Here is a 57,671-nt window from a genome sequence, read left to right as displayed (position 1 = left end):
ATATCAAAATACTTATCACACATTATAAGGTTAGAAATGTTGATTCCAATGAAAAAAGCAATATTACTTGTTATACTTGCAGGCATGGTCCTTATTAGTGGTTGTGCAAGCAATTCCGGGGATCAGGAAGATACTATGGTAAACGAAGGAGATTATATCACTGTCAATTACATTGGCCAGCTTGAAGATGGAACAATTTTTGACACATCACTGGAAGAAGCCGCAAAGGAAGCCGGACAGTACAACCCTGCAAGGGATTACAGCCCGCTTGGTTTCACTGTGGGTGCTGGCCAGATGATCAAAGGTTTCGACGATGGCGTACTTGGAATGGAGATCGCTGAGGAACGTACGGTCACGATCCCGGCAGCAGAAGCATATGGAGAGTACGACGAAGAACTTGTCCAGCCAATAGAGATCAATCATCTCAAAGAGATGGGGATCGAGCCTGAAGTAGGAATGCCACTACACACCCAGCACGGACAGGTAACGGTAGCTAAAATGAACGACACACATGCATTCATCGACTACAACCATCACCTTGCCGGAAAGACACTTGTCTTCAAGATCACACTGGTATCTATCGGACAGGAATAAACCAAACCAATAAAGGATCAAGGATGGAAAAAGAAGAAAAGATCGTAGTAGTCCTGCTGGTGATGGCCATCCTGTCACTGGCAGTAGCTTATTTTACTTACCTTCCAGGAGAGTTGACGGGAGATATCCGGCCACTAACAGATTCATCCGGACTGGGGGAAAAGGTCTTTGTAGAAGGAACGGTGCTCAGCAAGCGGATCACATATACCGGAGACCACCTTATTCTGGAAGTTGACCACAGCACACAACCCATAACTGTTTTTATACCAAACAACCGTGGAGCTGAAGAGATCAATGAAAGGATCTCCACCAATGACCAGGTGCGTGTTACCGGCATACTGGATGAATATGAAGGTGAGCTGGAGATCATTGTCCAGAAAGCAAAAGATGTTAAATTCTTCAGAAGCTAATTACAAAAACTCATAACGGTAACAATATAAGTGAAAAGGTCATTTTCTGAAGTATGAAAGCATGTATCATGTGCGGAGGGGAAGGCACACGACTTCGCCCTTTGACCTTTGAAAGACCAAAACCAAGCATACCTATTCTGAACAAGCCATCAGTTGCGCATCTGATAGAACACCTTGCAAAAGAAGGGTTCAACGACATCGTCATTACGATCGGATACATGGCAGAAAAGATAGAAGAAAGCCTTGGGGACGGGCGTATGTTCGGAGTGCATATCGACTATGTCTATGAAGAGAAAAAACTCGGTACTGCAGGCGGCGTGAAGAATGCCGAGGAGTACCTTAAGGATGAACCATTCATTATTGTAGGTGGAGACCATGTCATGGACCTTAGTCTCCGTACAATGTACCGTTTCCATGAGACCAACGATGCCATGGTGACCATCGGACTGATGTCCATTGATGATCCGCGAGAGTTCGGTATCGCTGACATGGATGTCAACAACAGGATACACCGCTTTTTTGAAAAACCAGGCCCTGGAGAAATTTTCAGCAATCTTGCCAGCACAGGCATATACATGTGCAGTCCGGAGATCTTCGACTGGATACCTGAAGGAAAACAATATGATTTCGCAAAGGACCTTTTCCCTGCATTGATGGAAAAGGACAGGAAGATCAATGGCATGCTTATGCGTGGCCACTGGACAGATGTGGGAAGTGCAAACGCATACAGACAGGCACAGAGATGGATGCTTGACTCCCTTCCCGGAACCTCCATCGAAGGTAACTTCAAAACCAAAAATGCACGTATCGTCGGACCTCTTAAGATAGGGAACAACGTGGTCGTAGGTTCGAACTCTGCACTTGTGGGACCAATTGTCATAGGGGAAAACACAACTATTGGAGACAACGTCCTGATAGGACCATACACAGCCATTGGTTCCAATTGTGTCATCAAAGACAACTGCAGAATATTATCATCATATATCTTCAACGATGTTACCATCGGAAACAACTCCAATGCATCCGGTTCAATAATCGACAACAATACGGTAATAGGAAGGAACTGCAGCATGGAGAACGGAACGGTCATCGGTCCCCGTGTGAACATCAATGATAATGCCACCATTCACTCCGATGTAAAGATATGGCCTGAGATCAATATCAAATCCGGCTCAAGGATAAAGGAGACCATAATCAACCCTGAATTAGACTAAATAACAGAACACCTGAAAGTATGAATCGATTCTTTAAGTGGCTCGTAATCTCATTGCTGTTAAGCTTTACATCAATTGTAATTCTACTGTTCTTCACAGTGGACACGACCACCATCGATGCGATCCTTAACATCAAAAAAGAAGCGATCGTCGCTGCCATCGCACTTCAGGTGTTTTCTTATATAATCTGGGGACTTCGCACAAAGTTCATGTGCCAATCCATGGGTCATGACATCAGCTCATTTAAAACCACTGAGATCGCTATATCCAGTCTCCTCGTAGCTGCGGTCACACCATCTTCCGCCGGAGGAGAGGCCCTAAGGGTCCATCTTCTTTCGAAGAACGAGATACCTATCGGGCAGGCAACGGCAGTGGTAATTGGTGAGCGGCTCACTGATGCCTTTTTGATACTCCTGACAGCACCTGTGGCACTCTATATCTTCAGAGGCGTTATCCCCGGAGAGAATTTTGACATTCTACTTATCACAGGAGAAGCAGTACTGCTCTCAGTCCTTGGAATACTGATATATGGGATATGGAAGCCTGATCGAACAAAGAGCACGATTCATTTTCTGGTGAACAGAACTACCCGTTTTCATGGAAAGAAAACCGATGAAGCGATCTCACACCTGTTAAAGAAAGTGGACACCGAACTGGATGATTTCCACTATGGACTTCGATATCTGCTGAAAAAGGGAAGAAGAGGACTTTTCTACGGGATGATATGTACCATCATCTATCGCTGCGCCCTCTATTCGATCCTGCCGGTCATATTAGTAGGACTGAACCAGCCACCACAAATTGTGCTTGCCTTCACAGCACAGATACTGCTGACGATAGTAATGATAATACCTGCAACCCCTGGTGCAAGCGGGGTGGCAGAACTAGGTGCAAGTTCACTGTTCTCGGTACTGCTTGCATCCCCTGCTTTAATAGGTATAACTGTGCTGACCTGGAGAGCACTCACATATTATACGAACATAGTCGCAGGGAGTTTTGTGAGCCTGAAGGTACTGAAAGATGCAGATATCATGAGCAATTCAATTGACAAGTAAAGCACCAGGATCACACTACTACATATTTCAATAATTTCTCCACGTCCTGCACTTTCCCCAGTATCTCATTTTCATTTGCATAAGGCACACCACTGTAGATGTTTGAAGCTTCAAGATCACTTATACCGGGAATTTCCCTGATAACAGACAGAGGTGCAGAGTTTATTTCAAGTGGATAAGGAATGGCCTTTACAGAACGCTGACCATGCCCCACAATAACCACGTCAGTGAACTTACCAAGAGGAAGAGTAAGCGGTATCCCGACAAGTAAAGGATAGGAACCGAACTGCCTGCCAAATGTCAGCTCATTCTTTGAACTCTCATCGTGTACTTCACACATCACATCCCGAAGTACAGTACCTTTAGGAACGACCTTCCGAAGCATTGGCAGGTCTATCTCTTTTCGTATCTTTTCCTTGTATTTCAGGAATACCTTCTTGTGTTTCCCCACAAGCTCATCGTTGCCATAGACCCGGGTATCCGGAAATGCCATGACCTGACGGATATTGATCCTTCTCACAAGAAGACCTGAATCCAGCACGCTTTTGAGAAAAGCATAGTTCATCCCAAATGTATTCTTTGTCTCACCAGGCAGACCATGAACGAAGTTCAACCCTGGCAATAGCTCCGGAAGTCCACTGCTACCCCTTGAAGCACCAACTTCATTTATCATTTTGATAACATCCAGCACATCTTCCGGCATTGCCTTAAGGTCATTAGCACGCACCACATTGGGATCAGCAGTTTCCATTCCAAGAGCAGCAATATCACCGGATGTATGATGGCGAATAATGGTCTTCATAATCTCAAGGCTCTGTTCAGGATACGCAGCAATGGTTGCCGGATTTGCGTTGTCCATATGAAGGACCTTAAGTTCAGGTGCCACCTTACGTATGCCGCTATAGAGCAATTCCAGGACAGATGGGTCCGGTTGCAGTATATCCGCACCGATATCCCTTGCATGGAAACTAAACAGATCAGGTTGCCTGCCGATACGGAAATACCGGGCACCTGCAGCATAGAGGGAAGAGACTTCATCGACCACATCAGATACCGGACGATAATCCGAAGGACCGTAGAACCTTTCGGTGCAGAAAGAGCAGTGGATCTTACGACCACATCCACGATAGGTTTCAAGCTCACACATGACATACGGATAATCCGGATGTCTTTCGATGATGAAAGCACCAAGACGAGACCACATCCCGATCTCTTCTACTGTCCTCAGCCTGTGCTCGATATCCTCTGGATCAAGCAAAGAAACGTTCTCGAAGAGATCGTAAACAAAAGCTTCGATGTCCTTCTTTGCAATGACAACATCTTCTGCTTCGATGCCAAGTTCTTTGGCACCTGTACCACCTTCTTTGCTGAAACCAAGACGTATGGGACCACCGATGACTTTCAGACCTGATGAAAGACTGCAGATGTTCTCGATCTCACCGGGAGTTATGGGAGATGATCGAAGGTATTTACCCGGTACCGTGATACCTGACAATATGACCACAAGGTCGGCTTTTTTAAGCGCAAGCACATCTTCTGGAGTTGCTGTCCTCAGACCATCGATGGTAAAATAATGGATATCATCCTCTGTTATACCCCTTTCACGCATGGCACCGGCTATGTAACGTATGTATGGGGAGATATATGGCGGGACCCCGAAACATGCAGGCTCATCCACATAACCGTCTACGATCACAGTTCTCATAGGAATTAGAATGGAAGGATACATTATAAATGAACCTTTTGAAGGGAGTTTATCATAGTGTGTCAATATTTCGGAGTATTGCACTCATATTGTTGTGATCGTATCCAACGCATGAAAATTGAACTGGACATGTTGTCCGGACAGGCAGCATTTGTATTTTGTAAACGCTTGAGCTATTTTAGGGTTCGAATTTAGGGAAGAGGATTTCTACGGAGCTAAATATTAATACATAAACATACTAAAATTCTGAGTATCTATTTCCAGGATACCCGTTACCCCACATGAGCATTCAGGGGAAAAACCTTATCACTCTTGGCATTCTGCTTCATGTAATGCAATGTACCCTTGGAGAACCCCATCGTTTCCCATTCAGCATAAGGCATTCCAAGGATCTTCTTCAGTGTACTCCAGTGTTCGATCCAGATGGTATCATTATGATGATAATGCGCATCTGTTTCTATTTTTGCAAAGAGTATATATGATAATAAATATATAACTTTATTTAATTATCAGATGATCCGAATAGACCATCTAATAAAAATATAATATAAGGGGGAAAATACCATGAAAAGAGTTAAGCTTGTGGTGGCTTTATTGATGGTGGTAGCCATGCTAGGCTGCATACCAGCTGCAATGGCCCATCAAGCCAATTGTACTGAGACTGTGAATCCCCATGGGAAAACAGTTCCACCGGCAGGATATTCCACACTACCTGGACCAAAGGGCGGGCAGAATGATGACGGGTTCTATAATTTAAGTGCCTTAGCCGGACCGGACATCGCATGGGTGAATATTACTGTGGTCGACAAGGGTGCCGACAATGTGTACAACACGACCGATGATACATCATTTGGACCGTTCCTGGTCAACAACAGTACTAAAATTCACAATACTTCCTATGACTTTGGGCTGAAGATCAAGTACACCGAAGCCAATGGTGCTGAACCAAGCATAAAGCACATGGCCACATTTGGTAAAGATAACAAAGGCCAGTCAAAAGCTATTGAGTGGCACATCAAAGGTCAGGGCGATTTTGCCTGGGTGGCTGAGTTTTATTTTGAAGACGGTACTCTTGAGGGCACCGTCGTAACGCACTGCTATGTGCCACCACCACCCAAGTAAGTGAACCATAAATAGAATTGGAGTTAAGAGGAGAGGGTTTTTACTCCCCTCATTTTTTTTGCAATCATTAACAGAAACATCCTGTTCTCATTCATCCAGCTTTTCCCCGAACATGAGCATTAAGAGTAAACAGCTTATCGCTCCTGCATTCTGCTTCAGGTAATGTAAAGTACGACAGACAAGATTTGTATTTTGTTAGTCCCTGATCACAGAAACTCACTCTTTTTCATCTTATCTGCAAGTGCATCTTCAACAACCCTTGCAATAACATCACCAATCAAAGTCTCCATTTTCGAGACCTTCGCCCCAAGCATTTCGTTCTCCCATCCCAACATCCGGCACTCTTCGCTCTCAATTGTGTGAACTTCAGTATCCCCGATTTCCAGGAATGGAAGGATACCTTATAAATGAACCTTTTGAATATCAGATTATCATAGTATACTTATACTTTAATCATGTAGGATAGTACGTCATGGAGTTTTACTGAGGTTATCATATGAGAAGTGACAATACAAAGAAAGGAGATGCACGTGCACCAAACCGTTCGCTTTTGAAAGCGATAGGGGTTACCGATTCTGAAATGAAGAAGCCGTTCATAGCTGTTGTGAATTCCTGGACAGAGTTCATTCCGGGACATATCCACCTTGACAAGGTTGCAGAAGCGGTAAAGGCCGGCATTCGCAATGCAGGCGGTGTTCCTTTCGAATTCCATACCATAGGCATCTGTGATGGTATCGCGATGGGACATGAAGGAATGAAATATTCCCTCCCAAGCAGGGAAGCCATCGAGGACACCATTGAGATCATGATACAGGGTCAGCAGATGGACGGTATGGTCATGGTAACATCATGTGACAAGATCACACCTGCACACATCATGGCTGCAGGAAGAGTTGACATCCCGGCAATAGTCGTCACAGGCGGTCCAATGCTGCCAGGATATGTCGATGACAATTATACTGACCTCGTTTCCGTCTTCGAAGGCGTAGGATCATGCCAGAGCGGTAAGGTCTCATCCGAAAAACTGAAACAGCTTGAAGATCTCTGCTGCTGTGGTGCAGGATCCTGTGCCGGAATGTTCACAGCCAATACCATGGCATGCATGACAGAGGCACTGGGACTCAGTCTGCCCGGTTGTGCAACTGCACATGCAGTTGATGCAAAGAAGATGCGTATTGCAAAAGATTCCGGTGAAAGGATCGTAGAGCTTGTAAAAGAAGGAGTTTCTGCACGCCAGATCGTCACAGAGAAGTCCTTTGAGAATGCCATCATGGTAGACCTTGCAGTCGGAGGCAGCACAAACACCACACTTCACCTACCTGCCATCGCCCATGAATTCGGAATTGAGCTTCCACTTGAGAAGTTCGATGATCTTAGCAAGACAACCCCACACCTGATCGGACTCAGACCAGGTGGAGAGAATTTCATGCTAGACTTTGAGAGAGCCGGTGGAGTTCATGCGATCATGAAGAGGCTTAGAACAAAGCTCAATCTTGATGAGAAGACCATCACCGGAAAGAGCATTGGCGAAAATGTCGAGGAATTCGTGATCGTCAACCCGAAACTGAACGCCCGTATCATAACAACACTTGACGCTCCACTCCACGAAGAAGGCGGAATTGCGGTCCTGAAAGGGAACCTTGCACCTGACGGAGCAGTTGTCAAGCAGGCAGCTGTAGATGAGAAGATGCTCAGGCACACAGGTCCTGCAAGGGTATTCGATAGTGAAGAAGATGCAATGTCTACCATCATGAAAGGCGAGATCAAGTCAGGAGATGTTGTTGTCATCAGGTACGAAGGACCAAAAGGAGGTCCCGGTATGCGTGAGATGCTCTCACCAACATCAGCCATTGCAGGAATGGGGCTTATCGATTCAGTAGCACTTATCACAGACGGAAGATTCTCAGGCGGTACAAGAGGACCATGTATCGGTCACATTTCACCGGAAGCCTACGAAGGCGGACCTATCGGTCTGATACAGGAAGGCGACATCATTGAGATCGACATGCCTGCAAGGAAGCTTGAGCTCAATGTTTCAGAAGAGGAACTGGAAAAGAGAAGGGCAGATTTCAAACCGGTCGAGAAGGAAGTCACCGGCTACCTTTCAAGATATCGAAAAACAGTTAGCTCCGCAAACAGGGGAGCTATCAGGAACTAAAGCTGCTGTTTAAGCAGCTTATTCCTTTTTTTACATCCTTATTTTTAATCTCAGATTATGACAAGCTTATGATCCGATCATAAGTTATGATCTTTGAACTATAGCCTGATGCAATTTGCAAAACAAGATCATGCAGATTCCTTTTCAGGAAGCCTCATAAGGTAGACCCTGTCATCCTTTACAATATTGGAGATCTTCCCTGCTGAAAGAAGCTGATCTATCTTAGACTCCACTTCGTTATCCAGATATCTCTTGGAAAGAAGACTTTTGATCACATCTTTCTTAACCTCAGAACCAGATGAAAGATAAGCAAATATACAGCTTTCAAGCTTGTCCGCAACCGGAGCATTTACAGCCGGAACAGGTGCATCGGGCTTAGCTGCCTGGGAAGGATGTTGCTCAAGACCATCATTCTTCATATTATCAGTAGCAATCTCACTATCCTGTAATGATGGGATTTGCTGCACTGGAATTGCCGTTGGAGTCTGTGAAGAGGTTAGTGATGAGGTATCAGTATCGAATAGCACAGGTTTAAATGGTTCCGAAAAAGAAGCTTCTTTAACGGCAGCTTCCGGAACATTCGGAGAACGACTCTCCATTGGAGTTTCCATAACATCATCGTGTTCAATTTCTGCTACCGGAACTTCAACATCAGATAGCAATTCCGGCGGGATCTTCAACTCCGGAAAGGAAAGAGTAGCATATGGAACTGCTTCTTCATGTATTTCTGCCACAATGCTACCGGATCTTGCCGGAAAGACTGGATCCGACTCGGCTTTATTGCCCCCAATATCGGATAAGATGGACCTCTCCTTAAGGAACTGAACGTTGGTACTCATATCAATGATCTGCCCCTCAAGCTCACAGATACGATCTATAAGATCAACGATGATGCTCTCGAAACAGGCCATCTTTTCAATAGAGGAATTGTTTTCCTTTTCAGTAGAAGGAATTAACTCTGAAACTGACTTTGAACTCTCCTCACCAGGATCTGCAAAGTCGACATCGAGGACAGGTCCTTTGCAATCTTCAAGATCATCCGGACCTACAAGACTGCAATTGCAACATAAAGTAAGCTCATTTTCCTCATCATCAGCGATTATGTCTTCCTCTTCAAAGACGTCTTCAAGTTCAAAGTATGCTTCCTCAGGAATTTCTTCACCGGCATCCTCAGCACCAGTAACTTCTGTAGCCTGATCGTCAATATCATTGCCACCATCAGGAACATCATCTGTTATTCCAGCAATGTCCTGCGGTTCTTCAAAACAAGGCTCTTCGGCATCTTCCACAGAGCCGGCATTATCCTCACCAGATATTTTCAGCTTGTTCTCAAGAAGTTCTATCAAAAAGGAATCCTTATCAGGAACAGTAGATAGTTCCTCATACAACTCATCAGATATACTGATCTTAAGTTCTTTCATGCTGCATCAACCCTGGAAAGCTAAAAAGAATATGCGTGCAGGGGATACATAAGCATTTCCAAAAAGGAGATCACACCAGCAGGTTAAGGGGGTGTGAGGATGATGGCTCGATATCAAGATCTGAAGATGCCTCTGCGATCATGATGTCAGCCATGGCGGCCAGCGGGAAGGTGTAACGTGCATTCTCGATAGGGCCATAGAGCACAAAATCACCGCCTGCAAGCTGCTGCATGGAAACCGTACCTATATCGCACATCTTATAGACCAGTGGATCTTCCTTCTTTTTAGCCTTGAGCCAGCTCCAGGAAGAAGGAGCATTGTGGATCCCGGAACCTACGGGATATCCCCATTTCGCCTTTGCTGTCATGGTCATACGAAGAGCAATGCCTGCACCATCACCCATAGGAGTAATGCTCGGATCGATCAGGATGTTCTTGATACCACATTCCTCAGCAATATCCAGCAGACCCCTGTCCATCAGTTTACCGCCGTTCTCCAGCAATGCCATCCTGCCATCAAGGGAGGAGTCCATTGCATTGAAACCTAGAATAATGGAGCTGTCAATATCGGAATTTGCCAGGGAAGCGAATTCGTCGTCGGTGATGCTCATATTAATAGAATTGTAGATAGTCTTGTCGGCAAGTCCGATGTCGGTCACATATTCTGCGCAAGCCATCCTCACAGCAGGCTGTGGGGAATCGATGATAAATGGAGAATCGCTTACGGAGGTAACAAAATCGATGTACTTCTGCATACTCTCAAAAGTGTTGGCAAAGATATGGACGATCGATGGATTTCCAGTCTCATCGGACATGGAATCCTGCATGTTCACAAGGGCCTCTGCCTCTTTCCTGTCAAATATACCGGCATCTGCATCTTCCACGATGCTGTGACCTTCATAGAATATAGTACCTGCAAGCACTGTTGCCAGCTCACCGGGCTGACCTCCGATCTTAACACCTGCAATATTAACGATCTCCTGCTCTTTCTGGAACCTGAACATGAACATTACCTCTACGAAATATAACAATGAGAAAATAACAATTAAATGATACTTAATTCGACTTTACCTCACAGACAATACCGGAAGTTGAATCCAGCATTACATTGCCTGATACCATGATATCACCGGAAGTGACATCCATAACTGGCCTACTTTTCTTTTTGGCGCTCTCGACAACGAAAGCTGCTTCATGATACGGACCTTCTTTTTCTTTATACTCATCAACGATCCGGCGGATCTCATCAATGTCGACCAAGCCTATGTGCTCAATGAGACGTACCTGATTCTGGAAACGCTCAATGACATCCCTGCTGATATTCTCGATAAAGGGGATCGCGCCATCCGACCCGATGATCCGCCCATCCTCATCTATGCCGTTCTTGTGAAGTGCAATAAGTGTTCTACCTGCAAGATGACCTCTGGATTCATTGCCACATATAAGGAGATACCTGATATTTGAATTTGAGACCGTGTTTATGATGATCTTCTCTGCACCAAGGTTCTCGGTCTTGCAGCTACCCCACATGGCAGCTTCCTCATAAGGTTCAAATGAGCTTGCAAGGGTTATAACTGCAATACAGGAATCGTTATTTCCGGCAATGCAATCTCCTTTCACAACAGGCCAGCCACATGCAACGTTTTCTATGTCAACACCTCATATAATCAAGATCTGTTTCTCTCGTTTTTCATATCCACAAGGGCACTTGCAAGCATGATCGCCTTTGTGTAGTGACCACCCACACGTGATGTGTCCACGAAGACATGGTCGTCCATTAATACCGGTGCACCAATACCGTCTCCTCCTCCAAGGAACACAAGTGTCCTGAATATCAGGTTACCGGTAATTCCATCCGGAGCAAAGAGGAAGTTCGCTTCCTTTATGGCGTCCTCAATGAGTATTGTATAATGCTTTGCACATATACCATTTTCCCGAAGCCTGCTTGCAAGGAAGTCAGCATCTGCAAGTGTGCGATCGATCTTCTCATGCCTTCCAAGATCGCCCATCCTGCCACCCGAGAGCACCCCTACCACCGGCTCAACTCCAAACCTGCGCATATGCTCCACACCAAGCTTAACAAGGGTTATCTTGTCCGAGAGGTCATTGCCCTCATCGATCCCCACAGGTGCGAGGAAAAATGGCACACCTTCGGAGGTCAAAAGAAAGGCCATCCGGTGCAACCGCTCTATCTTCAGTACCTTCTTAAGATGGGAAAGAGTATCCGAGGCTTTCGCAGTCCCTCTGACCGCTGCATCAACTGAACCCGATGCCAACAGGTCACCAAGAACGATCTCCGGCTCATGGGTGTTAATGATCTCCAGGGAAGTGCCAATAACATCGATCTCCTGCTTATCCCCTACAAGAATAACGTGTGCATATCCTTCATTGTGTGCATTCTCAATACTGGAGATCATCTTAGGTGTCGGATCACGTACACCAATAGCCACCTTTGCAGTGTTTGAAAGAGCCCTTTTCCGGACAACATCCATAAGACTTGTCGTGCTATTGTTCTACATGCCGGGTCACCTGCCAGAAATGATATTAATCAGAATCAACAAAGAGATGCAAACATTAATTAATTTTCCCTTTTATTGAAGGTATGATCACAGATGGAAGAATCTATCGAATGGGTTGAAAAATACAGGCCCAAATCCCTATCAGATCTTGTGGGGAACAAGAAGTCAATCGTTGATATGCGCGAGTGGGCAGAGTCATGGCTCTCCGGAGTGCCGGAAAAGCGTGCAGTTATACTTCACGGACCTGCCGGAGTTGGAAAAACATCCGCAGCGCATGCACTTGCAAAGGATTTCGACTGGGAGACCATCGAGCTGAATGCAAGCGACCAGCGAACAGCCGGTGCTATTGAAAGGGTCGCAGGTTCTGCAGCAAAGATGAGCTCACTTACCGGCACTTCCACAAAGAGACTGATCATTCTGGACGAAGCTGACAACATGCACGGAAATGCAGACAGGGGAGGAGCCCGTGCTGTGGGCAGCATTATCAAAACAACTGACCAGCCCATCGTGCTCATTGCCAACGACCTCTACGGACTTACACCTTCGATACGCTCCAGCTGCATTGAGCTGAAGTTCAATTCTGTGCAGGGCAGGTCAATGATACCGGCGCTCAAGAAAATATGCGTTGAAGAGAAGATCATGTGCGGTGTTGGTGTCCTTGAGAAATTAGCCGACAACGCCGGCGGAGACATGCGAAGTGCTGTCAAGGACCTTCAGGCTGTGGCATTGGGAAGGGACGAGATCTACATTGAAGACATCGCCACATCCGAGAGGGATACGAAGGAATCGATCTTCAAAGCCCTCGGGAAGATCTTCAAGAGCACTGACCCAAAAAGCGCATTGCAGGCAACATATGGCCTGGATGAGACACCGGAGAACCTTATACACTGGATCGATGAGAACCTGCCATTACAATATGGCACCCAGGAAGGAACCGAAGAGGATTTGATAACTGGATACAGGCATCTTTCAAAGGCAGACAGGTATCTTGGTCGTGTGAGAAAACGACAGAGCTACCGCCTCTGGAGGTATGCAGGCGTCCTCATGACCTGCGGGACAGTAGTATCTAAGTCACATGTCAGTCGTGGATTTACAAAATACCAGCCACCGTCATTCTGGCGTAAAATGGGTCAGCTAAGGTCAAAACGTGACATGAGGGACAATATTGCCTCCAGGATCGGTGACCATTGCAACGAGTCCATGCGATATTCCCGCACAGACCTGGCGCACCTGTACGGCAGGATGCTGAAGGACGATGCCTATGCAGTAGACGTTGCTGTGAACCTTGACCTGAACGTCGATGAGATGGTGTACCTTACCGGTGGCAAGAAGGTCACAAAAGGAATACAGAAGATCAATGATCTTGCACAGGCACAACGCAGCACCTATGGCAATGACGATGCTCCGGTCTTCTTTGAGAAGAAAGCAGTGAAGAAGGTACAGGATAAAAAGCAGATGGACCTGAACCAGATAATGCAAAGTGCTGCTTCCAACGGAAATTCAAAAGCTGAAGAAACTTCAAAGACAGTGAACTCGGCTCCAAAGGATGATCCAAAGCCAGACCAAAAACCAGCTGCAAAAGCAAAGCCTCAAAGGACCTTATTCGACTTCTGAGACATCTTCGGGTGGATAATGATCAATGGGACAATGGATCGACCCATGTCCCATAATATCCTTTTTCACAGGCATATACCATAAATGGAATATCTACTTTTCACTGATGAAGATCCCATTAGTTAGATGCTGAACTTCCCAGACCCGTTATCTTTGGTCTTTATACCTTCAAGCTCAAGAAGTTCCATCATTACATCAAGTCCGCCGGCATACCCTGCCAGTTTTCCTGAAGAACTAACAACACGGTGGCATGGGATGATGATCTGGATCGGATTCAAAGAATTTGCAAGCCCAACTGCCCTTGCAGCTTTTGGCTTGCCGATCATTTCAGCTACAGCCCCATAGGATACAGTCTTGCCATAAGGGATCTTTGTTAAAGCATCCCAAACCGCCTTTTGGAAATCGGAACCTTCTGGCGAAAGTTCTACATCGAATTCCTTCAACTCCCCTTCAAGATACTGGTTTAGCTGTTCTCCGACCTCCTTAAAGAAAGCCCTATTCTGCTCCCAGTCAGAGGGAATGGTATATTTCCTCTTGCCACCCTGAATGTTCAGCACCTTCAACCCTTCAGAATCTCCGGCTACCAGTACAGTTCCAAGTTTCGTCCTTATGAGATCATAATACATTCAATAGATCATCAGTTTTGAATTAGATATTACTTTCCACGACAAACCTTCCCCTGAATACCAGGGTCGCGACTGCCACAAGTATTCCAAAGATACCTGAAAGCAGGAACACGATATGCAGGTCGAAGTAAAGCAATATGATGCCCAGGACCACAGGTGAAGCACTCTGACCTACATATTTCATGGTATTGTGAATGGAAAGGACCCCTCCGCGGGACTGTGGTGGTGAGATCTGGATTATCTGGGAGTCAATAGCTGTCTGGCAAAGCCCGAACCCGCCGCCAAACACCAGCAATAACAGGAAAAGTACAGGAAGAGAACCTGTCCATGAAATAAGGGAAATGGATATTCCTACAAGTGAAAAACCTATACCTATGAGGACTATCAATGGAAGTTTTTCTGCAAGCTTCTTTATGTTAGATGCCACCATGATGATGGCAATTCCCTGAATGGAAAGCACCATCCCTGCCTCTTTTGCAGCAAATCCGAAAACATCCTTGAGCATGAATGGAAGGAAGACAACGATCGAGAACAACAGGAAGAAGATAGCAAAGCTCAGGAACACGGTGTAAAGTATCCTGAAATCCCGAAGTTCACGAACTGCATTTCCCAATCCGCCACCATAGGATCCATCACATTCCTTTGTTTCAGGAAGCAACAGGAAAACCAACAAGGCAAATGGTAGTGACAGGACATAGAAGAGGAAAGGATAGTTCCACCCGATGGTGGCCAACCCACCACCAATAAGGGGTGCTGTAACCGAACCAATGGCTATTGCCATACTGACCCTGCCCATTGAATGAACCCGGTCAAGCCCTTTATAAACATCCCCTATCACCAGCATCACCAGTGACATCATCCCGGCGATCCCTATACCCTGAACAAACCTCAATATAAGCAGGGTCTGCAGGTCTGTTGCAAAGAAACTGAAAAGCCCCATCAATCCATTGATGACAAGACAGGGTACAAGCACTGCCTTCCTGTTCACACGATCAACAAAGTGCCCGATGATAAGAGAGAAGATAGCTGTGGAGATGGTGTAGACCGCCATGAGCTGTGCTACTTCATTAGGAGTGCTGTTTAATGGTTCCACCATCTGTGGCAATACTGGTGCAAGTATGGCACCCCCTGCCATTGCAAAGAAGACGGTTGTTGCAAGGAACAGGAGGTGGTGGGGTTTAAAGATCATATTCGAAAATTCCTTAAGGGATTTTAGTTGTCGAAAGAATGGATGTGTAATTAACTTCACTGTTTCAGAGATAGCTAGCAGAAATTGGCCGAAATAAAGACCGACCCTTCACTACGCATCAAAAAACTTAAAGAAAATAAGAAAAAAGCCTCGAGCGTGATTTGAACACGCGACCTAGTGATTACAAATCACTCGCTCTGCCGGGCTGAGCCATCGAGGCGCTATTGAAACGTACCCATACAATGCATGATAACAAATAAATGTTATGGTTGATTTTAGCATAGTAGAAACATCATGTGGCAGGAAATGGCAAAATATGGGAAAAAGCTGGTCGACCACGGATTGGTCGAGTCCAATTTTGGAAATATCAGCGTGCGTATCGCGAACAAAATGATAATAACACGAAGTGGTGCAGCACTTGATGAGATCACTGAGAACAGTGTGGTGGAAGTTCCCGTTGAGGGAACATCAGAACTTGACCTTATCGCATCCACAGAGACCATCGTGCACCGTGCCATTTACAGGAACACGCCTGCGCTTGCTATCCTGCATGCACACTGCCCTTATTCGGTAGCCCAGACGCTTATTGCGGATTCGGACAGCATTGTCCCTATTGACAGTGAAGGTATGCACTTCCTTCATGAGATACCCATTTTCAAGGGAATGATGGGGTCCGCCGAACTGGCAGAAGGGGCGGCAAAAGCATTATCCGACCACAGAGGAGCGATCGCATACAGCCATGGCACCTTCGCAGTGGGCAAGACGCTTGCTGATGCTTACGTGGTAACAACACAGATAGAGCATTCCTGCAGGATCAAATACCTGGTCGATCTTGCAAAGAAGTGAAGATCAAGGAAAAACCATAACAACTAATAAGAAAGAGCCTAATAAAGGAAAGTCCATGACCATTGATGCATTAAGACCAGCTGCTACAAGGATATTGAACCCGGTAGCTATAGCACTCGCAAACAGGAGGATATCACCAAATTCCCTGTCACTCGCTTCCCTTGGATTCGCAGTACTGGCAGGCATCTGCTTCTACTTCTCGGTCGAAAGACCATTCTTTGCACTTGCAGCCATCCTTTTTGTCGGGCTCAATTCTTCCTTTGATGCCCTGGACGGTGCAGTTGCAAGATATCTTCGTACCGATAGCAAGAAAGGTGACTTCCTTGACCATGTCATCGACCGTTATTCCGATGTGTTCATCATCTGCGGAATGTTCTTCGGCGGGCATGTACAGTGGCAGATCGGCACCATAACCATCATTCTGGTCTTGCTGGTAAGCTATCTCGGAACACAGGCACAGGCCCTTGGAATTGGAAGATTCTACGGTGGCATCATGGGCAGGGCTGACAGACTTGCACTTATACTGCTTGCTTCAGTAGCCTATTACATCTATAGCGAACCTGTCCTGGGATACACAATGATAGGCTGGAGTATTATCGTTATTGGACTTGGAAGCCATATAACAACGATACAGAGAATGGGCAGCATATGGAAGCGCCTCTAATCGTTTTAGTCTTCTGATCCCGATTATTTTTGGAATAGTTTAAAGTAGAGCAAAGACCATTTTAAAAATATGCAGTTTCCTGACCTGAAATACGAATATCTTGAACACACGGCGGATGCAAAGTTCAAGGCCTACGGGAAAACAATGGAAGAGGCTTTTGAGAACGCAGCTGTTGCCATGTTCAATGTAATGATCAATACATCAAAGGTTGACTGCAAACACACAGAGGAAATCAAACTTACAGCACCTGACATAGACGATCTTTTGGTTGACTGGCTCTCAGAACTTCTGTTCCTCTTCGAAGTGGATTTCATAGCCTTCGGGGAGTTCAAAGTGGAGAGCATTACACAGGTGGATAGCGAATACACAATATCAGCACACGCAAGCGGTGAAGAGATCGATCTTGAAAAACACGAGATCGATACCGAGGTCAAAGCTGTGACCTACAATAACCTGAAGGCAGAGGAAATTCCGGAAGGTTTCATGGTACAGGTAACGGTTGACACATGATCAAATCAGGGACCGTAATAGTTCAACATTACAGTGGGAGGGAAACGCATGGAAGATGCAGGCAACATAAAGGAATCACTCAAAAGGATAGACGATAATATATGGGAGATCCCGATCGGATCGAAACCGGGAATGAACGTCCCCGGAAGGATATACCTCTCAGACAAACTTATCCACGACCTCGAACCGGAAGCACTCGACCAGGTTGCAAACGTGGCAATGCTCCCAGGAATACAGAAATATTCCATGGCGATGCCGGATGCACATCTTGGATACGGGTTCCCCATAGGAGGCGTTGCCGCCTTTGACGAGGAAGAAGGAGTTATCAGCCCTGGAGGAGTGGGGTTTGATATCAACTGCGGAGTGCGCCTTATTCGATCTAACCTCACTGTTGAAGACGTCCGCCCGGTGATGAAAGAGCTCACCGATAAACTTTTCCAGGCCGTGCCTGCAGGCGTAGGTTCCAAGAGCCGCATAAGGGCTTCTGAGAGTGAGCTGGATGATATTTTCCTGCATGGTTCCCGCTGGGCTGTTGAGAATGGATATGGTGTGGAGGCAGATCTCGAACACTGTGAAGGTGGCGGATGCATAAAAGGCGGGGATACAAGGCACATCAGCGCTAAGGCCCGCAAGAGAGGACGACCGCAGGCAGGAACCCTGGGCAGCGGCAATCACTTCCTTGAGGCACAGTATATCGATAAGATATACGACCAGGAAGTTGCTGATAACTTTGGTCTGGAAGAAGGACAGGTAACCTTCATGATCCACTGCGGTTCACGAGGCACCGGTCATCAGATATGCACCGATCACCTGCGTACCATCTCACAGGCTGCAAAGAAGTACAAGATCGCACTTCCTGACAAACAACTTGCATGTGCTCCGGCACAGTCCGATGAAGCACAGAACTACTTCAGGTCCATGATATGCGCTGCCAACTATGCATGGAACAACAGGCAGATCATCACCCACTGGACCAGGGAGATCATTTCAGAAGTATTCAGGTCCGACATCGATGAGCTCGGGCTTGACCTTGTCTATGACGTTGCACATAATGTGGCAAAACTGGAAGAACATAACGTGGATGGTAAGAAAAAGAACGTCTACGTCCACAGGAAAGGAGCTACAAGAGCATTCCCACCGGGACATAAGGACGTTCCACAGGCATACCGCGATGTCGGCCAGCCGGTATTGATACCAGGAAGTATGGGAACAGCTTCGTTCGTACTTCACGGAGCGGAAGCTTCAATGGACATCTCTTTCGGAAGTGCATGCCATGGAGCCGGCAGGGTCATGAGCCGTGCCCATGCAAAGAAGGAATTCTACGGGGAAGATATCAAGAGCGAACTTGAGAAAAGCGGGATCATAGTCAGGGCTGCACATCCATCCATGATCGCGGAGGAAGCACCTAGCGTTTACAAGTCCAGCAGTGATGTCGTCAATGTTGTGCATGATCTTGGTATCGCAAGAAAGGTTGCCAGAATGATGCCTCTTGGTGTTGTTAAAGGCTGATCTGACCTAAATTATCTTAAGGACAGAGCTGCCAGGATATTAGAACAACATAGCTTTGCTTAGAGTTGTCTAATATTAAGAGAAATTAAGAGAACATCAAAGAAATGATCAGTAGAAAGATATTATGAAAAGACTACAAGAGAGTGAGGAAACGGCTTTGTTTGAGGGGATGAATGGTTTGCTTGATTACAGTCATTTACAACACAAAAGTTTGCAAGCAATCTGTCCGCTTCCTCAAATAATAGATTGGTATAATAATATTTAAAGATGTTCGATATCATTTAAATATAAAAGAGGCTAGGACGATTTTATTGCAACGCCTTTTTTAATATCCGACCGTCAACCATTTTAAGTTCTATCCTTAATCTTGCGCCCATGGATAAAAAAGCGAAGATGATCAAAAAAGTTCGTATTATGGCTGACTACCAGTTCGGCAAGGGATGCGGAGACATTCTTTTTTCTGATGACGTAACCTTCCAGCTCTCAAGGACAAAACGCATCAGGCAGATCATGATCGATGGCAAGCGTATTGCAACAGCAAGAGCAAGGGATGGAATGCTCACACTTAGCATGGAAGCGGCTACAGCGATCCACGCACATGTTCCTGCGCCAGCCTTAAGGGTGGCAGTATGCGATGATGCAGTACCTTTTGTTTCAAAGGGAAAGACCACATTCGCAAAACATGTGACATCCATAGACCCCGGTCTTCGAAGCGGTGATGAGGTCATCATTGTTGATGAGAACGATAAGGCCATTGCTACCGGACAGCTCCTGCTTTCACCCGATGAGGTAGAAGCGCTTGATACAGGCGCTGCAGTGGATGTACGTTGCGGATGTGAGCAGTAAATCCTGCAGGCATCCAAAGGATCCTGTGGTAAGTACCTAACGTCAAAATATACATATAGCAACAGGTTAAATAAGCTGTGAACTTATATATCGCCTCAAATTCATCTCGTCGGAGAGTGAAATCATCGCAGAAGAGGAACTCTTTAAAACGTTTGTCATTCCGGACAATACAAAAATGGAAGAGCACAATATCGTGCTGGATGGAGACATCATAGTAGGTAACCATTCAGATGTACGATATGGCCTGATAGCTGATTCTGCGATCCTCGGAGAAAGGGTCGAGGTTTCCGGCGATATCAATGCCAGATCAGACATCAGGATCGATATCTGGTCCCACATTGGCGGAACTGTCAAGACCAAAGAGAACGCCTACATCGGAGAGTTTGTCTCCATTGACGGGAAACTTGTGGTAAAAGGTGACCTTGATATAGGCAACAATGTAAAGATCAGTGACGGATTCGAGGCAAAGGGATGGATCGTTGTAAGGAATCCGGTCCCTGTAATAGCATATCTTTTCCTGTACCTGACCGAACTTTTACGCATGGGCAAGGACGAAGAGGTCGAAAAGGCATTAAGTGAGATGTTCGACGAAGAAGTTGAGACCATCGGCACTGCTGCCATGATCATACCAAACGGCTCCAAGATATCCATCGATTCAATAAGAGTTCCTTCAAATGCGGTTATCGGAAGTGATTGCCGCCTTGTGGGAAACATCCGCGCCACTTCACTTGATCTGGCAAATGGCACTACGCTCTACGGAAGTATACGTACCATGAACACAGTGAACCTTGGTGAGAACAACACCATACACGGTAACATCGTTTCACGTGGAAATGTACACATCAATAAAGGTACACACGTCCTTGGAGAGATCAATGCCAATTCCATAAGGATACATGAAAGCGCACGTGTGGACGGTGTCATGAGAGCATCAGGCGGGATCGTCTTCGAGCGTGAAGAAGAGGATGTCCTCAATGAGAAAGAATTGATGACACTCGATATTTGACGAACATAACTAATTCAGAGGTATTCTATGACCAAAGAGACTACCCTATCAAAAGATTACGAATCAATTGTAGAACAGGATGAAAAGTACGTAATGCAGACATACACACGCCAGCCCATCGCACTTGAGAGCGGGAAAGGTTCAGTTGTCCGCGACATCAACGGTAATGAGTTCATTGATTGTGTGGCAGGAATTGCCGTGAACAATGTGGGACACTGCCACCCTCGCGTCGTCGAAGCGATCAGCAAGCAGGCGGAGAAGCTCATACACGTATCAAATCTTTATTATACCGATGTGCAGGCAGGCCTTGCCGAGGAACTTGTCAATATTACCGGCATGGGCCGTGCATTCTTCTGTAACTCCGGTACCGAAGCCGTTGAGGCTGCAATGAAACTGGCAAGGGTCACAACAGGAAAGACCGAGTTCATCGCAGCGGAACACTCATTCCACGGCCGGACAATGGGCTCCCTCACAGTAACACACAAATCCATTTACAGGACACCATTTGAACCTCTTATACAGGGGGAAAAGTTCGTTGCCTACAACGATGCACAGGCGATCAGGGATGCAATAACAGAAGACACTGCAGCAGTCATTGTCGAACCCATACAAGGAGAAGGTGGTATCAATGTCCCATCTGATGAGTACCTCAAAGAGGTACGTGAGATCTGTGATGAAAACGACATGCTCCTGATATTCGACGAGGTCCAGACCGGTTTTGGCAGGACAGGAAAGTGGTTCTGTAAAGACCATTCAAAGGTAGTTCCTGACATTATGACCATGGCAAAGGCAATAGGTGGAGGATTCCCAATGGGTGCTATTGTGGCACGTGATGGCGTATCCTTTGGAAAGAGCCAGCACGCTGCAACCTTCGGAGGCGGACCACTGGCATGTGCTGCATCTCTTGCATCCATCAATGTGATCAGGGACGAGAACCTTGTGGAACGCTCGGCACAGATGGGCGAGTATTTCATGGACAAGCTCAGGTCACTTGAACTCGACAACATAGTGCAAGTTCGCGGACGCGGTCTCATGATCGGCGTGGAGATCAACAAGCCCTGTGCAGACATCGTGGATCTTGCAAGGGAAAATGGCATACTCCTTAACTGCACATCCGAGAAAGTCATCCGTATCGCACCTCCTCTTGTGATCACCAAAGAACAGATCGACATGGTGGTGGATGTGCTTGCCCAGATATGAACTGATAAAAGAAGAGATTGCATCAATTGCAAAATATGTTCCCGGCAAATCAATTGATGATATTGTAAAAGCATACGGACTGGACCCTGCGTCAGTCATTAAACTCGGTTCGAACGAGAACCCTCTGGGACCGTCACCAAAAGCAGTGGAAGCGCTCATAAAAGATGCACAGGGGATCAGCATTTATCCTTCAGCCGATGCACGTGAGCTCGTGGAAGCGATATCCGAATACACCGGCATACCTGCAGATCATATTGTGGCTTCAGGTCCCGGTATGGACGGACTTCTGGACGGACTCACAAGACTTGTCATAAGCCGTGGTGATGAGGTCATCCTTACAACACCGACGTTCTCCTACTACGAGATATCCGCACGTGCAAACGGCGCAGTTCCTGCTTACGTACAGCGTGAAGAGGATTTCTCAGTGGACGTTGAAAAAGTACTCGATGCTATCACACCACGGACAAAGATCATCTTCCTGTGTTCACCCAACAACCCTTCAGGTAATGTAGTACCGGAAGAGGATATACTACGAATCGCAGAAGCCACTGAAGCCCTTGTATTCGTTGATGAAGCATACGTGGAATTTTCTGACAAGAATATCGCACACCTTGTTCCAAAATATGACAACATCATTGTCGGAAGGACATTCTCAAAAGCATTCGGCCTTGCTGGCATGAGGATCGGATACGGCATGCTTCCAATATGGCTCAAGGAAGAATACATGAAGATAGCAACTCCATTCAATGTAAGCTCCGCAGCAGTCGCTGCAGGTGTTGCTGCACTATCAGATACCGAGCACCTCAACAAAAGCATTGAGCTGGCACGTACGGGCAAGAAATATCTTCAGGATAACATCCCGTTCAAAGTATATGACACCCAGGCAAACTTTATCCTTGTTGACGTAGCTCCGCACAAGGCACGTGATGTTACCACAGAATTGCTCAAAAAAGGGATCATTGTGCGTGACTGTACTTCCTTTGCCAATGCAGGAGATTCACTCATACGTATTACCATTGGAACAGAAGAGCAGAACAAAAAGGTCGTGGAAGGTTTCACTTCCATCTGACCCCTTTCCCATTAGACTGACTAAAAAAGCGGTCAGTAGACCTTATCTATTTTCATTAACGGGTAATCCAGCTCTTTATTGAACTCCATTGAGACATGAGCTCTTACGGACCCGTATTTTACATCGATCTGGACATTGAGCATACGACCTTCCAATTCACAGTAACCGAACTCATCATTAAGCTTTGAACGTACCATATCCCTGTCGATAGAAACAGTAATCTGCTCCACACAAGGCTGCACGGAGATACTCTGTGCAATAGCAGTCTCAAGACTTTCCACCGTCTTCAGGCTCACAGGAGAGCCGGTGAACTGATGATACAAAGCTCCAAGTTTGATTCCAGCTTCAAAAAATACGTTATCCCTTTCGGTTATTGTGTTTTCGGCCATATGTTACCTACCATGATCATTACTGCAACGAAATTGACCTGAAAATATAAAGCCAATACGGTTACCTGAAACCCATGAAAGCAATAGTTATCCTCAGGCCTTCTTTACAGTCACCCAGAAAACACTTCCTTTTCCTTTAGGGTTGTCCTCAACTCCCACTTCGCCACCATGAAGGTCAATTATCCTTTTGACAATAGCAAGACCCAGACCTGTACCTTTCACAGCAGCCTTAGTAGCACGTTTGAACCTCTCGAACACGAAAGGCTTGTCCTCATCAGCAACTCCTTCTCCAAAATCAGTTACCGTTATCTTCCACTCATCGCCATTATCCAGGATGTCAATAATGACCCTGCTTTCCTCAGGACTGTATTTTATCGCATTTGAAAGCAGGTTCACAAAAACCTCTTCCAACACCGGACTTATCTTTGCATTGTATTTTCCGGCTGCATTGTTCTCAAGAATGATATGTTTACTAGCAAACTGACTATTGAGAACCTGTATTGCAAGCCTCAGAACAGCAGCAACATTCAGTTCTTTGAATTCCAGCTCACTGATAGATTCCAGTCTTGAAAGCTTGGAAGCCGATTCGATCATATCAATAAGCTTTCCATTATTTCTTTTAATGGTACGGAGCTTTTCAGTGGTATCCGGATCGAACTCCCTTTTAAGCAAGATCTCCACAAATCCTTTAACCAGACCTGCAGGATTCAGCAGGTCATGACGTATAATGTCAGTGAAGAGATCTTTAAGCTCATTTGAATGTTCCAGTTCCCGTGCATATTCCTGAAGATTCGATTCTGCCTTCTTTCTAATCGTTATGTCCCGGTAACTGCAGACATGTCCCTTGACTTCACCATCAGTAATAACAGGAAAAAGATGGTACTCAAAGATGCGACCGTCCCTGAAATAAAGGACATCGGAATCATATTCCATCAAAGTCGAAAATCTGCGGACCTTTGAAAGGATATGATCAGCATTTTCCAGTTGAGGTACACCATATTTTACAAATGCATCAACATAGTTCTTCCCAGTGTCTGCATCATCAGGAATATTCCAGATCTCTCTGAATTTGTTGTTCACTACCCGGATAGTCCCGTCGTTATCAAAAAAGGAGATACCATCATCAGTAGATTCCAAGACGTTCCTTAGAAGGGTCTCATTCTCTTTGATCAGGTCCTCTGTACCATGGTGCCCGGCTATTTCTTCCTTGCACCTTTCTTTAAGACAAGATCCCAGCGAATCTACACCAAGCTCATCTTTCACATCAGATTCACCATTTACAGTAATAGAAGGCCTCCCTGAAACCCAATATGAACAATTGTACCCCACAATAATTCAATAGATAATATATAAGCAGGCAATATATAAGGCTACCTAAGGATGAAACCAGACAATCGAAAATCAAGAAGAAGAAGAAGAAGAAGAAGAAGAAGAAGAAGAAGAAGAAGCTCATCTGCTCCTCAGACCAACCTCATCATCGATCTCTTCTGCGATCTTTTCCAGCTCATCGAATATTCTTTCAGAATCTTTTCTCATTTCACAGACAGCAGTTTTAAGGCTCCCGCCACGAAGATATAGCATTTTTTTCCTTCGATAGACAAGACCCGAACCCATAAGGTTGCGAAGGTGATGATTTACCCTGGATAAACTTATATCCAAGGATCTTGCAAGCATTTCAGAAGTAACTCCTTCATCACGAGCCAGATTTGAAAGCAGGTCCATGACAATCTTTTTGGAAATATCTTCGACATCCCTACCTGAGGAAAGCCCAAAACTATCACAAAACCAATGAATGTCTTTCTCGAGGTCCTTTTCTACAGGTTTTTCGATATTGATAAGGATGATCTGACGAGCCATCAAAAATACATTGCTTTCAAAACATATATACCTTTTTACTTTTGTACATATCATGTCGATAAAATGAATATGAAAACTATAAAATATAGTTTAATTTGCAATTTGTACACAACGTTTAAATACCAAGATAGATAATTTGAAGTGTTAAATCATGCAGTTCACAAATATGACCAGTTGTGACCTGAAACTACAATTATGCCATCAAGTGAGCAAGGGGAGTATGCTTCAAGATGCAATTGGGTCATTGTTGAGTACGCGCATGTAATCCATATATTGATCACATGAAGTAGAACAAACCATTACATGACCATAACATAAGGAGGTTCGAATGGATCTAAACCGTTTTACACAGAAAGCACAGGAAGCCGTCCAGAGATCATTTACCGTTTCTGCAAGATACCACAATCAACAGACAGATTGTGAACACATGTTCCTTGCATTAATGGAACAGGATGGCGGCCTTGTGCCTACACTTCTTAATAACATGGGCTCTGACACACAGGCAATTGCCCGAAAGCTCGAGCAGCATTTGTCAGGACTGCCACAGGTCTCAGGTCCGGGAAGCGAGCAGGCTTACGTAAGTCAGTCATATAACAGGGTACTCGATACTGCTGACAAGGAAGCTCGCTCCATGAACGATGAATATGTCAGTGTTGAGCACCTGCTCATTGCATTACTAAAAGAGAAAGGAAGCCCCAGCTATCGCATACTTGAAGAGGCAGGGATCACACTTGAAGCTGCTTTACAGTCAATAAAAGAACTAAGGGGGAACCGTCGCATTACAAGTGAGAATCCCGAAGACACCATGGAACCGCTCAAGAAATACGGCATTGACTTTACCGAACTTGCTGCACAGGGAAAACTTGACCCTGTGATCGGAAGGGACCAGGAGATAAGGCACACCATCGAGATCCTTTCCCGGCGCAGGAAGAACAACCCGGTCCTCATCGGAGAAGCCGGGGTCGGAAAGACCGCAATTGTTGAAGGTCTTGCACTACGTATTGCAAAACGGGATGTTCCCGATGCCATGAAGGATAAGAAGATCATCGCACTGGACATGGGTTCACTTATTGCAGGAGCAAAGTTCAGGGGAGAATTCGAGGAACGTCTCAAGGCGGTCCTAAAGGAAGTTGCAGAATCGGAAGGACAGATCATTCTCTTTATCGATGAGTTGCACACCATCGTAGGTGCAGGCGCCACTGAAGGCGCCATGGATGCAGGCAACCTGCTAAAACCAATGCTTGCGAGAGGAGAACTGCACTGCATCGGTGCTACGACCCTTGATGAGTATCGCAAGTACATTGAGAAGGATGCGGCTCTTGAGAGGCGTTTCCTGCCCGTACTGGTGGACCAGCCGGATGTTGAGAACACCATATCCATCCTCAGAGGATTGAAAGAAAGATATGAGGTCCACCATGGAGTGAGACTTAAGGATACTGCCCTTGTGGCAGCAGCGGTTCTCAGCGACCGTTACATCTCGGACAGGTTCCTGCCGGACAAGGCTATCGATCTTGTGGACGAGGCAGCTGCAAAGGTCAGGACATCCATAGACAGCAAACCACCGGAACTGGACGAAGCCGACAGGAAGATCCTGCAACTGGAGATCGAGCGCGAAGCACTCAAAAAAGAGAAGGATGCGGCTTCAAAGGAAAGACTTGCAGACCTTGAGAAAGAACTTGCGGACATTCGTGCCGAATCCGATGCCATGCGTGCAAAATGGCAGGGAGAAAAGGACATCATCGCAAACCTGAGTTCCTTGAAGCAGCAGATCGAAGAGATCAAGATCCAGCTTGAGCTGGCAGAGAACAGCGGAGACTTCGAACAGGCATCTAAGCTGAAATACGGCACCCTGGCACCTCTTGAACACCAGTATAATGAGGAAGAGGCAAAGCTTCAGGAGCAACAGGAAGATATGCTTCTGAAAGAAGAGGTTGGCGAAGAGGATATCGCACAGGTGGTCAGCCAGTGGACGAACATCCCGATCACGAAGCTCATGGAAGGAGAACGTGAGAAGCTCACCCACCTGGAAGACAAGCTCCATGAGAGGTTGATAGGACAGGATGAAACAGTAAAGGCAGTTTCTGACGCGGTCATCCGCGCCTATGCAGGCATCAAGGACCCCAAGAGACCTATTGGAAGCTTCATCTTCCTCGGACCTACCGGCGTGGGTAAGACAGAGCTTGCCAAGGCACTTGCAACTGAGCTCTTCGATGATGAGAACAACATGATACGCATCGACATGTCCGAGTACATGGAAAAGCACACCGTTTCAAGGCTGATCGGTGCACCACCTGGCTACATCGGTCACGAGGAAGGCGGGCAGCTTACCGAAGCAGTACGCAGGAGACCATATTCCGTAGTCCTGTTCGATGAGATCGAAAAGGCCCACCATGATGTGCTCAATGTCATGCTCCAGATACTCGATGACGGACGCCTGACAGATTCACACGGAAGGACGGTGAACTTCAAGAACACGTTGATCATCATGACATCGAACATCTGCGTGGACTACGCCATCTCAAAGCTTGAGAAGGGTGAAGACTACGCCAGTATGCAGGAGATGGCACAGAACGAGCTGACCAAACACTTCAGACCGGAGTTCATCAACCGTATCGATGAGCTGGCGATCTTCAGGCCACTGACAAAGGACCAGCTTATACAGATCGTGGATATCAAAGTAGCAGACCTTGTACACAGGCTTAAGGACAAGAGGATCGACCTTGAGATCACCGATGGTGCAAAGCATTATCTTGGAGATGCAGGATACAGTGAGTCTTTCGGAGCACGTCCGCTAAAGCGTGTCATTCAGAACGAGGTCGAGACAGCAGTTGCAAAACTGATCGTTGAAGGCAAAGCTCCCGAAGGATGTACGATCATTGTGGATGCGAACGAACGCGGTATAACTGTTGAAGTAGCCATTCAGGCTGAAGAATCAGACATTTAAGGGGGCTGACAACCCCATTTCGATTTTAGCTTCCCACTTAAGCCCCATCAGTCCTCATAATACTTCCTTGGAATCCTCATTATCGGAGATTCAAGATAAAGTAGTAGAAGCAGGAACATTGCTGTTGAGAATATTGGAAGATATGCAGGCAATACAATGTAAGATGCTATGGGTAAAATGAATACGATGGCTACAAAAGCCATTGATTTTAGACCCCTCAACTTAGGATAAGGATACTCACTTACCATAAGGAAAGAGAGCAACAGCATAATTGCAATAACTCCGTAGAACTGGACATACCTGTCTGCCATGAGCAGATAGGAAGCGATCACTACAGCAGATGCGGTTATAGGCAGACCTTCAAAATCAGGGATGGTTTTCTGTTTTGTGTTGAACCTTGCAAGGCGGATTATTCCACAGAACAGATAGAAGCATGCTCCAATGGCCATTATATAAGGATGAGAATACCCATAGATAAAATATAAGGCTGCAGCAGGTGCAACACCAAAGGAGATGGCATCTGCAAGGGAATCCAGATACTCACCGATAGCACTGTTAGGAAGCCTGCGTGCCAGGAAACCATCCATGCCATCAGCAATAGCTGCGAAAAGAATGAATATAAAAGCAAGGTCAGTATGCCCGGAGCATGCACTGAAGATCGCCATCATGCCGAAAAGAGCATTTCCAAGTGTCACAAGATCCGGGACCCGGAGGGTTTTGAACATCATTGTTATTTCCTCTTGAATCCTTTTTCTTTTGCAATTATGGTTACCCCTGCATACACACGATCACCGACCTTGCATGATATCTCAAAATCAGAAGGAATGGTCACATCGACACGGGAACCGAAGCGTATCATCCCGATCTTTTGTCCGCTAGCCACCTTGTCCCCCACCTGCAAATATGATACAATTCTGCGCACCAGGACACCAGCGATCTGGGTCACTTCCACATCCCCGTGGCTGCTTTCAATAACTGTGATCGTACGCTCGTTCCTTTCGGAATCCTTATTGAAAGCTGGTATATGCCCGCCTTTTTTATGGGTTATGCTACGGATGGTTCCGGTGATAGGGGCACGGTTGACATGAACATTGTGAACGTTCATGAAAACGCAGACCTTGCCATTGCTTGTATCTATGACCTTACCATCAGCGGCAGAGAACAGACAATGGTCACATATCTTTGTTGTCCTTTCAGGGTCCCTGAAGAACCAGATCATAAAGACAAAGAGAGCAAGACCAAGATATGACAGGTAACGAACTAATGCAAGACCTGTAAGATAGGATGCTATTGTGCTTGCCAGAGCAAAAAAGCCCACAACGGCGATCCATGAGGTCGAATCTTTAGCTAACATTTCAGAGGTCCTTAGCTTTTCCGTACTATTTCCCTGATCTGCTTAGTTGTCATTTGCCACAATCCATCGATCATGTCAAGAAGTTCAGGCAATATTCGCATCACAACGTAAGCGATCACAAAGAGTGCAATGGCTGAACCGATCTTTGCGATCACATGATGGGCGATCTCAAAACTTTCAGCTCCGAACCACTGATCCCCATAGGCCACTATCACAAAGGCATCCCTGACGATGTTCAGCATATATATTACAGGTACAGAGACCATGAAAGCTGACATGACCCTTTTGAAAGGCGCATTGATGGAGAGGATCAATCCCGTGAACAGGGCAATGCTTTCGATCGCAGTACAGGCAAGTATGATCTGTACAGTATAACCGTTATAGGTGATCTTATGCCATGTTGATTCTACATTGTAACCCAGGAAGCCAAGCAAACCGGCTGTAGCATTGGTCACATTGGATATGAGCCACTGGTTCAGAGAAGGAATGTTCGCGAAAGGGAAGTAGAACAACGAACCTATTGCCGTTGCGCTCGTAACCATAAGAATAACATTAGTATTCTGGCTCAGTCCGGATGTCGAAGGTTCCCTGTACTCCCGTATCATATTATGTGCCATGAAAAGGCAGAAGGCAGCAATTGCCAGGGTCAGTACTACATTGAAATAGTCACTGATCTCAATATAATGGAGCGGCTGGTATGCCCAATGAAGAGAAAAGAATATCCACCCCACCCCGCCTGTGAGGAACTTTATGCCTCTTGTTGCAGGTATGACCGAGGATAATACCATCAGGGCAACTGCGATCCATAGTACGTTTTCTATCATTATCAAACACCTTTATCACAGGTATCATATATAGTATCTTGCTAATTGTATTAAGGTTTTGTTCAAATGACAGTTCCCACCACTCCCCTGCTCACAGTTGATGCCGTAATCATCTTAAATGGTAAGATTATACTGATAAAAAGGAAGAATCCCCCTTTCAAAAACAGATTTGCACTACCAGGTGGTTTCGTGGAGATAGGCGAGACGACCGAAGCTGCGGCAATTCGGGAAGCATATGAAGAGACCGGACTATCTATCGATCTTGTCAAATTGATAGGAGTATATTCAGAGCCTTCGCGCGATCCGAGAGGACATACCGTATCTGTATGCTACCTTGCGATCGGCCACGGCGAACCAAAAGCCGCCACTGACGCAGCTGAAGTAGCCCCATTCGACCTGAAGGAGCTACCGGACATAGCTTTCGACCACCGAAAAATGATTGACGACGCAGGAGATGATATTAATGGAATTCTGTCCAAAATGTAAGAGCATGATGACCCCCATGGAAGGCTCATTGAAATGTAAAAAATGCGGGTACGTAAAAGAGAAGGAAACAAACCCTGAACTTGTATCAAGATCGAACCGTGAAGAAAGAGAAGTTACGGTACTTGAAGGCGATATTGATGAAGGACTCCCGACAGCTACAGCAAGATGCTCTGAATGTGGGAACAACGTAGCATACTGGTGGCTAAGACAGCTAAGGTCTGCTGATGAATCCGAGACCAGGTTCTTCAAGTGTACCAAATGCAGCTTCACATGGCGTGAATACGACTGAAGATATGTGCGCGAAGAACAGTGAAAGCATATATACTGTAAATGATATAAAGAAGTTGAAATCGAAACTATTTGGCGGAGAAACAACATGTTCAAGGCGACAATTGATGCATATCTTCTAAAAGATTCAATCGAAACACTATCTGTACTCGTGGATGAAGCAAGATTCAGGATATCACCGGAAGGAATCGCGGTCCGGGCAGTAGACCCTGCAAACGTTGCAATGGTCAGCTTTGACCTGGCAACAGATGCATTTGAGGATTTCAGTGGAGACGACTGCGAATTGGGATTGGACCTCTCAAGGGTAACTGACATACTTGCAGTTGCAGACAGGGACGACAAGGTCCACATGGAACTTGATGAAGATGCAAAAAAACTGATGATCCAGATCGGTGGTTTCTCATACACCCTCTCATTACTTGACCCGTCAACTATCCGTGCAGAGCCAAGGATCCCACAGCTCGAGCTTCCAGCTGAGATCGTCCTCAACGGCAAGGACCTCCAGAAGGCTGTCAAAGCTGCAGAGAAGATAAGTGATCACATGTTACTTGGCGTTGAAGGAGAGAATTTCTTCATGGAAGCCGAAGGCGATACTGACCGTGTGAAACTCACAATGTCACGCGACCAGCTGATTGATATCAAGGCAAATGATACACGTTCACTGTTCTCACTGGACTACCTGTCAGACATAATCAAACCTGCCTCAAAATCCAATGAAGTAACACTACACCTTGGAAAGGACTTCCCGATAAAGATCAACTTCTCCATTGCTAACGGAGCCGGTACTATCGGATATCTCCTGGCACCAAGGATCGAATCTGACTAAAATGGATAGCAGATATCTCGCCTTATATCCGTTTGTATCCGAGGCATCCGAATATGTCGGTGGCCTCGGTTTTTCACCAGAGAAACTCCTATCCTCCCGTGCACTTGACTCTGCCCGCCTGAGGGGAAAGGAACGTGTAATACAGTCGCTGACAGGAGAGATCGAAAAGCCGTCACCTTCCGGTTCGGAAGAGGGAAAGATCCTCACTGAACTGTTGTCCTACCCTTTTGCAAGGATACTGGTATCCTGTATCGACGACCAGTTCCTGACGAGAAAATATGCACTTGCAGAAGCAAAAGCTGCATACAGGCTTCTTAAGACGCAGCAACCGGAATTCCTGCAGGAACTTGGCCTTGATTTCCAGATCAATGCCGAGACCTACGAAAATATGGAATCCCACGATATCCTTTTTGACCTTCATTTTACGGATTACATCAAACTTGCAACTACCTTAAAGGACCTGAACTGGAAACTGGTCAACAGGAAAATGAAAGCAGGCCATGTGAGGATCAGCAAGGAAGAGTTCGCCCGCCTGCTGCAGGAAGCCATACGTTCACGCATACAGAATGCCCTTCCACTTTCAGTCCCTGAAGAGATCAGCGAGGCATGCACACCATACCTTGCAGAGATCAACGAGACCCTTGAGGAGAAAAAATCCGATTTTGGCGTTGGAGAGTTCCAGAAAGTGGAAAGTGAACTGTTCCCCCCATGTATCGTGCAGGCTATTGCAAATGTCAGGGCAGGAGTGAACCTTGCCCATTCAATGAGATTTGCAATGACATCGTTCCTGTTGAACATTGGAATGACCGTGGACGAGGTCGTAGCTATGTTCAATGTGTCTCCTGACTTTGACGAGGAGAAGACAAGATACCAGATACAGCATATTGCTGGCTCTTCGGGTACCACCTACAAGCCACCCTCCTGCAACACGATGCGAACATACGGCAACTGCTACAACCCGGATGAGATATGCAAGAACACAAAACATCCTTTAGGTTATTACAGCAGAAGAATGTGGTTAAAGAACAAAATGGAAAAAGAAAAGGAAAAGAAGGCTTGAAGACCTTCCTTTTGATCTGTAATTAGTTTCTGCATTTCTTATGCTTTATTTTCGACCATATTTGCGGCACTGTTCCACAAAACTGTCCACAGGGAAAGAACCTGGATGTGCATGCATATAACTTGCCAGTGAATTGTGCTCTGTGATACCATCCTTGCCATTCATGATGCCTTTTCCACGTGACATTTCATAGATAAGTCTTGAATCACTGTCACATTCTGTGAGCGAGTAGTGGAACTCATGTCCCCTGACAGGTCCTTTTATGAACTTGCCCTTTGCAACACCTTCAGTGTATCCCAGTGCCTGAAGTCTCTTTGTAAGGACCGTCTCTGCAGGGAAAAGGTCTGCCATCCCATAAACAACGTCCTCGATCTCATAGGAACTACAGAGGTATTGCAAGCCTCCGCATTCACCATAGATCGGCATGCCATCTGCTGAGAGGTCTTTGAGTTTTTTTGTTGTCCTGGACTTTTCAAGCTTGGCAATGTTAAGTTCAGGATATCCGCCACCAAAGTACATGCCATCCACTTCAGGAATGTCACCGTCAAGTGGACTGAAGAACTCGATCTTTGCACCACATTTCCGGAACATGTCGAACATTTCTTCATAATAGAAACAAAATGCACTGTCACGGGCAACACCAATGGTCACCTCTGACATATTACCAACACACCTTTCATCTTCGACCTCAGGCTTCTTTGGCTCGGAAGCAAGGGAGAGGATCGCATCGATATCGATATTTTCCTCAATGAACTCTGCAAGCTTGCCAACATCATAATCCTGTTCTGAGGCCATGTGCAGACCAAGATGCCTTGAAGGAACCTTTATATCGTTGTTCCTTGGAACAGTTCCCACAACAGGAATGTCGGGAAGCACATCCTTGATCATCTGGGCATGGCGGGGGCTTCCCACCCTATTAAGAATGACACCGGCAATGTTCACATCCTTGTCGAACTCGGTGAAGCCTTTGACTATGGCTGCTGCACTTCTGGACATGCCGTGCACGTTCACTACCAGAATAACAGGGATATCAAGGGACTTGGCAACATGGGCTGAACTGGCGATCTCCGTTGAGTTCATACCATCGTAAAGACCCATTACGCCTTCGATGACAGAGATGTCAGCATCCTTGTAGCTGCTATCAACAGTTCTGCGAACACCATCAACACCCATCATGAATGTATCAAGATTTCTGGAGGACCTGCCACAGATAGCAGTATGATGAGTAGGATCTATGTAATCAGGACCAACCTTGTAAGGCTGGACTTTCATATTCCTTTTCGTAAGGGCGGCCATAACACCCATGGCTACAGTTGTTTTGCCTACGCCGCTATGCGTTCCTGCAATTAGGACCGATCGTTTCATGATACCAATTGAGTTGGTTTTATATATATCCATTACCATTCCTGTTCATAACTTAATCCATTCTAGTGTATACGAACATGAAAACTTCAAATGATCTTCTTACAGACAAGTTCGGCCGAACGGTCAGAAGTCTTCGGATATCACTTACCAACCGCTGCAACCTTGACTGCATCTATTGTCACAGTGAAGGAGATGAAGGCAGCAGAAATGAGATGACGGTTGGAATTATATCCGACATAGTGACCACAGCAGCAAAGTTCGGCGTCAATAAGGTCAAGTTCTCAGGCGGGGAACCTCTTGTCAGGAAAGATTTTGAGGAGATCCTCAGGGCATTGCCGGAACTTAAGGACGTATCAGTGACAACCAACGGCGTTCTCCTGAAGGACCGGGCCTACAGTCTTAAAGAAGCGGGTTTGGACCGCGTCAATGTCAGTCTTGACACCCTTGACCCGGAAAAATATGCTTATATCACACATGGAAGACCGGAAAACCTGAATGATGTACTTGAGGGAATAAACACAGCCATAGATGCTGGCCTGACCCCTGTGAAGATCAATATGGTACTTCTCAAAGGCATCAATGAGAATGAGATCGACGATATGCTGGAGTTCGTTCGAGGTCACAAGGGCGATCTTGTGTTGCAAATTATACAGGTCATGGACTTCAGGGACGGTGCACAATACAACCTGGATGCTGAAGAGATCGAGAAAAAGCTTGAAAGGCGTGCAGATGAAATTAAGATGCGCAAAATGCATCACCGTAAAAGCTATATTATCGACGGGGCAGAAGTTGAGTTCGTACGACCTATTGACAATGCGGAATTCTGTGCTAATTGCAACAGGCTCAGGATAACTGCGGATGGTAAGTTAAAACCCTGCCTTCTTGTCAATGATAATCTAATAGATTTCTCTAATGCTGATCCGGAGGACTTTCCCGAGCTTCTTAGGGCATCTATCGAACGTAGAATACCTTTCTACACGGACTCTAAAGAAAGAACGATCATTGAGAAAAGAACGATCATCGGAGATAAATAAAATGGAAGTCGAGCTTACAGTTGACAGTAATGATATCGAGATCAACCATTTCGTACAGAAGATACTTGGAGCAATGGCAAGTTCTTCTGTGGAGACACTTCACGGTGTCAATGCAGACTGGAAAGACCTCACCATCAAACTGAAAAAATAAATCGAACAATTTTCATCCGGTCAGAGGTATCAAACCATCAGACCAGATGTTCTATATCTGAGAACTTTATCGGAGATGTCGCATCCAGCGAGATAGGTGTAACAGATATGTGACCATTCTCAATAGCGTTGACATCAGTACCCTCTTCTGCTTCATGGATCGGGTCGCCTGTGATCCAGTAATATGACGTTCCCCGAGGATCATGCCGCTCTTCCACGTCAGTCTTGAAGAACTTGCGTGCAAGCCTTGTTATTTCCACTTCACAACCATCTTCTGCAAAATGCGGGATGTTAATGTTCAAAAGGTCCACATTCTCAGGAAGCCCTTCCTTCAACACTTTTTTTGCCACCCTGTTCACAAACTTCACACCTACATCGAAGTCATGCTGGAAATCCCTGAGATCATCGAACTTAAGGCCTTCTTCCTTTACCTGGATGGAGGCTGCAATAGCAGGAACACCATAACTTGCACCTTCAAGTGCAGCACCGATAGTGCCTGATGTTGTGATCGTATCGGTGCTTATGTTCTCCCCTATATTGAATCCGGAAAGAATGAGATCCGGCAATTCTTTCATAATTGTAAAAATTCCAAGTATTACGGAATCCGTAGGAGTCCCGCCCACTGCATTTACTTCTATGCCGTCTATGACCGTACGATTAATGCGCAGTGGCTCAAATATGGATATAGAGCGTCCCACACCACTTTGCTGCATAGCAGGTGCTGAAACTGTGACATCACCCAGATCGGATACACTTCCATAAGCCGCCCTGATACCGGCAGCGTAGACACCGTCATCATTAGTGAGCAGTATTCGTGTTGACATTGGTGCTTTCTTTGTTCTCTGTAGTATTATAGTTAATGGAACAAAAAGAGATTAAAAAGTGAAAAATAGTGATGGAGTGTGGACCTAAGAAAAATGGATAAGGGATCAATCCCAACAGGCAGGTCGTATACAAATGGAAGATTTAACGTGGCAACTGTTCAGATACTACTTCTGACCTTACCCTGTTATAAGGAACATTAAAGCTGTTACCAAGGGATCCGACAAACTGTCCGCCATTGCCCTCAAGTTCCATTTCAGGAATTGCCCCCTCAGCCTCAGGTTCGTCAAGTATCGGATCGCAGAGGTATATCTGCAGGTCCCCGGCTGCATCCAGAAAAACGGATGGGCGGACACCGGTACTATCATACTCCTCTACTGCGCCCCTGAAGACCAGTGACATATATTTGACTGCCTGCATTGTAATCATCTTTCCCTAAGGTATAATACATAGTTTCTATGGACAGGCATATATTCAGCGTGTCCATGATTTTTGCAGAAAGATCGAAAATGTGTACACGTCGGAACACAACCCGATCGAGATGATCGCAAATAACAGGACCTATAGCCACAATCGAAATTGTAGAATAGGAAGAGCACATATTAGCGCTCAAAATGAGAAATTTATTTAAACTATCGAACAATACGTGGTAGAACACATTATACGTACTACATATATTGCATACAGCATGATTACAAAATAACACTTACAGTTGGAATCATTATGCTTGAAGATGAATATCAAATCGATTTTTTCTCTGATAACGGATTTATCAGAAAACAGTGTCCTAAATGTGGAAAATACTTCTGGACACGAGACCAGGATAGGTCAACATGTGGAGATGCACCATGCGACCCCTATTCATTCATAGGCAATCCCGTATTCAAGAAGAAGATGGAACTTGCAGAAATGCGGGAGTTCTACCTTAAATTTTTCGAGGAACAGGACCATACCCGCATCGATAGATACCCGGTCATTGCCAGATGGAGAGACGACATATACTTAACAATTGCATCAATTGCCGACTTCCAGCCATTTGTAACATCCGGGCAGGTACCACCACCAGCAAACCCACTCACAATTTCCCAGCCATGCATCAGGCTTTCTGACCTCGATGCTGTGGGAAGGAGTGGCAGGCACCTTACCACTTTTGAAATGATGGCACACCATGCCTTCAACAACAGTAAGAAAGAGATCTACTGGAAGGACCACACACTGGAACTGTGTGACGGACTCCTCGACTCCCTTGGTGCAGACCCGATGGCTGTCACATACAAGGAAGAACCATGGGCAGGTGGCGGAAATGCCGGACCATGTGTGGAGACACTTATCGGCGGGCTTGAGGTCGCAACGCTTGTGTTCATGGACCTGAAGCAGGACAAGACCGGAGATATAAACATCAAGGGAGACCAGTATTCCAAGATGGATAATTACATCGTGGATACAGGATACGGACTTGAGAGGTTCGTGTGGGCATCAAAAGGTTCACCCACCATCTATGATGCGATCTTCCCCAGCATTGTGAACGAGCTAATGGGACTTGCAGGTATCGAGCATGAGCTTGAGAACGAAGAGTATACCAATATCCTTTCACAGAATGCACGTCTGGCAGGACTTATGGACGTCAGTGAGAAAGCAAACCTGTTCGAATTGAGGAAACAAGTTGCTTCCAGCATCGGAACTACCGTAGAAAAGCTCAGTTCGATAATGGAACCTGTGGAAAGCGTCTACGCTATCACAGATCACACCAGATGTCTCACATTTATGCTCGGTGACGGTGGCATACCATCAAATGTTAAGGCCGGATACCTTGCAAGGCTTGTCATACGCAGGACGCTCAGGATGATGAAAGACCTTGGCATCAACGTCCCCATATCTGAAATCGTGCGGATGCACATCGACACCCTGCCGGAGTACCCTGAATTCCAGGAGAACTTCGATGTCATTGAGGATATTCTTGCCCATGAGGAGCGCAAGTTCGCGGACACACTTGACCGTGGCAGGAGAATGATGGAGAAATCTGCCAGGCACTATAAGAAGAGTGGAGAAAATATCCCTCTTGAGACCATCATAGACATGTATGACAGTCAGGGGATCCCACCAGAGATCTCAAAGTCTGTTGCAGCAGAGGTCGGTGTGGAGGTAGACCTTCCGGACAATTTCTATTCACTGGTAGCAGATAAACACAGCAAGTCCGAAGAGAAGGAAGAAAAGGTCATTCCTTTTGCCGACAGGATCGCAAAGTTACCGAAGACAAAACGCCTGTTCTATGACGAGCCGAACAGGATGGAGTTCGAAGGTGTTGTCCTGGACATATTTGAAAAGCATATCGTACTTGACAATACGCTTTTCTACCCCGAGGGTGGCGGACAGCCAGCTGATCACGGCACATTGACCGTTGAGGACGTTGTACTTAATGTGGTGGACACCCAGATCTACAACGGAGTGGTGGTCCATACCATTGATGATATCGAGGATGAACTGCACATCAGAAAAGGTGACCTTGTGGTCGGCAGGGTTGATGAGGAGCGCCGTATGGCACATGCAAGACATCACACTGCAACCCACATCATCAATGATGCTGCAAGGGATGTTCTTGGAAGCCATATCTGGCAGGCAGGTGCCCAGAAGTTCAGGGACAGGGCGCGTCTTGACCTTTCACACTACAAACGTATCACACAGGAAGAGCTGGACCAGATCGAGCTGATTGCAAACCGTACTGTCATGGAGAACAAGCGGGTGCTGAGTGACTGGATGGACAGGACAGAGGCCGAACAGAAATACGGATTCCGCCTGTACCAGGGCGGTGTACCCCCAGGAAAGATGATCCGTGTTATGCAGGTAGGCAATGATATCGAGGCATGTGCAGGCACTCACTGTACGAACACAGGCCTTGTGGGTCCGATCAAGATACTGAAGACCGAACGCATACAGGACGGTGTGGAACGTCTGGAATATGCTGCAGGAGAAGCTGCTATCAAAGCAATGCAGGATCTCGAGTCACTTGTGCGCGATTCATCCGAAACACTGCGCGTATCAGCAGAGCAGTTGCCATCTACTATCGGGAGGTTCTTTGATGAATGGAAGGATCTCAAGAAAGAGAACACAAAGCTCAAAGAAGACCTTGCTCATGCAAGGGTAAGCCAGCTGATCACAGATGCTGAGACCATCAACGACATCAGGGTCATCGCAAAGACGGTCCCACATGCAGACAGTGATGAGCTCACAAAGACAGCCGGTGAACTGACACAGGAGAACGATGTCGTTGCTGTGCTGATAAGCGAGCTGGACGGCGTTAAGATCGTGGCAGCTGCTGGTGATGAAGCAGTTAAGAACGGCGTCAACGTGGGCCTGATCGTCAAAGAGATGTCCACAATTGTCGGCGGCGGTGGCGGAGGCCGCCCTAACATGGCGCGCGGTGGAGGAACGGATCCATCAAATATGACCGGCGCCCTGGATCGCGGTATTGAGCTGTTAAAAGAACAGCTCGAATGATCGGGAATTGAACTGAACAAAACGGAGTTCTTTTGCGGTACTGCTGGAAAAGAGCACCTTTTAATAATGTTCAAGAGCCGATCTGAGCTTACTATTTGAAGCCGATCTTCTACTATTCTTTACTTTTTTGCTCTTTTTTTACATTCGTTACCCTACGACCTGATAATTATGCCATAAGATCAGAAAATACATGCATAAACACATCAAAAAATACCATTCTATTTGAAAAGGTTAATATTAGAAAAAAAACAATAGAATGTACTGAAATTGTGAGGTAAGATGTCTGCAGAAGAAACTGATGAGATCATGGGCACGCTTTGTAAGGAACTAACCACAAAGAATGCATTATTGTTAGCACCGATCAATGTGTTCAGCGAGAGAATGATCTATTTTTACACCCATTCTGCAATGAAGAGTGATCCTTCCCGCAACATTGTATGGCTTTGCCTGAAGACCTCCAGAAAACATGTTCTTGAAAAATTTGAAGAATACGGCCTGGAAGTCGGTGAGTTTATGGACAGAATTTGGTTCATTGATACAGAGGGACCTGGCAAGAACGACCCGAATACCCTTTATTGCAATTCTGTGACAGACTACATAAAGATCGGTTCACATACATCAAAGATATTTGGTCAAAAACCCGGATCGATCCTCGTCCTTGACGACCTTACAGTACTTTCCAAAGACAATCTGCAGACAGTAGAGAATTTTATTAAATTCCTTGAACGAAACGTTCGTGAAAATCAGGGCAGCATCATCTCCATGCTGGGAAAAGGTGCCCTTCCGACTGAGACCGAAGGCCTGATGCGCTCGTTCTTTGACGTAATAATCGATATTACGGAACAGGGCAAATTGCACACAGACATCGGATTGAACATTGTTGATGCCCGTTATACCATCGTTGATGGAAAGATCGACCTGAGCTACAGTCAGAAAAAGATGCAAAAGGAAAGACTGACGATCCTTGTCGTGGACGATGAACCAGATATTCCTGAACTGATAAGACTCTCACTTGCCACGGAACCCTACGATTTCCTGATAGCATATAGCGGAGAAGAAGCTGTAAAGAAAGCTATCGAGGAAGTTCCCGACCTGATCCTGCTGGATATCATGATGCCGGATATGGATGGATATGAGGTCGTCGAGAAACTCAAGCAGAACAGTGATGCCCAGGATATTGCAGTCATAATGGTCTCTGCAAAGACAGAGGTAGAGGACAAGCTCAAAGGTATGCAGCTTGGTATCGATGACTACATCTCAAAACCATTTGACAAAAGGGAGATCAATGCCCGTATCAAGATGGTCATGAAAAGGTTTGGCTGGGAACCAAAGGAAACGGATTCCAACTAAAACCTTCTTTTTTTAACTTTTTTTATACAAACTCAATACAGAGTCATATCATAGTTCCAACCAGATATTTTAAATAATCTAAAACCTCTCAATCTAACAAAATATGCGATAACTGTTTAATTATCATCGGAGTGTTTTAATGACGATTCCTAAAGAATATGATTCCAATGAAATAGAAGAAAAATGGCAGGACACCTGGGATATGTCAATGTATCATTTTGACTGGAAGGATGAAAGCCGTCCACAGTACATAATAGATACACCACCTCCATATCCTACAGGAAATTTCCACATAGGAAATTCACTCAACTGGTGTTACATCGATTTCGTTGCACGTTATAAGAGAATGCAGGGATTCAATGTAATGTTCCCACAGGGCTGGGACTGTCACGGCCTTCCTACCGAAGTAAAGGTAGAGGAGATCCACGGCATTACCAAGAACCAGATACCACGTACTGAGTTCAGAAAATTATGCGAGGAGATGACCGTCGGCAACATCGAGAAGATGCGCGCCACAATGCTCCGCCTTGGATTCTCCACGGACTGGAGCAATGAGTTCATCACAATGGACCCTGACTACTATGTCAAGACCCAGAGATCCTTTGTCAAGATGCAGGATATGGGACGCGTATACCAGTCAGAGCATCCTGTAAACTGGTGTCCAAGATGTGAAACAGCTATTGCCTTTGCTGAGGTCGAATACGATGCACGGGACACAAAGCTCAACTTCCTGCACTTTGACAAACTGGAGATCGCCACCACAAGGCCGGAACTGCTTGCAGCATGTGTGGCAGTTGCCATCAATCCTGATGACGAAAGATACAATGAGAATATCGGGCAGACCGTCAAGGTACCATTGTTCGGCCACGAGGTAAAGGTCATCGGGGACAAGGATGTTGACCCATCGTTCGGTACAGGGGCTGTCATGATCTGTACCTTTGGAGATAAACAGGATGTCAGATGGTGGGTAGAGCATGATCTGCCACTAAGAAAGGCCATTGACAAGAACGGTCGCATCACAGAGATCGCAGGCAAGTATGCAGGCATGACAATTCCTGAATGCAAAGAAGCTATTATTGAGGACCTTAAGAAAGAAGGCTACCTCTATGACCAGAAAACACTCGACCAGAACGTTGGAATGTGCTGGAGATGCAAGACCCCTATTGAGATCCTGTCCGAACGCCAGTGGTTCGTGAAGATCGACAATGACGAGATCCTCGAAACAGCCGATGAGATCGAATGGTTGCCTGAGTATATGAAGGTCAGGCTCCAGAACTGGACAGGAACCATGGAATGGGACTGGTGCATCTCCCGCCAGAGGATATTTGCAACACCAATACCTGTATGGTACTGTAAGAAATGTGGAGAGGTCATGGTAGCAGAAGAAGAATGGTTACCAATGGACCCTACACAGGAACAACCACCTGTAGCATGCAAGTGTGGTTCCACTGACTTCGAGCCAGAAGAAGATGTACTTGACACATGGATGGACTCTTCCCTTACAGCTCTGCACGTAGCAGGCTGGTTAAGCGACAAGGAGATGAGAAACCCAACACAGCTACGCCCACAGGGACACGACATCATACGCACATGGGCATTCTACAGTATACTGCGTTCAAAGGCACTGACCGGCAAGAGACCATGGGATTCCATACTCGTCAATGGAATGGTGCTCGGAGAGGATGGTCACAAGATGAGCAAGTCACTTGGAAACATCATCTCACCGGAAGAAGTAATTGCAAAATACAGTGCTGATTCATTCAGGCAGTGGGCTGCAGTAGGTGGTTCCACCGGATCAGATGTAATGTTCAGGTGGAAGGACGTCGTATCAGCATCACGATTCTTTACGAAGATGTGGAGTATCTACCGTTTCTCCATGTCACACCTTGAGGATGACCTTTCAGACATCGTGAACAACAAGCCGGAAGAACTTGCGATCATTGACAGGTGGTTGCTGAGCAATCTTAACAGGCTCATCATGTCAGTAACTGAAAGCCTTGATGCATACCAGTTCGATGAAGCTTACAAGTCCATCAGGGGATTTGCATGGGAGACCCTTGCGGACAACTATATCGAGCTTGTCAAATCCAGACTATACGGAGATGACGAAAATGCCCGCAGGACGGCACAATATACGCTTTACCTGGCAATGGATGCCCTATCACGCATGCTTGCACCTTTCGCACCATTCTTTGCTGAAGAGATGTACTCAAGGATCGGGGAAGGCAGCGTACATGCACAGGGCTGGCCGGAAGCTGACGAGTCACTCATAAGTGAATCCGTAGAAAAGGACGGAGAGCTCATCAAGGAAATTGCGAGCAATGTCAGAAGATACAAGTCCGAGTCAGGCATGGCACTAAATGCCCCTCTTGAGAAGATAGAGGTATACGGTACACTCGGAGACGCTTCCGACCTTATCGGCGTGACAAACTCAACCGTAGAGATCATCGAAGGCGAACCTGACTTTGAGCATGTTCCTGTGAACATAAAGCCTAACATGGGCATCATTGGTCCAAAGTTCAGGAAGCAGGCAGGAGCTATCATCAAGACACTTACATCAATGGACCCTGTGGAAGTTGCCGACATCGCTTCAAAGGGCAACATCAGCATAACAGTTGATGGCGAGGATATTGAGCTTGAACCTGAAAGTGTTGTCATTGAGAAAGAGGTCATTTCAGCCGGCAGGGCTGTGGATGTTCTTGATGTCAACGGTACTGTCGTAGTGATAGTCCGCTGACCAAAACAGTTATTTTTACCCCCGCTCTAGTTTTATATAACTAAACGCGGGGGTTTTTTATGACTAACAAAGAGTATAACAGGATACTGATAGCAACTGACGGTTCCGAGAACGCAGAGAAAGCTGCAAGATCGGGAGTGAAGATAGCAGCTTTGAGCGGTGCTAAAGTACTTGCCCTTTATGTTGTTGAGATGGAGACCGTAGGTGTTACTCCTGAAGCTGTCCACAGGGACTACGTCGCATCAATGGAACTGGCGGTCACCGAACATATGACCAAGGAACAATGGCATGAATTTGCCCGGGTCGCAGATGATATGTGGAAGACTGAAAGACACAAGCATCTCGAAGAGAAAGGGAATGCTGTTACATCCTATGTGGAAGATCTTTGCAAAGAGCTGGGAGCAGAGGTTGAAACACGTGTAGAGGAAGGTCACCCTGCAAACGTTATTCTTGATATTGCAGAGAAAGAGAATGTGGACCTGGTTGTCATCGGCACACTTGGAAAGACAGCGGATGGCAGGTTCAGGCTCGGCAGTGTTGCGGACAAGGTTATCAGGAACTCACCGGCAGAACTTCTGGTCGTCAGATAAAATAGTAAGATAAAAATTAAGACAAAAAATATTAAAAAAGGAAGAAGGAGACTTTAAGCCTCCAGAACTGCAAGACGGTCTGCAATCTCCAGGGCGATACTTGCAACTTCTATTGCATCCCTTCCGAGAACACGGACCATTGGTTCCTTACCCATGCCTCCGGCATCAGAGATGATAGCGGGAACCCTGCCATAGGAATCAATTGCATAGGTTACACCCCAGTCCATGGTGTGGGTGTGTTCAGGCTCTTCTGCACGGCTAAAAGAGGACATTGTAAGTCCCATATCCTCACAGATAGCCAGCACGTTCCCTGAATAGCTTATGTTGACCGATGCACGAATTTCCGGATCGAACTCCATCGCCGCAAGAACGATCCTTGCAACATGGCTGCTTGCACCAAAGCTGACACAACCTACCACCTTTGGCCTGCCCTGAAGCCTGACGATCCTGCCATTGACAGCAACAACATCAGAAACCTTCCTTGCGTGCGGCAGGGCCATTGCTATATTACAACCTACCTCTGCGACAAGCTTGGCGAAATTGGGGCTGTCCTCAAGCATCTTAACTGCCTTTTCAGTGTTAGCAAGCACTTCATCCTTTGTTGCCATCATCTGGAGATAGCCCATCTGGTTCACAGGCGATACGCCCTTACCAATAGTTCTGCTCAGAAGGATGCCGTATTCAACGAATTCCTTTGCAGCGATAGCAGCATCTACAATAGAATAGCCTCTTGCAAGATAGGCTGTAAGTGCTGAAGAGTAAGTGCAACCTGAACCATGGGTACCTCCTTCAATGAACCTTCCGGGCACCTCTGCGAAGAGATCACTTTCAGATTCATAGACCAGGTCCACAGCATCAGAATGCCCTCCTGTGATCACTACATTCTTTACCCCAAGGACAGCAATGGCCTTTGCAGCTTCTTTGGCATCCTCACGTGAATTTATGGTGATACCGGAAAGGACCTGTGCCTCACTTATGTTGGGAGTTGTGGCATAGCTAAGAGGCAAAAGCTCTTCTTTCAGGACCGAAACGGCATCTTCCTTCAGAAGATCTCCGCCGGCCTCTGCGGCCATTACAGGGTCCACGATGATATGAAGACCATATTCTTTCACACTTTTTGCCACTGCCCTGACAATGTCAGCAGATGAAAGCATGCCTGACTTTGCCCATCTGATGTCCATATCGGTGCAGACAGCTTCGATCTGGTCGGACACCACTGAAGGCGGCAGATCGTATGCACTCTTTACTCCGGTAGTGTTCTGTGACGTCACTGAGGTTATGGCACAGGTCCCATGCACATAAAGTGACCCAAAGGTCTTGATGTCGGCCTCGATACCTGCCCCGCCACCTGAATCTGAGCCGGCGATGGTCAATACTACGGGAGTTATATCCATCTCATCCATGTTCCTGCCTTCTATTATCATGAAGTTAAAGATTGAACTTGTTAAATAAAAACCAAGTGGTTACATCGGAATGATCTGGTGAGATCATTAAAGAGATCTTCCAAGATAGACATATCTTCGACAGGTTTATATAGAGTATTTGCAACAATGGAGATTCTAATCAAGAACTAAATCAAGAACTAAAACCTTATTAAGTTCGAGAGTAACATAGCTTATCAAAATCACATAATGCATTAGGGGCGATTAATAATGGGAAACAGACCTCTGGATATATTGAACGATGCTTTGAACACATCCGTCATTGTCAGGTTAAAAGGTACAAGAGAGTTTAGGGGTATCCTTCAGGGATATGACGTACACATGAACCTTGTACTTGAGGAAGCAGAAGAATTAAGTGAAGGCGAAGTTGTTCGCAAGATCGGTGGCGTTGTTATCAGAGGAGATAACGTTGTCTACGTGTCTCCGTAACCTATAAGAATAATAGGTGCATCAGGGATAAACCCACACCAATATAATTACAGCTAACAACAGTTGAGATATACTGGAACATATTACATTATAGATTTACAAAAGGTGATTAAGAGATGTCAAAAGGTACTCCATCAATGGGTAAGAGGCAAAAACGCACACACGCTAAATGCAGACGCTGTGGAAGCGTTTCACTCAACATCCATACAAAACAGTGCACATCATGCGGTTTCGGAAAAACATCACGCATGAGAAGCTACCAGTGGCAGAGAAAGTGCAAATACTAAAAAAGGACTTTTTCTCACTCGGAGTATAAATGAAAGAAGAATGCGGCGTTGTTGGTGTGTTGATGCATGATGCAGATGCACAGGCGAAACCCGCTTCACTTCAGATATACTATGCCCTCTATGCCTTGCAGCATAGGGGACAGGAATCTACCGGAATTACGGTCAAATGTGGAGAGACCGTCAAGTCCATCAAAGGCATGGGGCTTGTTCCGGAAGTTTATTCCAAAGATGATCTTCTGAAACTCAAAGGTAACCTTGGTCTCGGACATGTCCGATACTCCACTACCGGAGATTCAAATATCGAGAACTGCCAGCCACTAATGGTCAATTACAAGAGTGGTACCGTTGCAATTGCACACAACGGCAATCTTGTGAACGGCCGGGAACTTCGGGATGAACTGGAATCCGAAGGGCGCATTTTTATTACTAATTCTGATACAGAGGTCATAGCACATCTTCTTGTCAAGGAGATGCTAAAGCGTGATCATTTAGAATCCATCAAAGCTGTGATGTCAAGACTAAAGGGATCATACTCCCTTGCCTTGATGATCGATGACCGACTATTTGCTGCTCGCGATCCCCTGGGATTCAAACCATTATGCATAGGTGAGATCAGCGGCGGATATGTGGTCGCATCAGAGAGTGTGGCTATTGACACGCTCAACGGCGAACTTACAAGGGATGTAAGACCCGGTGAAGTTGTAGAGATCACAAAGAATGGCTTTGAAAGCCACCAGATGTTCAGCGAGAAGAACGCTGCACATTGTGTTTTTGAATACATTTATTTTGCAAGGCCTGATTCCATTATTGACGGACAGCTTGTTTACAAGGTTCGTGAAAAGATCGGAAGGGAACTTGCACGCGAGCATCCGGTAGAAGCCGACATAGTATCCCCGGTACCTGACTCGGGAATCACATCCGCTATCGGGTATTCCGAAGAGTCCGGGATCGACTATCGGGAAGGCCTGATGAAGAACCGTTATATCGGACGCACATTTATCCTGCCCGGACAGGCAATGCGAGAAACAGCGGTACGTCTTAAGATGAACACCATTTCCGAGAACCTCAAGGACAGGAGGGTCATTCTCATCGATGACAGCATCGTGCGTGGAACCACCTCACGCCGCATCATTGAAATGGTACGCAAAGCAGGTGCTAAAGAGATACATGCAAGGATCGGAAGTCCCGCAATTATCGCCCCGTGTTATCTTGGAATTGATATGGCCACAAGGGACGAGCTTATAGCTGCCAAAAAACCCGTGGACATGGTCAAAGATGCGATAGTTGCAGATTCACTTGGATATCTGAGCATCGACGGCCTTGTCAGGTCGATCGGCATTGACAGGAATGAGCTCTGTCTTGGATGCCTTACTGAACTTTACCCTGTAGAGATACCTGGTGAAAAGTGTCACCGCAAGCAACTCAAACTTGATGAGTTCAAGGACGAGGATTAATCCGACTCCTCTCTTTTTTGTACATATACACTACCCACACCAATCCTTATCCAGATGTATCCCATTAGGATACCAAGAACAGCACCAGCTATCACGTCTGATGGATAATGGACCCCTGCAAACACACGGCTAACAGCCATCATTAGAGCAACAGTCCACAAAAGATAGCTGTATTTTCCTGCTATCTGGTGCAGGAACATTGCTGCTGCAAATGCCACGCCTGAGTGAATACTCGGCATTGAATATCCTGATGCTTCCACAACAAAACGTACGTCCTCAGGCCTTGGAACCATTAACCAGGATTTCAGGACAGTGGCTGCTACCCACACAGATAATAGCATCAGGCCAAAATACACTGCAGTTCTCTTTGAGCCGGAGAGGTAAAGATAAAATCCTATTAATACCCACAAAGGGCCTTCACCCATAACAGAAAGAAACACCATAAGAGGATCCAGTGCCGGATATGAGTTCAGCATCTGAACTATCGGGAGCTCCATGGATGAGAACGACATAAATAATTGTAGGAACTGTATAGGATAAACATTTTTGCAATAGAGGTTCCCAAACATGTCCAATGGTAAAAAATGGCATTTCTGGATCGACAGAGGCGGTACGTTCACTGATGTTGTCGCCATGAGACCGGATGGAAGCATTATTACACACAAACTGCTCTCAGAAGACCCTGAGCACTATGAGGATGCAGCCATACAGGGCATACGCCGGATACTTGGGCTTTCAAAGGATGATGAACTTCCCACAGAGAAGATCGAGTGCATTAAGATGGGAACCACCGTGGGCACAAATGCGCTTCTGGAAAGAAAAGGTGAGAGATCTGCACTTGTGATAACCAAAGGATTCAAGGATGCACTGCGGATCGGTTACCAGAACAGGCCGGATATCTTCGCGCTTGAAATTGAACTGCCCGAAGTTCTCTATGAGCAGGTGGTCGAAGTGAAACAGAGACACAGTGCCAGAGGTGAAGAGCTTGTAACGCCTGATGAAGAAAAGATCAGAAAAGACCTCGAAGCCATCTATGCCAAAGGCATACGTTCGCTGGCAGTTGTGCTTATGCACTCATACCGATATCCGGAACATGAACTGGTCATTGAAGGAATAGCAAAGGACATTGGTTTTAATAACATCTCACTTTCGCACAATGTCAGTCCACTGATCAAGATCGTGGGTCGCGGGGAGACCACCATGGTCGATACTTACCTTTCCCCAGTCCTGCAGCGATACGTGAACAGGATACTTGCTGTCCTGCATGCAGATGACAATAATACAAAGTTACTTTTCATGCAATCCAATGGCGGATTGACCGATGCAATGTTGTTCAGGGGGAAGGACAGTATTCTTTCGGGGCCTGCAGGAGGGATCGTAGGAGCTGCCAGGGCATCAGGAATGGCAGGATTTGAGAAAATTATCAGTTTCGACATGGGAGGAACATCCACCGATGTTGCACATTACAAAGGGAAATATGAACGCTCCTTTGAGAACGAGGTCGCAGGGATACACCTCTATTCACCAATGATGAACATCCATACCGTTGCAGCCGGAGGAGGTTCTATTTTACATTTTGAGGAAGGAAGATATCAGGTAGGACCTGACTCTGCGGGCTCTGATCCCGGACCTTCCTGTTACAGACGAGGAGGTCCGCTGACAGTTACAGATTGCAATGTGATGCTGTCCAGGATCATTCCAAAGTTCTTCCCTAATGTTTTCGGGGAATCCGGGACATTGCCAATGGACGCTGATGTGGTACGCTCTCATTTTTCCGGGCTTGCAGAGAAAATATCCACAGACACAGGAGAGAACACCACACCCGAACAGGTTGCCGAAGGGTTCCTTACCGTTGCCGTGGAGAACATGGCAAATGCGATCAAGAGGATCTCAACACAAAGAGGATACGACCTGAAAGATTATACATTGTGCTGTTTCGGAGGCGCAGGTGCCCAGCATGCATGTCTCGTTGCAGATTCCCTTGGAATATCCCGTGTATTCATACACCCGTATGCAGGAGTATTATCAGCGTATGGAATGGGGCTGGCAGACCAGAGGATGATCATTGAGAGGTCTGTGGAGGAAGAGCTTACTGACAAAGTGATCCATGAGATTCGAGATTTGTTCGAAGAACTGGAGAGCGATGGCTCTGCTGCTATGAAAGAGCAGGGAGTTCCGGAAGAGGAACTTGTGCTCGAACACAAGGTCCATGTGAAATATAGCGGCACCGACACATCCCTTGAGGTCGGTTTCGGGAAGATCGGGACCATTGTGGAAAGCTTTCTTGAAGCTCACAAAAAACAGTTTGGTTTTGTGATGGAAGACAGGAAACTTGTAGTTTCCAATATTTCGCTGGAGATCATAGGACTAAATGAAATTCCGGAAGAGATCATCGGAAACGATGTGGCAGAAGGTGAATGCTCCCATGAGACAGCTGTTGACATGTACACCTGTGGAGAATACCACTGCACACCAGTCTTCACCAGGAAATGCCTGAAACCCGGACATGTGGTGAAAGGGCCTGCACTTGTCATTGAAGATACCACTACAATTGTCGTGGAACCATCATGGAAAGCAGAGATCACACCCAAAGACCACATTGTACTAACACGCACAGAACCGCCGGCAGAACACGTTGCCATCGGTACGAATATTGACCCGGTGATGCTTGAAGTGTTCAATAATCGTTTCATGTCCATTGCCGAGCAAATGGGATACCGTTTGCAGAACACTGCACATTCGGTCAATATCAAGGAACGCATGGACTTTTCCTGTGCTATCTTTGACAATGATGGGAACCTGATCGCAAACGCACCCCACATCCCGGTTCACCTCGGGTCCATGGAAGAAGCGGTCAAGGCCATCATCCGATCCACCAAAGGAAACATGAAAGCAGGGGATGCCTACATGCTCAATTCCCCATATGCCGGAGGCACCCATCTTCCAGACATCACTGTAATATCACCTGTGTTTTGCGGGACCGAAGATGTAAAGTTCTATGTGGCATCCCGTGGCCACCATGCGGACATAGGAGGAGTGACACCCGGATCCATGCCCCCTAAGAGCACGACGATATATGAGGAGGGCATATCGATAGAGAATTTCAAACTGATGAACGAGGGGACATTCCAGGAAGCAGATATCCTGGAACTTCTGACATCAAACAGCTATCCATCAAGAAATCCTCAACAGAATATCGCAGACCTCAAAGCCCAGGTGGCTGCCAATGAAAAAGGGCTACAACAGCTTGAGAAGATGGTGGAGAAATATTCACTTGAAACCGTCAGTTCATACATGCAGCATGTACAGGACAATGCCGAGGAAGCTGTCAGAAGGGTTATCGACGTACTACATGATGGAAGCTTTACCTACACACTTGATGACAGCAGCCGGATATGTGTAAATATTACCATCGACCATGAGAACCGCTCTGCATGCATCGATCTCACCGGTACCTCACCACAACAGGAGAGCAACTTCAACGCACCTGCCTCAATTTGCAGGGCTGCTGTGCTCTATGTTTTCCGCACCCTCGTAAAAGAGAACATCCCATTGAATGCAGGATGCATGAAACCACTTGAGATCATCATACCGCAAGGGAGCCTTTTGAATCCTTCCTATCCTGCTGCAGTCGTGGCCGGAAATGTTGAGACCTCGCAGTACATCGTTGATTCTCTCTATGCTGCCCTGGGAGTAATGGCAGCATCGCAGGGAACCATGAACAATTTCACCTTCGGGAATCACGAATACCAGTATTATGAGACCATCTGCGGAGGTTCCGGTGCAGGAAATGGTTTTAACGGGACCGATGCTGTGCAGACCCACATGACCAACTCCCGGATAACCGACCCGGAGGTACTTGAGCTGCGTTTTCCTGTATTGCTTGAAGAGTTCTCGATACGAGAAGGAAGCGGAGGCAGGGGGCGATACACCGGTGGAAACGGTGTGGTACGCAAGGTACGTTTCCTTAAAAAAATGAAGGCAGCGATCCTTTCTTCACACAGGAAATACCCTCCTTTCGGAATGAACGGTGCAGATGGAGGCAAATGTGGCAGGAACCTGATCATAAGAAAGAGTGGGGAATGCGAGGAGATCGAAGGAACTGCTGAGATCGAAATGGATGAAGGCGATGTCTTTGTGATAGAGACACCCGGTGGCGGCGGGTTCGGGAAGCCTGAATAAAAGGATTGGTTCTATCAGAATTTATCCATTTTGTGCACATGTATGCCTTTGGCGGATATTACAACAAACCATCAAAATTGTTAGAAAAACTCAGACAGCGTTTTCTGACCCTTGCTTTCCTGAAGATTCCCAACACGCACACCGATACGTCTGAAATTAAGCGTACTACTATCCAATAACTCACCCATTATCTGATACGATACCTCCCGAAGCATTGATTTATCTGCAACAGGGTGATTCAACGTGCGGCTCTTAGTAACGGTCTTGAAATTCGAATAAATAACAGTTACTGTAACAGACCTGAAAGATACACTTCGTGACTGGACCTTTCTGAATACATCGTCCACAAGTTCGTCCAGCAGGGATAGCACAAGATCGCTCTTGCGGGTATCATGGGTCAGCGAGGCCATCCTGCCTATCTGGTCCGAGGTAGTCTTCTCTTTAACCGGACTTTCATCGATACCCGATGCAGCCATTTTGAGCCAGGTGCCCCGGGTCTTTCCGAAAGCCCCTATCAGTTCCTGTACATCACGTCCTGCAAGGTCTTTCACGGTTTCAATGCCCATTTCGGCCAGTTTATCTTCTGTGACATTCCCTATGCCCCAGAGCTTTGAGACAGGCATTTCCTTCAGGAAATCTTCAACATCTTCATCTCTAATGAGAGTGACACCATCAGGTTTCTGCTTTGAGGATGCCATCTTGGCAATAATCTTGTTCGGTCCGATACCTACCGAGCAGGTAAGGCCCTCCAGCTTTTTTACATCATCTTTGATCCGCTTTGCGATCTGGTCTGCCACATCGAAGTCACCGCCAGACCCCTGCGTTATCTCAATGAATGCCTCATCGATGCTTATCTTTTCAAAAAGTTCACCATCACCGTCTGCATATGACCTCAGTATCTCCATTATACGGTCCGACACCTCAGTATAGAACTCTTTTCGGACCGGCAGATAGACAGCATCCGGCTTTATGGACTTTGCAATCCTGCAGGGCATGGCAGAATGAATGCCAGCTTCCCTTGCAATGTAGTTGCAGGTGCTGACAGCTCCTCCTTCTTCTCCCCTGTTGGAATACATGCAGACAACAACGGCTTTGTCCTTGATGGAGGGGTCCTCGCGCTCTTCGATGGCTGCATAGAAGTAGTCCATATCAACATGGAGGATAATTCGGGACATTGTAAAGAGTTAGTATGTATGAAGTTGATTTTAAGGATTTGGCAAGTGGAGTGAAAGTGAGATCATTAAAATGATTCACCTCACAATCAAAAGATGAAAAAGATAAGAACTCCCATGAACTGAAAAATGCTCATGGAAGTTCTCAGGAATTATCACTCCACTATCACACTTGCATCCTTATCGAACGGATTTATCCTCATCGCCAGTGAGAACAGGAATGGATAATTGGCTTTCCCGTACTGCATATAGCTCAACCATTCGTGGGTCAGCAAGCCGTAAACTATCTTATGTTCTCAATTTACAAAATTATCAGACATATCACAACTTACAGAAAACCAATTTTCAATCGAGCCTGGAAGGACATAATTCAGCAATCATGCATATAATGCACTTCGGCTTCTTCGCATCACAGACCCGACGTCCGTGAAGGATAAGGGTCATTGAAAGGCCATCCCATTCATCCTGTTCTGCAAGCTTCATCAGGTCCTGTTCGATCTTCTTCGGGTCGGTATTCCCAGTAAGCCCCAGCTTGCCGGAAACTCTTTTCACATGGGTGTCCACGGCAATGCCTTCAACCTTGCCAAAACCCCTTGCAAGCACGATGTTGGCGGTCTTCCTTGCAACGCCGGGAAGCGATGTCAGATCTTCCATGGTATCCGGGACCTTACCTCCAAAATCAGAAATGATCAACTGTGATGTCCTTTTGATGTTCTTTGATTTTGCACGATAGAATCCGGTGGAATATATCTCCTTTTCCAGATCATTTATATCAGCAGCAGCAAGTGACCCGGCATCAGGGTATTTTCGGAAAAGCTCAGCCGTAACTTTGTTCACCTGTGCATCCGTGCACTGTGCTGAAAGGATCGTTGCGATCAGGAGCTCGAACTCGTTAGTGTAGTCCAGTTCAGGTTGCGGATCAGGATATTCATTTTTCAGTATAGACCATATGCGATCAAAGTTCTTGGTATTGTCCATTGTGATCCCATAGGTAATTTGTTAGCACGATACAAAAATATTTCCTGAAATGAAACCAAATTGAATTAAGCAAAACATCCTGCAACCGATCTACAGAAAACATCATTGAAATAAATATACTTTAAGAGCCTATAGAGAATAATATGGATTTTCTGAACCTGTTTACCGCCGAACCTGATATTCTCAGTGTTCTCAGGACCATTGATAGCTTTGTCTGGGGACCACCGCTTTTGCTATTTCTTGTGGGAACAGGAGTATATCTCACACTCAGCCTCGGTTTTATACAGGTCTTCAGGCTACCCCTGGCATTACGGTATGTTATCAGGCCGGACCCGTCAGACAATGACAACGCGGGAGATATCTCCAGTTTTGCAGCCCTGACAACGGCGCTTGCAGCCACAATTGGCACCGGCAACATCGTAGGGGTTGCCACTGCCATCAAAACCGGAGGACCAGGGGCTCTTTTCTGGATGTGGCTGGCAGCGTTCTTCGGAATGGCTACAAAATATGCCGAATGCATGCTGGCGGTCAAGTACAGGACCATCGATGAGAACGGACAGATGGCAGGCGGACCCATGCATTACATCACCAACGGGCTTTCGGACAAGTCATATAGCAAGCCGCTTGCGACCTTCTTCGCTTTTAGTGGCATCTGTGTCGCGTTCTTCGGGATCGGCATCTTCCCACAGGTCAATGCGATCGCTGATTCAGCAGCTATAACATTCAATGTTCCCCCGTTCTATACTGCAATTGTAATTACCGTCCTAGTGGCCATGGTAACGGTCGGCGGCATCAGAAGTATAGCGAAGGTCGCACAGGTGGTAGTTCCTTTCATGGCCATAGCCTATGTGCTGGGATGCGTGCTCATAATAGCCACAAATGTCAGCTCACTGCCTTCAGCAATTTCACTTATCATACGTTCCGCCTTCACCCCGACAGCTGCAGCAGGAGGTTTCCTTGGATCCACCATGATCCTTGCGGTCCAGATGGGAATTGCAAGAGGAGTATTCTCCAATGAATCAGGACTTGGAAGTGCACCCATCGCAGCAGCTGCAGCCCGGATAAAGGAGCCTGCAAAACAGGGCCTCATTTCCATGACAGGAACATTCTTCGACACGATAATCGTCTGTACAATGACAGGTATCGTCCTTGTAATGACGGGTTCATGGACAAGTGAATACGAAGGTGCTTACATGACCAGCTATGCTTTTTCTACAGGTCTGGAAAGTATCGGGATATACATTGTCGGGATAGGATTGATGTTCTTTGCATTCACGACCATACTTGGATGGAATTACTACGGTGAAAGATGTGTGGAATTCCTTGTAGGTGTCCGGGGGATCATGCCTTACCGGGTGATCTACATCGCACTGGTAGGAGGCGGAGTGTATCTGACACTTGATACCATCTGGGTTCTGGCAGACATCGTTAACGGACTGATGGTGATCCCGAACCTAATAGCTATTCTGGCATTACGCAGGATAATTTCTCATGAGACACGGAAATACTTTGACGGTCTTAAAGAGGAAAGCGACAGCTACTAAATTAAACATCATCAGAACAGGAAGCGAAGAACGATAGAAAAATAAAAGAAATAAAAAAGAAATGAGTTTCGGGTTTACTGTAACCCGAACTTCACAATGTTCTCGTCAGCGAGTGCCTGGATCTGTTTGATGAACTCGTCTCCGCCTTCCTTTGTGAAAAGGTGCTTGAAACGGCGCTGCATCTTGAGATAATCTTCTACTGGTTTTGGATTCTTGATCTTCTTGACCTTGGTGATCTCACCATCTTCCATTTCATAGAGTGGCCAGAGGCATGTCTCTACTGCCATCTTTGCGACCTCTACGGTCTTGGAAGTATCGAATCCCCATCCTGTTGTACATGGTGAATGTGCGTGCACGTAGGTAGGACCTTCAACATCGACTGCTGTCTTTACCTTCCTGATCATATCCTTTGGATATCCGATGGAAGTTGTGGCAACGTATGGTGAACCATGTGCAGCTATGATAGCAGGCATGTTCTTCTTCGGACGGATGTTACCGAAGGATACCTTACCGGATGGACTGGTTGTAGTGGATGCAGCAAATGGTGTTGCAGCACTTCTCTGTACACCGGTGTTCATGTATGCTTCGTTGTCGATACAGACGAATGTGAAATCGTGTCCACGCTCGAATGCACCGGATACGGAGCGCATACCAATATCAAGGGTTGCACCGTCACCGCCCATTGCAATGATCTTTGTATTGCCCATTTCGCCCTTTGATTTGAGAGCAGCTTCAATTCCTGATGCGACTGCTGCGTTGTTCTCGAAAAGGGAGTGGATAAATGGGACACCCCATGATGATTCAGGGTATGGGGTCGTCATAACTTCAAGGCATCCGGTAGGACTCACAACAATGCAATCCTCGCCAGCTGCCATGAGTGTGAACTTTGCAGCCATTGCGTCACAGCAACCTGCACATCCCCTGTGTCCTGGTGCTAACAGTGATTTCATAACAACTCCTCCTTCAGGTCAGTGAACTGGCTTTCGACAGTGATACCTGAATCTATTACTTTCTTTGCCTCATCGATGATGTTCTCTATAGTACCTGTAGGAATATCACGTCCTCCATGACCGATCATAAAGCCGATCACAGGAACATCGATCTTGGTGTTGTACAGGCTTGCCTTGGTCTCGGTGAACAGTGCACCCTCGTTAAGACCGATAGAGATGTTCTTATCAAGTGCAACAACTACTTTTGCATCCTTGACGACATTTCTGATAGCTTCAACCGGGAACGGACGGAAGGACCTGACCTTTAACAGACCGACCTTGACGCCTTTTGCCCTGAGCTTGTCAATGGCATCCTTGATGGTACCTACAATTGAACCCATTGCCAT

The 57,671-nt window shown here is 46.2% G+C and carries 53 protein-coding genes and 1 tRNA gene (1 of these 54 running past the window's edge); 31 read left to right on the top strand and 23 right to left on the bottom strand.

The features are described 5' to 3' along the window. The first annotated feature begins 48 nt into the window (after nt 1-48). The 4 genes from BMX02_RS04990 to BMX02_RS04975 are packed head-to-tail and all read left to right on the top strand — an operon-like array spanning nt 49 to nt 3,273. Nucleotides 49-594 (top strand): FKBP-type peptidyl-prolyl cis-trans isomerase, encoded by a 546-nt coding sequence (locus tag BMX02_RS04990; protein ID WP_244624837.1) that lies wholly within the window; start codon nt 49-51, stop codon nt 592-594. 23 nt (nt 595-617) lie between these two features. Next, nucleotides 618-1,004, top strand: coding sequence for an OB-fold nucleic acid binding domain-containing protein (locus BMX02_RS04985; protein ID WP_091689587.1), 387 nt, complete (start codon nt 618-620; stop codon nt 1,002-1,004). 53 nt (nt 1,005-1,057) lie between these two features. Then, on the top strand, nt 1,058-2,218 hold the full coding sequence (locus BMX02_RS04980) for a nucleotidyltransferase family protein (RefSeq protein WP_091689586.1): 1,161 nt from the start codon (nt 1,058-1,060) through the stop codon (nt 2,216-2,218). Between the two features lie 20 nt (nt 2,219-2,238). Beyond that, nucleotides 2,239-3,273, top strand: a complete 1,035-nt coding sequence (locus BMX02_RS04975; protein WP_091689585.1) for a lysylphosphatidylglycerol synthase transmembrane domain-containing protein — start codon at nt 2,239-2,241, stop codon at nt 3,271-3,273. Between the two features lie 10 nt (nt 3,274-3,283). Here the strand turns inward: BMX02_RS04975 and BMX02_RS04970 are convergent, their stop codons facing one another. Beyond that, nucleotides 3,284-4,978 carry a radical SAM protein gene (locus tag BMX02_RS04970; protein WP_091689682.1) on the bottom strand — a complete coding sequence of 565 codons (1,695 nt, stop codon included), beginning with the start codon at nt 4,976-4,978 and terminating at the stop codon, nt 3,284-3,286. A 564-nt stretch (nt 4,979-5,542) separates the two neighbouring features. On the opposite strand from BMX02_RS04970, the gene BMX02_RS04960 reads away from it, so the two are divergent. Continuing rightward, a complete protein-coding gene (locus BMX02_RS04960; RefSeq protein WP_091689584.1) occupies nt 5,543-6,100 on the top strand; it encodes a hypothetical protein in 558 nt (185 codons plus the stop codon). A 496-nt stretch (nt 6,101-6,596) separates the two neighbouring features. Then, nucleotides 6,597-8,258: a dihydroxy-acid dehydratase gene (gene ilvD / locus BMX02_RS04955; protein WP_091689583.1), complete on the top strand. Its 1,662-nt coding sequence runs from the start codon at nt 6,597-6,599 to the stop codon at nt 8,256-8,258. A 128-nt stretch (nt 8,259-8,386) separates the two neighbouring features. Here the strand turns inward: ilvD and BMX02_RS04950 are convergent, their stop codons facing one another. The 4 genes from BMX02_RS04950 to mtxX all read right to left on the bottom strand — a co-directional run bounded on the left by BMX02_RS04950 (nt 8,387) and on the right by mtxX (nt 12,170). Further along, nucleotides 8,387-9,679: a hypothetical protein gene (locus BMX02_RS04950; protein ID WP_091689582.1), complete on the bottom strand. Its 1,293-nt coding sequence runs from the start codon at nt 9,677-9,679 to the stop codon at nt 8,387-8,389. Nucleotides 9,680-9,749: 70 nt separating this feature from the next. Further along, entirely contained in the window at nt 9,750-10,682 is a 933-nt protein-coding gene (mtrH, locus tag BMX02_RS04945) for a tetrahydromethanopterin S-methyltransferase subunit H (protein ID WP_091689581.1), read from the bottom strand. A gap of 52 nt (nt 10,683-10,734) precedes the next feature. Continuing rightward, a complete protein-coding gene (locus BMX02_RS04940; RefSeq protein ID WP_091689580.1) occupies nt 10,735-11,328 on the bottom strand; it encodes a tetrahydromethanopterin S-methyltransferase subunit A in 594 nt (197 codons plus the stop codon). A 17-nt stretch (nt 11,329-11,345) separates the two neighbouring features. Beyond that, on the bottom strand, nt 11,346-12,170 hold the full coding sequence (mtxX, locus tag BMX02_RS04935) for a methanogenesis marker protein Mmp4/MtxX (RefSeq protein WP_091689579.1): 825 nt from the start codon (nt 12,168-12,170) through the stop codon (nt 11,346-11,348). 120 nt (nt 12,171-12,290) lie between these two features. Between mtxX and BMX02_RS04930 the strand changes: the two genes are divergently transcribed. Further along, nucleotides 12,291-13,811 (top strand): replication factor C large subunit, encoded by a 1,521-nt coding sequence (locus BMX02_RS04930; RefSeq protein WP_091689578.1) that lies wholly within the window; start codon nt 12,291-12,293, stop codon nt 13,809-13,811. Between the two features lie 122 nt (nt 13,812-13,933). Here the strand turns inward: BMX02_RS04930 and BMX02_RS04925 are convergent, their stop codons facing one another. The 3 genes from BMX02_RS04925 to BMX02_RS04915 form a co-directional block, all read right to left on the bottom strand. Beyond that, entirely contained in the window at nt 13,934-14,437 is a 504-nt protein-coding gene (locus BMX02_RS04925) for a methylated-DNA--[protein]-cysteine S-methyltransferase (protein ID WP_091689577.1), read from the bottom strand. Between the two features lie 22 nt (nt 14,438-14,459). Next, nucleotides 14,460-15,626, bottom strand: a complete 1,167-nt coding sequence (locus BMX02_RS04920) for an MFS transporter (protein WP_091689576.1) — start codon at nt 15,624-15,626, stop codon at nt 14,460-14,462. Between the two features lie 146 nt (nt 15,627-15,772). Beyond that, nucleotides 15,773-15,846: transfer RNA gene (locus BMX02_RS04915), tRNA-Thr, on the bottom strand. Between the two features lie 74 nt (nt 15,847-15,920). On the opposite strand from BMX02_RS04915, the gene BMX02_RS04910 reads away from it, so the two are divergent. The 8 genes from BMX02_RS04910 (at nt 15,921) to hisC (ending at nt 23,276) form a co-directional block, all read left to right on the top strand. Beyond that, nucleotides 15,921-16,472: an aldolase gene (locus BMX02_RS04910; protein WP_091689575.1), complete on the top strand. Its 552-nt coding sequence runs from the start codon at nt 15,921-15,923 to the stop codon at nt 16,470-16,472. 55 nt (nt 16,473-16,527) lie between these two features. Beyond that, nucleotides 16,528-17,136 (top strand): CDP-alcohol phosphatidyltransferase family protein, encoded by a 609-nt coding sequence (locus tag BMX02_RS04905; RefSeq protein WP_091689574.1) that lies wholly within the window; start codon nt 16,528-16,530, stop codon nt 17,134-17,136. Nucleotides 17,137-17,205: 69 nt separating this feature from the next. After that, on the top strand, nt 17,206-17,646 hold the full coding sequence (locus BMX02_RS04900; RefSeq protein ID WP_091689573.1) for an archease: 441 nt from the start codon (nt 17,206-17,208) through the stop codon (nt 17,644-17,646). A gap of 48 nt (nt 17,647-17,694) precedes the next feature. After that, complete coding sequence (locus BMX02_RS04895) at nt 17,695-19,155, top strand: RtcB family protein (protein WP_091689572.1); 1,461 nt, start codon at nt 17,695-17,697, stop codon at nt 19,153-19,155. A 375-nt stretch (nt 19,156-19,530) separates the two neighbouring features. After that, complete coding sequence (locus tag BMX02_RS04890; protein ID WP_091689571.1) at nt 19,531-20,001, top strand: PUA domain-containing protein; 471 nt, start codon at nt 19,531-19,533, stop codon at nt 19,999-20,001. A 175-nt stretch (nt 20,002-20,176) separates the two neighbouring features. After that, nucleotides 20,177-21,007: a polymer-forming cytoskeletal protein gene (locus tag BMX02_RS04885; protein ID WP_091689570.1), complete on the top strand. Its 831-nt coding sequence runs from the start codon at nt 20,177-20,179 to the stop codon at nt 21,005-21,007. A 27-nt stretch (nt 21,008-21,034) separates the two neighbouring features. Further along, a complete protein-coding gene (locus BMX02_RS04880; protein WP_091689569.1) occupies nt 21,035-22,207 on the top strand; it encodes an acetylornithine transaminase in 1,173 nt (390 codons plus the stop codon). Continuing rightward, nucleotides 22,194-23,276 carry a histidinol-phosphate transaminase gene (hisC, locus tag BMX02_RS04875; protein WP_091689568.1) on the top strand — a complete coding sequence of 361 codons (1,083 nt, stop codon included), beginning with the start codon at nt 22,194-22,196 and terminating at the stop codon, nt 23,274-23,276. The genes BMX02_RS04880 and hisC overlap by 14 nt, the downstream gene beginning before the upstream one ends. A 32-nt stretch (nt 23,277-23,308) precedes the next feature. Here hisC and BMX02_RS04870 read toward each other — a convergent pair whose 3' ends face one another. The 3 genes from BMX02_RS04870 to BMX02_RS04860 all read right to left on the bottom strand — a co-directional run bounded on the left by BMX02_RS04870 (nt 23,309) and on the right by BMX02_RS04860 (nt 25,522). Next, nucleotides 23,309-23,665, bottom strand: coding sequence for a dihydroneopterin aldolase family protein (locus BMX02_RS04870; protein WP_091689567.1), 357 nt, complete (start codon nt 23,663-23,665; stop codon nt 23,309-23,311). 93 nt (nt 23,666-23,758) lie between these two features. Beyond that, nucleotides 23,759-24,928 (bottom strand): sensor histidine kinase, encoded by a 1,170-nt coding sequence (locus BMX02_RS04865; RefSeq protein WP_167879249.1) that lies wholly within the window; start codon nt 24,926-24,928, stop codon nt 23,759-23,761. A 186-nt stretch (nt 24,929-25,114) separates the two neighbouring features. Continuing rightward, a complete protein-coding gene (locus BMX02_RS04860; protein WP_091689565.1) occupies nt 25,115-25,522 on the bottom strand; it encodes a winged helix-turn-helix domain-containing protein in 408 nt (135 codons plus the stop codon). 328 nt (nt 25,523-25,850) lie between these two features. Here BMX02_RS04860 and clpB point away from each other — a divergent pair, with 328 nt between their 5' ends. Next, on the top strand, nt 25,851-28,466 hold the full coding sequence (gene clpB, locus BMX02_RS04855) for an ATP-dependent chaperone ClpB (RefSeq protein WP_091689564.1): 2,616 nt from the start codon (nt 25,851-25,853) through the stop codon (nt 28,464-28,466). Nucleotides 28,467-28,513: 47 nt separating this feature from the next. Here the strand turns inward: clpB and BMX02_RS04850 are convergent, their stop codons facing one another. The 3 genes from BMX02_RS04850 to artA are packed head-to-tail and all read right to left on the bottom strand — an operon-like array spanning nt 28,514 to nt 30,644. After that, entirely contained in the window at nt 28,514-29,194 is a 681-nt protein-coding gene (locus tag BMX02_RS04850) for an archaetidylserine synthase (protein WP_091689563.1), read from the bottom strand. A 2-nt stretch (nt 29,195-29,196) separates the two neighbouring features. Next, the gene (locus tag BMX02_RS04845; protein ID WP_091689562.1) at nt 29,197-29,820 is read right to left on the bottom strand and encodes a phosphatidylserine decarboxylase; all 624 of its coding nucleotides are present in this window, start codon (nt 29,818-29,820) and stop codon (nt 29,197-29,199) included. Nucleotides 29,821-29,831: 11 nt separating this feature from the next. Continuing rightward, nucleotides 29,832-30,644: an archaeosortase A gene (gene artA / locus BMX02_RS04840; protein ID WP_091689561.1), complete on the bottom strand. Its 813-nt coding sequence runs from the start codon at nt 30,642-30,644 to the stop codon at nt 29,832-29,834. Nucleotides 30,645-30,710: 66 nt separating this feature from the next. Between artA and BMX02_RS04835 the strand changes: the two genes are divergently transcribed. The 4 genes from BMX02_RS04835 to priL all read left to right on the top strand — a co-directional run bounded on the left by BMX02_RS04835 (nt 30,711) and on the right by priL (nt 33,304). After that, nucleotides 30,711-31,130: an NUDIX domain-containing protein gene (locus BMX02_RS04835; protein WP_091689560.1), complete on the top strand. Its 420-nt coding sequence runs from the start codon at nt 30,711-30,713 to the stop codon at nt 31,128-31,130. Continuing rightward, nucleotides 31,108-31,419, top strand: a complete 312-nt coding sequence (locus tag BMX02_RS04830) for a transcription factor S (protein WP_091689559.1) — start codon at nt 31,108-31,110, stop codon at nt 31,417-31,419. The genes BMX02_RS04835 and BMX02_RS04830 overlap by 23 nt, the downstream gene beginning before the upstream one ends. 87 nt (nt 31,420-31,506) lie before the next feature. Beyond that, entirely contained in the window at nt 31,507-32,244 is a 738-nt protein-coding gene (locus BMX02_RS04825; protein WP_091689558.1) for a DNA polymerase sliding clamp, read from the top strand. A gap of 1 nt (nt 32,245) precedes the next feature. Continuing rightward, complete coding sequence (gene priL, locus BMX02_RS04820) at nt 32,246-33,304, top strand: DNA primase regulatory subunit PriL (protein ID WP_091689557.1); 1,059 nt, start codon at nt 32,246-32,248, stop codon at nt 33,302-33,304. A 45-nt stretch (nt 33,305-33,349) separates the two neighbouring features. Here priL and BMX02_RS04815 read toward each other — a convergent pair whose 3' ends face one another. Further along, a complete protein-coding gene (locus BMX02_RS04815; protein ID WP_091689681.1) occupies nt 33,350-34,669 on the bottom strand; it encodes a cobyrinic acid a,c-diamide synthase CobB in 1,320 nt (439 codons plus the stop codon). A gap of 77 nt (nt 34,670-34,746) precedes the next feature. Between BMX02_RS04815 and moaA the strand changes: the two genes are divergently transcribed. Together moaA and BMX02_RS11820 are read left to right on the top strand one after the other, a co-directional pair. Next, nucleotides 34,747-35,703, top strand: coding sequence for a GTP 3',8-cyclase MoaA (gene moaA, locus BMX02_RS04810; RefSeq protein WP_091689556.1), 957 nt, complete (start codon nt 34,747-34,749; stop codon nt 35,701-35,703). A gap of 1 nt (nt 35,704) precedes the next feature. Then, entirely contained in the window at nt 35,705-35,854 is a 150-nt protein-coding gene (locus tag BMX02_RS11820; RefSeq protein WP_167879248.1) for a hypothetical protein, read from the top strand. Between the two features lie 37 nt (nt 35,855-35,891). Here BMX02_RS11820 and surE read toward each other — a convergent pair whose 3' ends face one another. Then, complete coding sequence (gene surE / locus BMX02_RS04805; protein ID WP_091689555.1) at nt 35,892-36,677, bottom strand: 5'/3'-nucleotidase SurE; 786 nt, start codon at nt 36,675-36,677, stop codon at nt 35,892-35,894. Between the two features lie 142 nt (nt 36,678-36,819). After that, the gene (locus BMX02_RS04800) at nt 36,820-37,095 is read right to left on the bottom strand and encodes a hypothetical protein (protein WP_091689554.1); all 276 of its coding nucleotides are present in this window, start codon (nt 37,093-37,095) and stop codon (nt 36,820-36,822) included. Between the two features lie 303 nt (nt 37,096-37,398). Between BMX02_RS04800 and alaS the strand changes: the two genes are divergently transcribed. The 4 genes from alaS (at nt 37,399) to BMX02_RS04780 (ending at nt 44,847) form a co-directional block, all read left to right on the top strand. Then, the gene (gene alaS, locus BMX02_RS04795; protein ID WP_091689553.1) at nt 37,399-40,170 is read left to right on the top strand and encodes an alanine--tRNA ligase; all 2,772 of its coding nucleotides are present in this window, start codon (nt 37,399-37,401) and stop codon (nt 40,168-40,170) included. Nucleotides 40,171-40,449: 279 nt separating this feature from the next. Next, nucleotides 40,450-41,520, top strand: a complete 1,071-nt coding sequence (locus BMX02_RS04790) for a response regulator transcription factor (protein WP_091689552.1) — start codon at nt 40,450-40,452, stop codon at nt 41,518-41,520. 139 nt (nt 41,521-41,659) lie between these two features. Continuing rightward, nucleotides 41,660-44,257, top strand: a complete 2,598-nt coding sequence (locus BMX02_RS04785) for a valine--tRNA ligase (protein WP_091689551.1) — start codon at nt 41,660-41,662, stop codon at nt 44,255-44,257. A gap of 59 nt (nt 44,258-44,316) precedes the next feature. Further along, the gene (locus tag BMX02_RS04780; protein ID WP_091689550.1) at nt 44,317-44,847 is read left to right on the top strand and encodes a universal stress protein; all 531 of its coding nucleotides are present in this window, start codon (nt 44,317-44,319) and stop codon (nt 44,845-44,847) included. 53 nt (nt 44,848-44,900) lie between these two features. On the opposite strand, the gene thiD is transcribed toward BMX02_RS04780, so the two are convergent. Beyond that, nucleotides 44,901-46,271 carry a bifunctional hydroxymethylpyrimidine kinase/phosphomethylpyrimidine kinase gene (gene thiD, locus BMX02_RS04775; protein WP_091689549.1) on the bottom strand — a complete coding sequence of 457 codons (1,371 nt, stop codon included), beginning with the start codon at nt 46,269-46,271 and terminating at the stop codon, nt 44,901-44,903. A gap of 228 nt (nt 46,272-46,499) precedes the next feature. Here thiD and BMX02_RS04770 point away from each other — a divergent pair, with 228 nt between their 5' ends. The 3 genes from BMX02_RS04770 to purF all read left to right on the top strand — a co-directional run bounded on the left by BMX02_RS04770 (nt 46,500) and on the right by purF (nt 48,459). Further along, nucleotides 46,500-46,718: an LSM domain-containing protein gene (locus BMX02_RS04770; protein WP_091689548.1), complete on the top strand. Its 219-nt coding sequence runs from the start codon at nt 46,500-46,502 to the stop codon at nt 46,716-46,718. A gap of 116 nt (nt 46,719-46,834) precedes the next feature. Further along, nucleotides 46,835-47,005 carry a 50S ribosomal protein L37e gene (locus BMX02_RS04765; protein ID WP_081955726.1) on the top strand — a complete coding sequence of 57 codons (171 nt, stop codon included), beginning with the start codon at nt 46,835-46,837 and terminating at the stop codon, nt 47,003-47,005. A 29-nt stretch (nt 47,006-47,034) separates the two neighbouring features. Next, the gene (gene purF / locus BMX02_RS04760; RefSeq protein WP_091689547.1) at nt 47,035-48,459 is read left to right on the top strand and encodes an amidophosphoribosyltransferase; all 1,425 of its coding nucleotides are present in this window, start codon (nt 47,035-47,037) and stop codon (nt 48,457-48,459) included. Here purF and BMX02_RS04755 read toward each other — a convergent pair. Continuing rightward, nucleotides 48,456-48,971 carry a phosphatase PAP2 family protein gene (locus BMX02_RS04755; RefSeq protein ID WP_167879247.1) on the bottom strand — a complete coding sequence of 172 codons (516 nt, stop codon included), beginning with the start codon at nt 48,969-48,971 and terminating at the stop codon, nt 48,456-48,458. The two genes, purF and BMX02_RS04755, sit on opposite strands and share 4 nt — an antisense overlap. Nucleotides 48,972-49,026: 55 nt before the next feature. Between BMX02_RS04755 and BMX02_RS04750 the strand changes: the two genes are divergently transcribed. Continuing rightward, nucleotides 49,027-52,641 carry a hydantoinase B/oxoprolinase family protein gene (locus BMX02_RS04750; protein ID WP_091689546.1) on the top strand — a complete coding sequence of 1,205 codons (3,615 nt, stop codon included), beginning with the start codon at nt 49,027-49,029 and terminating at the stop codon, nt 52,639-52,641. A gap of 80 nt (nt 52,642-52,721) precedes the next feature. On the opposite strand, the gene dinB is transcribed toward BMX02_RS04750, so the two are convergent. Then, the gene (dinB, locus tag BMX02_RS04745) at nt 52,722-53,816 is read right to left on the bottom strand and encodes a DNA polymerase IV (RefSeq protein WP_091689545.1); all 1,095 of its coding nucleotides are present in this window, start codon (nt 53,814-53,816) and stop codon (nt 52,722-52,724) included. A gap of 342 nt (nt 53,817-54,158) precedes the next feature. Further along, a complete protein-coding gene (gene nth / locus BMX02_RS04740; protein WP_091689544.1) occupies nt 54,159-54,791 on the bottom strand; it encodes an endonuclease III in 633 nt (210 codons plus the stop codon). A 143-nt stretch (nt 54,792-54,934) separates the two neighbouring features. Here nth and BMX02_RS04735 point away from each other — a divergent pair, with 143 nt between their 5' ends. Then, nucleotides 54,935-56,335: an alanine/glycine:cation symporter family protein gene (locus tag BMX02_RS04735; protein ID WP_091689543.1), complete on the top strand. Its 1,401-nt coding sequence runs from the start codon at nt 54,935-54,937 to the stop codon at nt 56,333-56,335. A 74-nt stretch (nt 56,336-56,409) separates the two neighbouring features. Here the strand turns inward: BMX02_RS04735 and BMX02_RS04730 are convergent, their stop codons facing one another. Beyond that, entirely contained in the window at nt 56,410-57,285 is an 876-nt protein-coding gene (locus BMX02_RS04730) for a thiamine pyrophosphate-dependent enzyme (protein ID WP_091689542.1), read from the bottom strand. After that, nucleotides 57,282-57,671 carry the 3' portion of a pyruvate synthase subunit PorA gene (porA, locus tag BMX02_RS04725; protein ID WP_091689541.1) on the bottom strand. Its footprint extends 825 nt past the window's final position, so the window shows 390 of its 1,215 coding nt (coding positions 826-1,215); the start codon falls outside the window, past its right edge; the stop codon is at nt 57,282-57,284. Before porA ends, BMX02_RS04730 begins: the two co-directional genes overlap by 4 nt.

The organism is Methanococcoides vulcani, assembly GCF_900111645.1.
GTDB lineage: Archaea > Halobacteriota > Methanosarcinia > Methanosarcinales > Methanosarcinaceae > Methanococcoides > Methanococcoides vulcani.
This window is presented reverse-complemented; position numbering and strand designations above follow the sequence as displayed.

Coding starts and splice junctions, on each gene's coding strand:
- BMX02_RS04785 (WP_091689551.1), top strand. CDS start 41,660: ATGACGATTCCTAAAGAATATGATTCCAATGAAATAGAAGAAAAATGG.
- BMX02_RS04985 (WP_091689587.1), top strand. CDS start 618: ATGGAAAAAGAAGAAAAGATCGTAGTAGTCCTGCTGGTGATGGCCATC.
- BMX02_RS04830 (WP_091689559.1), top strand. CDS start 31,108: ATGGAATTCTGTCCAAAATGTAAGAGCATGATGACCCCCATGGAAGGC.
- BMX02_RS04920 (WP_091689576.1), bottom strand. CDS start 15,626: ATGATCTTTAAACCCCACCACCTCCTGTTCCTTGCAACAACCGTCTTC.
- surE (WP_091689555.1), bottom strand. CDS start 36,677: ATGTCAACACGAATACTGCTCACTAATGATGACGGTGTCTACGCTGCC.
- BMX02_RS04885 (WP_091689570.1), top strand. CDS start 20,177: ATGGAAGAGCACAATATCGTGCTGGATGGAGACATCATAGTAGGTAAC.
- BMX02_RS04730 (WP_091689542.1), bottom strand. CDS start 57,285: ATGAAATCACTGTTAGCACCAGGACACAGGGGATGTGCAGGTTGCTGT.
- purF (WP_091689547.1), top strand. CDS start 47,035: ATGAAAGAAGAATGCGGCGTTGTTGGTGTGTTGATGCATGATGCAGAT.
- BMX02_RS04925 (WP_091689577.1), bottom strand. CDS start 14,437: ATGTATTATGATCTCATAAGGACGAAACTTGGAACTGTACTGGTAGCC.
- BMX02_RS04980 (WP_091689586.1), top strand. CDS start 1,058: ATGAAAGCATGTATCATGTGCGGAGGGGAAGGCACACGACTTCGCCCT.
- mtrH (WP_091689581.1), bottom strand. CDS start 10,682: ATGTTCAGGTTCCAGAAAGAGCAGGAGATCGTTAATATTGCAGGTGTT.
- moaA (WP_091689556.1), top strand. CDS start 34,747: ATGAAAACTTCAAATGATCTTCTTACAGACAAGTTCGGCCGAACGGTC.
- BMX02_RS04780 (WP_091689550.1), top strand. CDS start 44,317: ATGACTAACAAAGAGTATAACAGGATACTGATAGCAACTGACGGTTCC.
- BMX02_RS04950 (WP_091689582.1), bottom strand. CDS start 9,679: ATGAAAGAACTTAAGATCAGTATATCTGATGAGTTGTATGAGGAACTA.
- BMX02_RS04765 (WP_081955726.1), top strand. CDS start 46,835: ATGTCAAAAGGTACTCCATCAATGGGTAAGAGGCAAAAACGCACACAC.
- BMX02_RS04905 (WP_091689574.1), top strand. CDS start 16,528: ATGACCATTGATGCATTAAGACCAGCTGCTACAAGGATATTGAACCCG.
- ilvD (WP_091689583.1), top strand. CDS start 6,597: ATGAGAAGTGACAATACAAAGAAAGGAGATGCACGTGCACCAAACCGT.
- nth (WP_091689544.1), bottom strand. CDS start 54,791: ATGGACAATACCAAGAACTTTGATCGCATATGGTCTATACTGAAAAAT.
- BMX02_RS04910 (WP_091689575.1), top strand. CDS start 15,921: ATGTGGCAGGAAATGGCAAAATATGGGAAAAAGCTGGTCGACCACGGA.
- dinB (WP_091689545.1), bottom strand. CDS start 53,816: ATGTCCCGAATTATCCTCCATGTTGATATGGACTACTTCTATGCAGCC.
- BMX02_RS04975 (WP_091689585.1), top strand. CDS start 2,239: ATGAATCGATTCTTTAAGTGGCTCGTAATCTCATTGCTGTTAAGCTTT.
- BMX02_RS04990 (WP_244624837.1), top strand. CDS start 49: ATGAAAAAAGCAATATTACTTGTTATACTTGCAGGCATGGTCCTTATT.
- BMX02_RS04900 (WP_091689573.1), top strand. CDS start 17,206: ATGCAGTTTCCTGACCTGAAATACGAATATCTTGAACACACGGCGGAT.
- BMX02_RS04815 (WP_091689681.1), bottom strand. CDS start 34,669: ATGAAACGATCGGTCCTAATTGCAGGAACGCATAGCGGCGTAGGCAAA.
- BMX02_RS04890 (WP_091689571.1), top strand. CDS start 19,531: ATGGATAAAAAAGCGAAGATGATCAAAAAAGTTCGTATTATGGCTGAC.
- BMX02_RS04895 (WP_091689572.1), top strand. CDS start 17,695: ATGGAAGATGCAGGCAACATAAAGGAATCACTCAAAAGGATAGACGAT.
- mtxX (WP_091689579.1), bottom strand. CDS start 12,170: ATGGATGTTGTCCGGAAAAGGGCTCTTTCAAACACTGCAAAGGTGGCT.
- BMX02_RS04845 (WP_091689562.1), bottom strand. CDS start 29,820: ATGTTAGCTAAAGATTCGACCTCATGGATCGCCGTTGTGGGCTTTTTT.
- alaS (WP_091689553.1), top strand. CDS start 37,399: ATGCTTGAAGATGAATATCAAATCGATTTTTTCTCTGATAACGGATTT.
- BMX02_RS04750 (WP_091689546.1), top strand. CDS start 49,027: ATGTCCAATGGTAAAAAATGGCATTTCTGGATCGACAGAGGCGGTACG.
- thiD (WP_091689549.1), bottom strand. CDS start 46,271: ATGATAATAGAAGGCAGGAACATGGATGAGATGGATATAACTCCCGTA.
- BMX02_RS04825 (WP_091689558.1), top strand. CDS start 31,507: ATGTTCAAGGCGACAATTGATGCATATCTTCTAAAAGATTCAATCGAA.
- BMX02_RS04970 (WP_091689682.1), bottom strand. CDS start 4,978: ATGAGAACTGTGATCGTAGACGGTTATGTGGATGAGCCTGCATGTTTC.
- BMX02_RS04880 (WP_091689569.1), top strand. CDS start 21,035: ATGACCAAAGAGACTACCCTATCAAAAGATTACGAATCAATTGTAGAA.
- BMX02_RS04790 (WP_091689552.1), top strand. CDS start 40,450: ATGTCTGCAGAAGAAACTGATGAGATCATGGGCACGCTTTGTAAGGAA.
- artA (WP_091689561.1), bottom strand. CDS start 30,644: ATGATAGAAAACGTACTATGGATCGCAGTTGCCCTGATGGTATTATCC.
- priL (WP_091689557.1), top strand. CDS start 32,246: ATGGATAGCAGATATCTCGCCTTATATCCGTTTGTATCCGAGGCATCC.
- BMX02_RS04860 (WP_091689565.1), bottom strand. CDS start 25,522: ATGGCTCGTCAGATCATCCTTATCAATATCGAAAAACCTGTAGAAAAG.
- BMX02_RS04960 (WP_091689584.1), top strand. CDS start 5,543: ATGAAAAGAGTTAAGCTTGTGGTGGCTTTATTGATGGTGGTAGCCATG.
- BMX02_RS04800 (WP_091689554.1), bottom strand. CDS start 37,095: ATGCAGGCAGTCAAATATATGTCACTGGTCTTCAGGGGCGCAGTAGAG.
- BMX02_RS04850 (WP_091689563.1), bottom strand. CDS start 29,194: ATGATGTTCAAAACCCTCCGGGTCCCGGATCTTGTGACACTTGGAAAT.
- BMX02_RS04835 (WP_091689560.1), top strand. CDS start 30,711: ATGACAGTTCCCACCACTCCCCTGCTCACAGTTGATGCCGTAATCATC.
- BMX02_RS04735 (WP_091689543.1), top strand. CDS start 54,935: ATGGATTTTCTGAACCTGTTTACCGCCGAACCTGATATTCTCAGTGTT.
- BMX02_RS04870 (WP_091689567.1), bottom strand. CDS start 23,665: ATGGCCGAAAACACAATAACCGAAAGGGATAACGTATTTTTTGAAGCT.
- clpB (WP_091689564.1), top strand. CDS start 25,851: ATGGATCTAAACCGTTTTACACAGAAAGCACAGGAAGCCGTCCAGAGA.
- BMX02_RS04930 (WP_091689578.1), top strand. CDS start 12,291: ATGGAAGAATCTATCGAATGGGTTGAAAAATACAGGCCCAAATCCCTA.
- BMX02_RS04755 (WP_167879247.1), bottom strand. CDS start 48,971: ATGTCGTTCTCATCCATGGAGCTCCCGATAGTTCAGATGCTGAACTCA.
- BMX02_RS11820 (WP_167879248.1), top strand. CDS start 35,705: ATGGAAGTCGAGCTTACAGTTGACAGTAATGATATCGAGATCAACCAT.
- BMX02_RS04770 (WP_091689548.1), top strand. CDS start 46,500: ATGGGAAACAGACCTCTGGATATATTGAACGATGCTTTGAACACATCC.